The following is a 52,621-nucleotide window of genomic DNA, read 5'->3' as shown; positions in this document are numbered from 1 at the left end:
GCGCCCCCCCCCCCCCCCCCCCCCCCCCCCCCCCCCCCCCCCCCCCCCCCCCCCCCCCCCCCCCCCCCCCCCCCGCCCCCCCGCCCCCCCCCCCCGCCCCCGCCCCCCCCCGCCCCCCCCCCCCCCCGCGGGCGGGCCGCCCCCCCCCCCCCCCCCCCCCCCCCCACACCTCAGGCTGATCCGTTGATCTACTGAGGCGGGACCGGCATCCGCGCTCATGACGGTGCGCGGCCGGGGAAACATCGGTCGTTCACCCGATGGCCGCCCTGAGCCGGGCGAGATTAGCGTTCAGGCATGTCACACGGCACGCGATCGTCTCGCCCTCTGGCCATCCTGGTGTACGCGGTCGCCGTCTACCTGTTCTTCCTCGCCGTGCTCGGCTACGCGGCGGGTTTCTTCGCCAGTCGTGGCGTGCCCAAGGGCATCGACCAGGGACCGCACGCCGCCGTGCCGGCCGCTGTCGCCGTCGACCTGCTCCTGCTGCTGTCGTTCGCGGTTCAGCACACCGTGATGGCCCGTCCGTGGTTCAAGCGCCGCTGGACGCGCATCGTGCCGAAACCCGCCGAGCGGGCGACGTTCGTCCTGGCCGCGAGCCTGCTGCTGGCGCTGCTGTTCTGGGCGTGGCGGCCGATCAGGGGGACCGTCTGGAGCCTGTCGGGGCCGGGCGCCGACGTGGTCTGGGCCGTGTACGTGGCCGGCCTGATCGCGGTCGTCGGCTCCACCTTCCTGGTCAGCCACTTCGACCTGTTCGGGCTACGGCAGGCCTGGCTGCACGCGCGGCGCGTCACGTACAGCCCTCCCCCGTTCGTCGAGCGCGGCCCGTACGGGCACATCCGGCACCCTCTGATGGCCGCGTTCCTCGTCGTCTTCTGGGCGACGCCTACGATGACGGCCGGGCACCTGCTCCTGGCTGCCGCCTCGACCGGTTACATCCTGGTCGGCATCGCGTTCGAGGAACACGACCTGGTCCACGGCCTGGGCGACGCCTACACCGCGTACCGGGCCCGCGTGCCCGCGCTGATCCCACGTCGCCGGCGTGTCTGACAACGCTTCAAAAGCCGCCGGGCTCCCTGTTCGGTCGATGAGCACGTCGCGGACTTCTGCGCCTACCCCGCTCAGATCGGTCAACGGCGCACCCGATAGCGCAGGTGAAGCACCCGGTTGCCCTGAATCACCACGTCAGGATCCTCCAGCAGGTGCTGCGCTTCGACCGACCCGAAGTAGCGCTTGCCGGACCCGAACACCACGGGTACGACGTCCATGCGCACCTCGTCGATCAGGCCCGCGGCGAGCACCTGCCCACCGACGTCGCCGGCGGCGACCTCGACCGTGCGGTCGCCCGCGAGCTCCTGCGCCTTGGCCGTGGCCGCCTCGACGCCGTCGACGAAGTGAAACGGCGCCTCGGGGTCCCAGCCCTCGGGCGCCGGCCGGTGCGTCACGACGACCACGTGGTCGATCCCGCTCGGAGGCTTCCCGTCCCAGCCGTCCGTCATGTCGAAGACGTGGCGGCCGACGATCGTGACCCCGATCTGGTCCCAGTACGGCCGGGTGTAGTCGTAGGACGTCTGCGACACCGTCACCACGCCGCTCTCGTCCAACGGGACATCACCGCTGGACAACCAGTCGAACAGCGGTCCGGGCTGGTCGTTCTCGTCCGCGACGAAGCCGTCCACCGACACCGAGCTGTACATGACCACCTTGCCCACGGGGCTCTCCTCTGCTCTGGGGTGCCCCAAATTAGCCTGTCGTGAGCCGGCGCTCTTGTAAGAAATCAATCGGCCGGCAGCGGCCAGCCGTCCAGCGCGTGGCCGGGATGTTCGCGCAGGAACCGCCGCCGGACCTCGACGTACCGGGTCGGCGTGAGCCCGGTGAACGCCCGGAACTCGTGGCCGAAGTGGGCCTGGTCGAAGTAGCCCGCGCGACCGGCGAGCTCGCCCCAGTCGACCGGTCCGGCGGGGTCGATCGTGAGCACGGTGGCGGCGAAGCGGTGGGTGCGGGCCAGCCGCTTCGGCGTGACGCCGATGAGTTCCTTGAACCGCTGTGCCAGATGAGTACTGCTGACACCGGCCGCCACGCTCAGGTCGCCGATCGCCGCCGCCCCGCCGGTCGCCGCGATGACGCTGCTCGTATGGCGGACCAGCCCCAGGCCGGCGGTCTCGCACAGCCGTCGCATCAGCTCCTCCTCGAGCAGCGTCAGCATCTCGTACGGTCCGTCCGCCGTGGCCAGCCGGTCCCGCAGCTCGGCGACGGCGGGCCGGCCCCAGACCTGCTCCATCGTCACCGGCCGGTCGCACAGCTCGGCCGCGGGCATCGGCAGGAACGGCGCCAGCCCCCACGGCTTGACGTGCGCGCCGACGGACCTGGTCCGGAGCGGGTAGCCGAACTCCAACGCGCGGGTGGGCGTGGTGACCACGCAGCCGTCGGCGTACTCGGCCGTCTCGATGTCGGTGCCGGCGCGGATGCGGAACGGCGCCCCGAGGTTGAGGATGAGCAGCGCCGCCGGCATCGGCGGCAGCGTCAGCCGGGCGTACGGCGACGCACCCTCCAGGTAGTAAAGGTCGTCGATCAGCCCGTCCAGCGGCGGTCGCGGCACTCTGGACACGTACTCCACGCGCACAGTATCGCCGACGCCCGCCGGCATCGCGCGCCGGAATCGAGCCGGCGCCGCCCTCCTGATGTCCGGGGAACGAAGGGAATCCCATTGTCGGCGACCGCGAAAAGGGAGGCCATTTAGAGCAGTTCCTCTGCCGTGTCCCTCAATGAGCTGAGAACGCGGCGGGTCTGCGGCGCGTCGGGAATCACCGCGAGAAGGAGCGGCGTGGTGGAAAAGGTCGATTGGTGGACCATGAGGCGGCGGACCCATTCCATGCCCGCCCCCAACTCGGCGATGGCGTCGGTCGCGCCGCCGCTGCGTGCCCAGTCTCCGAGAGCGGATCGGTGGATCGCGTCGACGAGGGCCGCGAGGGCCATCGACTGGAAGGGCGGGGTGTCCGGTGGGAGGTGATCACGCAGGAACGACCGGGTGAGCGTCACGTATCGTTCGTGTTCGATGACCTCTCGTTTCCGAAGCTCGGGAACGACACGCGTCAGTTTGTACCTCCGGAGGACGAGCTCCGGGCGGCTGAGGAAATCGCGCAGCGACTCCTCCGTGGCCGCGATGACGGCCTCCACCGGGTCCGTACCGGGAACGGACTCGACGAGACAGCGCTGGACGAGCCCTATGCGTTCGGTGTGGTCCGGAAACGCGAGTTCGTCCTTGCTCTCGAAGTGCCGGAAAACGGTGCGGCGGGACACGCGCGATGCCTCCGCAACGGCTTCGACGGTAACGTTTTCGTACCCCTCCTTGAGAAACAAGGCCATCGCCGTTTCCGATATCCGGTACTTGGTCTCGAGTATTCGCGAAGTCACCGACAGGCCCCCGTCCTGGCGTGGTGTAGCGCAAAGTCTAGTCCGCGCACTTGAGGTTCGCCGAACTCCGGAATTCCGTGCTGCGCCTCACGTCCGGCGCCGCCGCCAGGCCAGCCACTGATGATGCACGGTGCCCCACATCCCGCGGCGGAAGAGCAGCACCACGAGGACGAAGACCGCGCCGGTCACCAGGTCGATGCCGTCGAAGCCGGACGAGGCGAGATAGTCGGCGAGCATGACGACCAGGAACGCACCCAGGATTCCGCCCCAGAGCGTACCGATGCCGCCCAGCAGCGCGATCAGCACGACCTCGCCGGAGGTGGTCCAATGGAGCTCGGTCAGTGCGACGAAGCCGTGACTGATCGCGAAGACACCTCCGGCCAGGCCGGTCAGTCCGGCGGAGAGCACGAAGGCGATCACCTTGTACTTCTCCACGTCGTAGCCCAGCGCCCGCGCTCGCGGGGTGTTGTCGCGGATCGCCACCAAGACTCGCCCGAACGGCGAGTGCACGATCCGCCAGGCGGCCCACATGCCGAGCAGCAGGATCGGCAGAGCCGCGTAGTAGAAGTAGAACGACTCGGTCTCCACCGGCTCGATGCCGAAGAACCTCCGGGGCACGCCCTGCAGCCCGTTCTCGCCGCCGGTCAGGTCGCTCCACTGGTAGCCGACGAAGTAGACCATCTGCGCGAAGGCGAGGGTGACCATCGCGAAGTAGATCCCCGACCGGCGCACCGACAGATACCCGATGGGAAGGGCGAGGATCATCGCGAACAGTGCGCCGCCGACGACGGCCAGGGGGAACGGCACACCGAAGTGCGTCGCGATCAAGCCCGTCACGTACGCCGAGCTGCCCCAGAACGCCGCGTGCCCGAAGGACAGCAGGCCCGTGTAGCCGAGCAGGATGTCCAGCGCGATCGCGAACAGCGCCATCGCCACGATGTCCATCGCCACCGGCGGATAGATCATCCACGGCAGCGCCAGCGCCGCCACCAGGCCGGCGGCCAGCAGTGCCCATCGCGACCTCGAGCGGCCTCCCACGATGGCGGCGTGCGCCTCGGTGACCGACGCCTCGGGAACCACGGACTGGGTCATCCCGCCGCCTCCTCGCGTCCGAACAGCCCGGCCGGGCGGACCAGGATGATCAGGGCCATCAGGACGAAGATCAGGATCTGGGCGAACATCGGAGCGTAGGCCTGGCCGAACGCCTCCACCAGCCCCACCACGAAACCGGCGACCACGGCGCCGACGATCGAACCGAGCCCCCCGATGACCACCACCGCGAACAGGATGATCACGAAGTTGTTGCCCATGTCTGCCGTGATGGCGCGGAACGGTGCGGCGAGCACGCCGGCCAGGCCGGCGAGCGCGACGCCGAAGCCGAAGACCGGGGTCACCCAGCGGCCCACGTTGATGCCGAGGGCACGGGCGAGCTCGGGCTTCTCGGTCGACGCCCGGACGATCATGCCGACCCTGGTCCGCGTCATCAGCAGCCAGACGAGCACGCAGATCGCCACCGAGAACAGGAAGACGAACAGCTGGTAGCGCGGCAGCACGACGCCGGCCAGGTCGGCGCGTCCCTGGAGCAGGTCCGGAGGCCGGTACGGCAGCCCCGAGACGCCGTACTTCTGCTTGACCAGCTCGACGAGGACGAGCGTGAGGCCGAACGTGAGCAGGAAGTTGTAGAGCGGGTCGAGCCGGAGCAGCCACCGCACGAGCAACCGCTCCACCACGACGCCGAAGACGAACATCAGCACCGGCACCACCAGCAGCGACCACCACAGCGTGAGGCCGAGGGTGTCGAGCAGGACGGCCGTGGCGACCGCGCCGAGCATGTAGAACGCGCCGTGGGCGAAGTTCACCACGCCCAGGACGCCGAAGATGATCGCCAGTCCGAGGGCGGCCAGCGCGTAGAAGCTGCCGGCCGCCAGGCCCTGTACGGCGTACTGCAGGACTGCGTTCATGGGTTCCTTTCCCGGGGCCGCCCCCGGGCCGTGGGGCGCCCGGGGCCTACGCGACCGGACCGCCCGCTCACATCGAGCAGCCGAACTCCCCGACGGGAGGGAATGCCTTCTCCGCGGGGATCGTGGTCACGATGTCCTCGTAGTCCCAGTCCTCTTTCACCTGCGACGGCTTCTTGACCCGGGCCAGGTACGCGTCGTGGATGACGAGGTGGTCCTTGGCGCGGATCTCGCCGTTGCGCAGGAACACGTCGTTGATCTTCTTGCCCTCGAGTTTTCCGACGACCGCGTCGGCGCGGTCGGTGCCGGCGTTCTGGACCGCCTCCAGGTACTGGCTTGCCGCGGAGTAGTTGCCGGCCTGTTCGAAGCTCGGGCGGGTTCCGGTCTCCTGCTGGAACCGGTCCGCCCACGTACGCGACTCGCGGTCCATGTTCCAGTACCAGGCGTCGGTGAACATCGTGCCCGCGAACTGGTCGACGCCCAGGGAGTGGATGTCGTTGATGAGCATCAGCCCGACGGCCAGATCGATGCCCTTCTCCTTCAGCCCCGAGGCGTTGAACTGCTTGACCACGTTGATCAGGTCACCGCCCGCCTGCATCGTGCCGATCACGTCGGGATCGGTGCTGCCGGCCTTGGTGAGGAAGGTCGCGAAGTTGTCGTTCGGGAACGGCGTCGGGGTGGTCCCCTGCACCGTGCCGCCGGCCCCATTGATCGCCTTGGTGAAGGACTTGATCATGTCCTGGCCGAACGCGTAGTCGGGATAGATGAGCTGCCACTTCTTGTCACCGTTCTTGGTGATGGTGGTGCCGGTGCCGTTGGCGAGCATGTAGGTGTCGTACGCCCACTGGAAGGTGTATTTGTTGCACTGGGCGCCGGTCAGCGCGGTGGTGGCCGCGCTGACGTCGATGAACAGCTTGTGATGATTCTTCGCCTGGGTGGCGACGGCCAGGGCCGCGGACGAGGTCGGCACGTCGAGGATGACGTCCGCCCCCTTACGCTCGTACAGCTCCTGGGCCTTGGTGTTCGCGACGTCCGGCTTGTTCTGGTGGTCGGCCGAGGTGACCTCGATGTCGTCGACGACCGCGGCGTCGCCGTACTTCTTCTTGTAGTCGGCCACCGCCATTTTGACCGCCTTGACGGTGTTCGGTCCCGACGCGTCCTTGTAGACGCCGGACTGGTCGTTGAGCACCGCGAGGACCAGCTTGCCGCCCGTGAAATCACCACCCGACGCCCCCGGGCCGCCACTGCACGCGCCGAGAAGCAGGGTCCCCGTCATAGCCGCGGCCCCGACCCGAATCCGCCTTCTCTTCATGGTGCTTCTCCTCGTGTCGTGTCGGACATGACCTCGTGTGGTCGACCGGTCAGATGCCGAGGTGCTCCAGGAGCTCGCCCTCGCGCCGCCGGAACTCGGAGTTGTCGAGGACCGTGGCGACGTGGCCCTGGCTGAGCAGGTAGTGCCGATCGGCCACGGTGGCCGCGAACTTGACGTTCTGCTCGATCAACAGCACCCCGGCGCCGGTCGTCTTGATCTCGCGGATGATCGCCCCGATCCGGGCCACCACCACCGGGGCCAGGCCCTCGGAGGGTTCGTCCATCAGCAGCAGACGGGCACCGGTCCGGAGCACTCTCGCGATGGCCAGCATCTGCTGCTCCCCACCCGACAGCGTGGTGCCCGGCGCCCTGCGGCGCTCGGCGAGCGCCGGGAACGCCTCGTAGACCCGTTCCAGCGTCCATGCGCGGTCGGAGACCTTGGGCGGGAGCAGCAGGTTCTCCTCCACGGTGAGGCTCGCGTAGACGCCGCGGTCGTCCTGGACCCAGCCCATCCCGGCGCGGGCCCTCCGGTGGGCCGGCATGCCCGTGACGTCACGGCCGAGGAAGGACACGGTGCCGCCGACCTGCCGGTGCAGGCCGATCAGGCATCGCACCAGGGTGGTCTTGCCGGCGCCGTTGCGCCCGACCAGCGAGACGACCTCGCCCTCTCCCACGCTCACGTCCACGCCGTGCAGCGCCAGCGCCTCGCCGTACCACGCCTTCAGGCCGGTGACCTCAAGCATGGTCGGCCTCGCCCAGGTAGGCGGTGATCACCCGGTCGTCGTTGCGGACCTCGTCGTAGGCGCCCTCCGCCAGGACCTTGCCCTGCTGGAGCACGGTCACCCGGTCGGCCAGGCTGCCGACCACGTGCATGTTGTGGTCGATGACCACCACGGTGCGTCCGGCCGCGATGCGCCGGACCAGGTCGATGGTGCGGTCGACGTCCTCGATTCCCATCCCGGCCGTCGGCTCGTCGAGAAGCATCACCCGCGGGTCCAGCGCCAGCACCAGTGCCAGCTCCAGCGCGCGCTTCTGCCCGTAGGCGAGCAGTCCGACCGGCTTGTCCGCCAGTGGCATCAGCCCCACCCGCGCGAGCAGCTCGTCCACGCGGGCGCGATGCCTGCCGAGCAACTTCTCCGACCGCCAGAACCGCAGCCCCTGGCCGGTGAGCCCCTGGAGAGCGAGTTCCACCTGCTCGCGGCTGGTCAGGTTCTCGAAGAGGCTGGTGATCTGGAACGACCTGGCCACCCCGCAGCGCGCGATCTGCTCGGGCCGCTTGCCGGTGACGTCCTCGTCGAACACCGTGATCGTCCCGAACGTCGGGGAGACGAAGCCGGTCAGAAGGTTGAACAGTGTGGTCTTTCCCGCGCCGTTGGGACCCACCAGCGCGTGCACGACACCCTCGCGAACCTCCAGGTCCACCGAGTCGACCGCGCGGAAGCCGCGGAACACCTTCGTCAGAGACCGCGTGCGCAGCGCCACCCGACCGCTCGTCGTCACAGGGCTTCCTTCCGGCTGGGCTGGGCTGGGCTGGGCCACAGTGCGTGATCGGTTGACGTCAACGCGAACACACGAAGCTTTGGGCGCTGTCGGGATCACCCGAGCGGTACTTCGGCCAGCGCGGATACTCACAAAGCGGGCGCGTTCTGCCGCTGCCGCCGTCTGTGACCACCGGCTTGACGGGCGGCCGTCCTTGTTCGACCCACCGTTCGAGAGCGGAGAGCGAGTCCCAGTTTGCGGCGAATGCGGGTGCGCCGAAGTTGGCGTGATTCGCGCCTGGCACGACGTAGTACCGCATGAATCTGTGTGTCTGCCCGGGGCCTACCGTGTCACGCACCCGCCGGTAGTAGTCGTTCGTCGAGCGGTGGGAGACCAGCTCATCCGCGGAACCATGGAGAAGGAGCAGTTTTCCACCGGAACGCGCAAAGGGACGAAGGTCCGAGTTATTGCGGTCTTCGATGGTGGAAAGGTAACTGATTCGAGAAAGCCACTTTCCCGGTCGTCGAGGGTCGACATCAAGGGAGTTGTAGCCGGGGTCCCTCGTCAGGAAGTATTTCACCCACTGGTCCCAGTACCGTAGGCCATATCCAGCCGTCACCGGCATCGGGTCAGCGGGCGCGGAAGTGCCGAATCCAAGATATGGCGTTCTCATGTCAGCGCCCGAAAGAAACGGAAAGCCGGGATATTCCTGCTCACCACTGGCGATTCTGTACGGCCATCTGAACGGCTTGGATGCGGCGATCACCGAGGTGATCTGCGGATCGGAAAGGCACGTGGGCCCGGTATCAACACCATTGGGGCAGCGAAGCACTCGGGGGTTGAAGCCACACCCGTCGACGTTCGAGATGACCTTGTCCCTGAGACCGTCTCGCCCGTCGCATGCCGTCATAACGCTGTTGTAGAGAAGTGTCTGCTTCTCGAGCCCGGGGAATGCGTTCGGACGCGACATCACCTGCGCGAGATATCCGAGATCGAGGGCTTCGGCTGCGTTGTTCCACGCGGGGTAGGCGGCGATGACGCCATCGAAGGCGTCAGGCCACCGCTGCGCGACGACGAGAGCCTCGCGACCACCCGTCGAGCCGCCCGCAAAATACACTCGGCCGACCCCCGTGCCGTAGCCATCGCGGATGAGGAACATGGCGGCATCACGGGTCTTCTTGAGCGCATCGCCGGCGGCGAAATTCCGCAGCGCCTCGTCGTTCATGCCGAAGGACCCGTCCAGAGATCCTGCGGGTCCTGCCTGGTGCCCTGAGTCGCTTGCGAACGTTGCATATCCGCGAGCCAAGGGCGTCGGTTGATCGGTGCGACCAAAAGGCACGTTCATCGCGATGTCGGGAATCGTCCCGTTGTATCCGCCGCCGCCGAACATCATTGCCTTGCGACTCCAGTCAACAGGCATACCGATTCGCAGCTTGATGTCCGGGGCGGAGCGATCGACGGGGAAGACCGCTGCATCGACTTTGCAGTATTCGATGCTCTCGCCACTCACGACCTGGGTGACAAAGGATGCCGACTCGACACGGCCGCCGTTGGTCGGCAAACTGATCGCCGCCGCAGGGATCTCCCTCCCCGCCAACTCAGCGCATTTCGGGGCCGTGCTCCCGGCGGCGACGGAAGACGCAGGACCCAGGACTACTGTCGCGCTCACCAATACGATGGCGAGCGCCAGCCCGATACGGATCGAGCTTAATGTTCCACGAGCTCGCGGCGACTGGCTCATTGCGGACCTCCCGGTGGGCACGCCGTGCCGCAAGATCGCTCCAGTGCGACACTCAGTGCCACTGTGCCACGCGTCACAAACACCCGCAAGGGTCCGTGCATTCATCGTTCACGACGGCCGACCCGACCGGCGCACGGCGAACGCGTACGACACGTTCGCTATCGGCCGCCCATCCTGCTGGCGCGGTGCCCACGAACCTCGACCGTGTCGCCGTCGGCCTGGGGGGTGAGGGGCTCCCTCACCAGAAGGGCGCGATCATGACACTGCGTGCCACTTCGTGATGTCATGTTCTCTCTCATCACGGCTCAGGTTCGATCATCAAGGCCAAGGTGGGGCAGTCCGTGACGGCCCGTCGTGCCAGCGGTAGCAGCTCGTCGGATACGGGGGACAGGATCGGATATCCCCATTCGTCGAGGCTGATCGCCTCGGGGAGAAGTTCGGCACACAGGGCGTGTCCGGTGCAGGTGATCGGGTTGACCCGTAGTCGCCAGGTCATGCGATCACGTCCCCCATCGTGCCGGTAGCAGGCTCGGTCGCCGGGCGGGCGGGCAGCCGCCCGGGCGCTCATGGGCGTCCAGGTGAGGTCCGAAAACGCGCAGGGCGCTGGCGGCGAACCGCGCCGCGCCGTCCGGATGGCGGCAGGCTCCCCGGCCGGGGATGACCGCCACCCGGCTGCGGAGGCGCCGGTGGAGGGCCGGCCCGGCCCGGCCGGCGGCGAGGGCGGCGAAGTCTTCGGCGATCGCGGGAAGCCCGAAGACGCAGGGCCCGCACTGGCCGGCCGTCTGGTCCGCGAGCCACCTCAAGATCCGGGCCGACTCGGCCAGCCCGCAGGCCCGCGCGGCCAGGGCGACGACGATGCCAGGACCGAGCGCGGCTCCGGCCGCCGCGAACGCCGCGGGTGTCGTGGGTGTGTGCGCCTGCCGCATGGTCAGCCACGTCCCCCCGTAGCCGCCGGTGAGCACGGCCTGGAGTGGGTCGGCGGGTCCCCCGGCCAGGCGCAGGAGGTCGGCCGCGCTCGTGCCCAGCGGGGCCTCGACGACGCCCGGCCGGACGACCGCGCCCGACACGCTGAACAGTGCGGTCCCCGGGGCGTCGGCGGTGCCGCACGCCCGGAACCACGCCGGTCCGTAGCGGAGGATGAGAGCGATGTGGGCGTAGGTCTCCGCGTTGGCGACCAGTGTGGGCAGGCCGCCGACACCCCGCTCGTACGGACGAGGTGGCGTGAACGTCGGCTTGGCCGCGCCGCCGTTGATCTGGTTCACCAGTGCGGTCTCCTCACTGGCGACGTATCGCCCCGGGATGCGGCGCACTTCGACCGGGACCGCGTTGAGCCCGGCACCAGCGCGTTCGGCCACGGCGGTCTCCAGGTGTGCGGCCGCGTCTCCGGACCCGTGTACGCAGACGATGATCCTCCGGGCGCCGACCGCGTACGCGGCGAGTGCGGCGCCGTCCAGCACCAGGTGGGGCGCCACGGTGAGCAGCAACCTGTCCTTGCCGCTCAGGGGCTCGCCCTCGGCGGCGTTGACGACCACTACGGCGGGACGACCGGAGGCCGCCACCGAGCGCATCTTGCGGGCCATCGGGAACCCGCCTCCCCCGCGTCCTGTGAGGCCCGCCTCCTCGACAGGGCCGATCGGCCAGGCGCCGGCCCGCGCGCGCGAGCCGTGTCCGGAGAACGGCGCCGGACCGTACCGTGACAGATGTTCACGCAGGTCGGCGGCCCTGCCTGTCGCCTGGTATCCGGCCAGGAGGCGCGGCGCGGGTTCGACCGTCATCGGCCTTCTCCCGTGGTGCCGGCCGAACGCGCCGGAGCGGGGAGCCGGCGCGTGGCGCGAGTGGCGATCCGCCAGGCCACGGCGGCGAGCACGACCGCACAGCAGAGTCCGGCGAGGAACAGGAAGACCGAGGTCCGCGTGTCGGTACCGGTGCCCAGGGCGTGGATCAGAGTGGTGCCCCAGCATGCGTACGCCGCCCAGTGCAGGGCCTTCCACCAACGTAGGCCGATCCGAGCGCGCAGCAGGCTCGTCACCGTGAGGACCAGCAGTGTGTCGAACGCGAGCGCCCCTAGGCCGAGCCAGATCGGCCGGTACGCCGAGGCGAACGGCACCACGGCGTCGGCCAGGCCGATCGGCGCGTAGGAGTCGATGACGGCGGCGGCGATGTGCACCGTGAGGAAGCCCAGGCCGACCAGGGTCAGGTTGCGATGCAGACCCGCGAGCACGAAGCGGGGCACCCGGCGGCCCCCCACGCGGACCGCCGACATCGCTCCGACGGCGACCACAGTGGTGAGGAAGAGCAACGCGACTTCACCACCGGCTCGGGTCGAATACCAAAGGAAGCCGTTCATCCGGGCGTCTCGGACTCGGCGGACGGCCAGCCGGCCACAGTGAGCGCGGTGCCGTCCAGATGAACGAGCCGTGATGGCAGCGAGCGGTCCGTGAGCCAGTCGGCGGCGGCGCGACCTTTGATCATCGCCGCCGTCGAGGCGGCGTTGGCGTCGACACAGCTCGCGGCCGCGACGCTGACCGTACGCCAGTGCTCCCCGGCCGGCGCGCCCGTCGCCGGGTCGATGATGTGGTGCAGCCAGCGGCCGCCGCGTCGCCAGCGTCGTATGGTCAGCGACGAGGTCGCCAGGCCGCCGTCGGTGATCGTGAAGGTCCGGCCCGGCTCGCCCGGCCCGGCCCGGTGATCGTCGCAGACACGGACGCGCCAGCCGTCAGAGGGTGCCGGGCCGCTCACCGCGATGTCACCGCCGAGGCCGACCAGCACGCCACACCCGGCGGCGGACGCCGCCCGCGAGGCCGCGCGGTCCGCGGTGAACGCCTTCGCCGTCGCGCCGAGGTCGAGCGTGACGCCCCGAGGCACCCGTACGGTCCGGCCCCGCAGCTCCACCACCGGCCAGCCGGCGACCGGACGCGGCGCGGCGTACGTTCCGCAGGAGCGCGACCGCACCGCGGCGAGGTCGCGGTCATAGCCGGCCGAGACCAGCGCGCCGCCGACCGTCGGGTCGACCGCTCCCCCGGTCGCGGCGGCCGCGTCGAGCGCGTGCCCGAGGACTTCGGCGAACACCGCCGAGACCCGCACCGTGTTCCCCTGCGCGGCATTGACCCGCGACAGCTCGGAGCCGGTGTGGAACCGGTCGCACGCGGCCCCCGTCGCCGCGATCTCCGCTTCCATGACACGCCACGCGATCTCCATCCGGCGGGCGTCCGTCACCAGGAGACGTCCCGTCATCCCCCACACGAGGAAGCTTCGGCCGGCCTCCATCACGAGCCGCCGGAGGTGACGTGAGGGCGGCCGTGGGACGGGCGAGGCACCGTACGGGGAGGGGTGAGGGAATGGCGCCGATCCGCCGACGGCGCGGAGCGCGGCGGCGGATCGTCCGGGTCGGGCGAGGCCCGGCCGTCGGTCCCGGCCGGAGCCGGTGAGTCGTGCCGGGCCACGGCCGCCTGGCCCGGCAGCAGATGGGCCAGGCCCAGGCCCAGCACTCCGCACAGGACGACACCTCCGGCGACCGCCCTCCGCGTCCACCGGTTCACCATGGCCAGTCCCGCGTCCCGCGCCCCCTGCCTCGAACTTCCCGGATTCATGTCCTGCGCCCCCTGTCGAAGAAAGAACGGTTCAGCGCGATCCGGTCAGTGATGCGGCCCGGACCCGTCCCCGGATGAGGTGGTGGCGACCCCGTGCCAGGCGGCGCGCGCGCCACTGTCGCCGATCCGTGCGACCTGCACCCCGCTGGCGACCGCCCCCGCCACGGCGACGGCCGCGGCCCCACCCGCGAGGTAGCGCGACCAGCCCACACCGCGTGGCCGGCCCAGTGCACGGACCGCGACCAGGACGGCCAAGCCCAGCCAGAGCACGGCCACGAAGGGCAGCAGACCATCCGCCATCGCGGTGTGGCGCTCCACGAAGGGCGACGGCTGCACGTGGCTCTCCAGTTGCTCACCCGTGTGCGTCGCGATCGGCACCGAGATCAGCGCGAGAGTCGCGACCCCGAGGGCCAGCGGCGCATATCTTGCCCGAGCCGCCGGCCAGACGGCGACGACCAGCGCCGACAGTGCCGCCAGGGGCACCAGCACGACGACTGCGTGGACGACGAGCGGATGCGCGGGAAGGCCGAAGATCGTGGAGAACATAATCATCTTCCTGGACGAGAGCGGGTACGAGACCACTCTTCCCGGCAAGGTGCGAGTATCGGATAAGGGAAATGTTCGGAACTCGTTCAGATCCCCCGATTGCACCTACCGTGGGACCGTGACCAGCCCTTCCGCGCGCGTACTGATCGTCGAGGACGATCCCGGCATCGCCGGCTCGCTCGACCGCGGTCTCACGCGGGCGGGCTATGTGACGGAGACCGTGGGAACGGTCGAACAGGCCCGTACGGCGGAGGCGTACGACGTCGTCCTCCTCGACCTCGGCCTGCCGGACGGTGACGGCATCGACCTTTGCCTCGATCTGCGCCGGCGGTCCGACGCGGCGATCTTGGTGATCACCGCGCGCGGTGAGGAACCGGACCGAGTCGCGGCGCTCGACGCGGGCGCCGACGACTACATCGTCAAACCGTTCGGGTTCGCCGAGCTGACCGCCCGCATCCGCGCCGTACTGCGCCGCAGCCGGATCACCGACACACATCTGCTCAGCCACGGCCGGCTGAGAATCGACACCCGCACCCGGCAGGTGACCTCCGGTGGAGAGGATGTCCCGCTCACCCCCACCGAGTTCGACATCCTCGAATGCCTCGCGACCGACCCCGGCCGGGTCCTGGCACGGCAAGAGATCATCGAACGGGTCTGGAACACCCACTGGTACGGCCCGACCCGCGTACTCGACGTCCACATCGCGGCGCTGCGCCGCAAACTCGGCGACCCGTCGGCGATCCTCACCGTCTACGCCCGCGGCTTCCGTCTCGGGGACCTCCGATGACCAGCCGGATCCTGGCGGCGCTGCTGACCCTTACGCTCGGGCTGCTGCTCGGCGCCCTGCTACCGCTCGGCTACGCGATGGCGAACCAGCACGAGCAGGACTACCGCAGCGGCACGCTCACCATCGCCCACACCCTCGCCGCGGCGGCCGAGGAGAGGCTCGCCGACCGCGAGAAGTCCACCATGCTGCCCCGCACTCTGGCCGCCCTCCGTACCGAGGACGAGGGCGGCGCCGCGATGACCGTCGCCGTGATCGACGATGACGGGCACGTCGTGGAGGGCGAGCGAACCGGCCTCTACACCCCGGCACGTGCGGCACCCGCACTGGCCGGCCACACCCGCGTGACCCGCGACGGCGACCGGCTCCTGGCCGCCGTTCCCGTGGACGGGCACAGCGAGAAAGTGGCCGGCGCGGTCCTGCTGTCCCGTCCACTGGCCCCGCTACACGACCGGGTCATGCGGCTGTGGACCCGGCTCGCGATGATCGCCGTCCTCGCGATCGCCGCCGCCATCATCCTGGCCGTCGCGCTCGCCCGATGGGCCGGCCGGCCCTTGCGCGACCTTGAGACCGCCGCGGAAGCCCTCGGAGCGGGCGAACTCGGCGCACGCGCCAACCCTCCCAAGCAGCCCGCCGAGATCCGCCGGCTCACCGAACGCTTCAACGTCATGGCGGCCCGCCTCGAAAGCCTGGTCCATGACCATCGGACCATGCTCGCCGACGTCTCCCACCAGCTCCGCACCCCGCTCACGGCGCTCCGGCTGCGCATGGAACTCCTCGCCGCCGAGCCGGCGGCCGACGCCGCCGAGTTCGACGGCGCGCTCGAGGAACTGGCGCGCCTGGCCCGCCTCGTCGACGGCCTGCTCGCCGTCGCCAGAGCGGAGAACGCCACCGAACCGCCGCAACAGGTCATGATCTCCCAGTTGCTGATCGAACGAGCCGAGGCCTGGCGACCGGTGGCCGCCGAGCGGAACGTCGACCTCTCGGCCGCGGCGAACGAGCCGGTGTCGGCGCTGGCCGTCCCAGGGCACCTCGAGCAGGTGATCGACAACCTCATCGACAACGCGCTCACCGCCGCTCCGCCGAGCGGACACGTACGGCTCACGGCACGGCGATCGGGCCACCGGACCCAGATCATCGTGACCGACGACGGACCGGGCATGAGTGAGACGACCAAGGCGGAGGCGTTCCGGCGGTTCCGTACCAGCGGCTCTGCCGGCACCGGACTCGGCCTGGCGATCGTCCACCGCCTCGTCACCGCCGACGGGGGGACGGTGGAACTGTCCGACACCCCGGGGAACGGCCTCACTGTCACCCTCGACCTCCCCGCGACGACACGGTGATGCCGCGGGACGCAGTGGGGACACAGGTGGATACGGTTGCGGCCGGCGGGAGTGGCGTCGGGTGTGGCGCGGACGCCGGAGCCGGCCGGCCCGGACAGCAGCAGGCCGCGTACAACGTCGGCGAAGGCGGGTGCCGCACTGGCACGCAGCGTAGAACGGGTGTGTCAATTCAATGGCTGATCTTGGTTGTGAGTGGTCAGTTGTTGCTCGGGCTCAGTCGGCCTTCGAAGGCGTTCTGGGGTGCCTTCCAGCGCATGGTCCACCTCTTGCGGCCCTTCCCTGGCGGGCCCGCCGGATCGCCCGCAATACCCAGGCGATCCTTCTGGAGGAGTCGAAGCCAGCCCTGGTGATCGACCCGGCCCGGCGGCTCCTGGTACGTCGAGCGGCTCACCGGCCAGCTGGCCCTGGCGGCCTGGGACTGGTTCCAGCAGGTCGAGCGGGTCGGCGGACCGCACGCCGCCCTGCGCGGCGGCCTGATCGCCGCGTGGATCGCGGAAAACCGGGCCAAGCGCTCGGCGAACCTGCTGCTGCTGATTTCCCTGATGTGCGGTGCCGTGGCAAGCCAGCGGCGGCACTGCGCATGTTGGTCCGTGGGCTTAGCGACCGCGGGGTGCGTACATGATGACGGCGACGCCTGCGAGGCAGATGGCGGCGCCGATGATGTCATAGCGGTCGGGGCGGTAGCCGTCGGCGATCACGCCCCAGGTGAGGGAGCCGGCGACGAAGACACCGCCGTAGGCAGCGAGGATGCGCCCGAAGTTCGGGTCAGGTTGCAGGCATGCGATGAAGCCGTAAATGCCCAGCGCGATGATGCCCGCACCGATCCAGGGGATGCCTGTGTGTTCACGGACGCCTTGCCGGACGAGCCAGGCCCCGCCGATCTCGAAAAAGGCGGCGACGAGGAACAGGGCGACAGAGCGGGCGACGAGCACGGTCGGGTGATCTTTCTGTCGGTGCGGTGGTCAGGCGGCCGGGGTGAACAGCTCGGCGAGGAGGCCCGCGCCCTCGACGGGAGCGCGTACCTCCAGGTGGAGGACCGAACCATCCAGGTGGAGACGGAAGTCGAAGAAGGGACAGCACCGCTGTTCCGCTGCGGCGAGCGTCGCGACCGCTTCGGCGTGCTGAACCGGGAGAGTCAGCCTGCGACCGTCGGGGATCTCCTCGTGTTCAGCGCCGCGAATCAGTTGTTGCCACTGCTCGACGCGCCCGCCGATGGCGTCGGAGGTCAGCGAGCAGGCTACCGGTGCGGTCCGCCACCGTTGTTCATCACTGCGGTCAGCACGCGGGGACGGCTCCTTCGAGACCGGGGGTGTACGTGCGGAGTCCAGGAACCCGCACTCAGCATCGCAGCCGCCGGCACGATCAGGGAGTGCGTCCAGGTGGTCCAGCGCGCCACGCAGCGAAGCGGTGAACTCCTGCAATTCGGCGGTACGGCGTTCAGCGTCGGTGATCCTGGTGACGAGGCGAGGTCGAAGGTCAGCGCGGACCTCTGAGCAGGCCCCCGACTCCCAGACCGCCAACAGCTCGGCGATTTCCTCCAATGACAGGCCCAGATCTTTGGCGGCCCCGACGAACCTCAGACGCTCGACAGCGTCCTGCCCATAGAGGCGGTAGCCAGAGACGCTCCGCTCGGCGGACAACAACCCGACCGTTTCATAGAACCGCAGGGTCGTCGCAGGTACCCCAGTACGCTCCGCGAGCTGCGAAATCCGGTAGGTGCTCACACACTCGACCGTAAACCTTCGACCCGACTTGAAGGTCAAGCAGGCCCATCTGGACCCTGCCGACGCGGCACCTGCCACCGGGTGGCGATACGGCCGTGCCGCACTCTGCCTGCCAAGTGGACGTGCAGAGTCTCTGCCGTGTTGTCGCCCGTGTCCTTGCTGATCGCCATCTGGCCGTGTCGCACCGACAGGTCGTTGGCGTCCACCACCATGCCCGGCGCGAGGACCAGCTCCACGTTGCCGCCGCGCACCCGCAGCTCGATGATCAGCTCGGCCCCGCTGCGCACCGCGCTGGTCAGGTCCAGCATCACGTCGCACCACGCGGTGTGCAGCGCCAGCCGGTGCGGCAGCGTCCACCGACCGTCGCGGCGCACCGTGCCGTGCTTCTCTTTGATGGTGAGCAGGTCGGCGGCCGGCTCGGCCAGCGTCCCGGCGAGCGGCAGGGAGAGCGCGCGGTCGCTGCCTGGCACCACGACCAGATCGGTGGTGAGCGGGGTCAGCTCGTCGATGGTACGGGCGGCCAGCGTCGCGTCCAGGCGTTCGTCGAACTCGACCGGGTCGAGCCGGCCGTCGGTGACGGCGGCGCGCAGCAGTTCGATGACCCGGTCGCGGTCCGAGTCGGACGCGCGTAGCGCGGGTGAGCTGGGCGGATCTGCCGACATCCGGACTCCTCGGGGTCGACGTGGTGACACCGCGCCACCGAAATTGCAGACTGATCGGTCTAAGGAGACAGGTTACCTAGGCGATTTTGCGATGGTGGGTGGCCGCAAGGGTGAACACGACGAGGATTCCGGCGATGGAAGCCATGCCGGCACTCCCGCACCTGAAGCGTGCGATCGGCATGGCCTGGAATCGCGCGAAGATTCCGCTCTGCATGTCAGTGAGGAGCCGGAGCGATCGCGATCTGGTCGGCGAGGTGTTCGGCCTCGTCCAGATACTCCGCCCCGCCGCGTCGGTGAGCTGGAAGCGGGCCAGCAGGTCATCGGCGACCTGGCCGGGACCCTCCACACGCCGCAACCGGGCCACCAGCACCAGGTTCTCTCGCCCGGTGAGGATTTCGTCCACGGCCGCGAACTGCCCGGTGAGGCTGGTGGACTCCCGTACGTCCGCCGGTTGCGTGGCGACGTCGAAGCCATCGACGGTGGCCGTCCCCGCGTCGGACTTGAGCAGCGTGGACAGGATTTTCACGACCGTGGTCCTGCCTGCGCCGTTGGAGCCGAGCAGGGCGAAGATGCTGCCCGGCGCCGCGTCGAAGTCCACGCCGCGCAGCACGCGCAGCTCTTTGGAGGACTCTCAAGATCCTGCACGTGGATCGCCTGTGTCGTCATCGGGATCTCCCTTCGTAAGCCCGTGGCGGTGTCACTCACAGAACACCTGCACCTTGGTGTCGGGGTCGTTGACGTCGACGGTGACGTCGTCGAGCTGATCGATGAGCTCCTCGAGTTGCTGCGGCTTGAGCTCGGTGAGGTCGATCGGTACCCCTGACTTCTCCAGCTGCGCGTTGAGCTTGGTGAGCGCCTTCGGAGGGATAAGGCTGGTGAGCCGGACCCCGGCGCGCAGCAGCTGTAGCGGGATCCGGATGTTGATCCGGGTCGGCTCGTCGCCGACGGAGTTGTCCACCAGCACCACGCGTAGGTACTTGGGCCGAGGCTTCGGCCGGGGCGTGGTTCCCGGCGGCGGCTCGGGCTGTTGTCGTTCGAGGGCGTCGATCAGCCGCTCGGCCTCCTCTGCGGTGATCTTGCTCTCGGCCAACATCTGCAGGATCTGACGACGCTGCTCGTTCATCGCTGCTCTTTCCTCTGACTCATCTGACGCTTACCAGCACGGCCGTCCGGCCCTGCTCGATCTCGAACCGGGTGCCGGGTAGCGCCCACAGCAGTTGCCCGGCACCGCGCAGCGCGCCCATCGGGCTGACCCGGGTGGCCACGCATGCGACCAGTCCGGCCAGCAGCAGCAGCGGTGAAAGCACCAGCAGGACCGGCAGGAGAGGGACGTACAGCCCTAGCCGGCGGCCGCCGGGACGGCGACAGCGCACGGTCACCAGCTGCGGAATCATCGGGACCTCTCCAGTTCGGCCAGCGCCTCCTGGGCGCTGATCTCCCCTCGCCGCAGGCGGTCAACGACGTCGGCACCGGTGGGCCCCGGGTCGGTGTCGATGAAGTCGAGGTGCTCGGAGATCCGGTTGAGCCGGGACTTGATCGTCGGGTAGCTCACTCCGAAGATCCGCTCCATCTCCTTGATCGAACCGTGTGACCGTACGAACGCGGCAACGAACACCTGGTCGTCGACGCCGAGCTGAGCCAGCTGCGGCGGCTCGAACTGCCCCTCGACCACGATGCCGCTGCCGGCCAGGCGGACCCGCTCGACCACGAACGGCCGTCCTTGCGTCAGGTCCGTCAGTTCCTGCCAGTCCACCCTCGGCCCCTCACTCTTGGCGACGCGAACAAGGTTCATTTGTATCTTGATTTTCTTAATCTCTCAACACATAAATATTGATTTTCTTCACCGACTTCGTCACTCGTGATCGGTGTCCCCCTGGCGGCCAGCTGTTCGGACAGGCTCGAGCTGCCGGTGATCGTGACCTCTGGCGGGCGGCGCGGATCCCGGGCACTGCGAGGAGTCCCACCGTTCCGAGGCCGACCAGAGTTCGCGGCCGGCACGACGCTGGGCGTACGACTAGGCCTGCATGACCGCCAAGGACAGCGCGGACGGTACCAGCCCGGCCGTCGAGTGCTCGGCGTGCCCGGCACCCATCAGGGTCCGGATGGCATCGACCATCACGTAGGCGGCGAGGAGCGGCCGGCAGGCGCTCCGTCATCGGGCTCAGGACACGATGGCGACCGGGCAGGGGGCGTAGTGGGTCATGTACTGGCTCACCGAGCCCAGCAGGCCGCGTACGTCGCCGTGGCCGCGGCGGCCGACGACCAGCAGCGTCGCCTCCTCTGCCGCGGACAGCAGTGCCCGCCGGGGCGGCGTCGTGACGAAGAAAGTGCGTGCCGGCACGTACGGATACTTCTCACACCACGGAGCCACCGCCCGCTCGAACCGCGCAGCGGCTTCCTTGGCCTGTTCGCCCATCTCCCGCGCATCGCCGGGCTCCACGCCTGATTCTTGGGCACTGCAGACGAGATGCACACCGACGCCCCGTAGGGCCGCCTCCTCGAAGGCGAACGAGAGAACGGCGCCGCTCGCCGGAGAGCCGTCCACGCCGGCCACCAGGGGCCCTTCCTCGGTGACGGGCGTCTCGCGGACCACGACGAGGGGGCAGTACGCGTGCGCCGCGAGCCGTGCGGCGACGGAACCGAGAAGGAGACCGTCGAAGCCCTCGTTGCCCCGATGCCCGACGACGAGCAACGCCGCCTTGCCCGACAGGCCGAGCAGTGTTGCGGCCGCGGGGCCGCGCACCGCTCTTCCAAGGACGGTCAGCCCGGGGGCAATGCCCCGGGCGATGATCGCGCCGGACTCGGCCGTGTGCTCGCTCATGCTCTGGAAGGTGTCCAGGATCTCCGGGCCGCCCGGTTCCATCGGGAACGGCCAGTGCCACACGTGGCACGCCGTCAGCGGCGACTTCCGCAGCCGCGCCTCGCGGACGGCCCAGCGCAGGGCGAACCCGCTCTCGTCCGAGCCGTCGTACCCGACGAGGATCTCGGCGCTGTCCATGATGGTCTCCTTCGCCCGTTGCCACAGAGGTCTCGGGGAATGACGGCGCCCACGTCAAAGACGAAGGTCCTGTCGAACATCGGCCGACGGTACGACGGCCACCGGACAGTGCGCATGGTGCAGAAGTGTGTGACCAACCGAGCCGAGCAGCAGCCCGGCGAAGCCACCACGGCCCCGGGTGCCGACGACGAGGAGATCCGCCCGTGCGGAGACTCCGCCGAGAACCCGCGCGGGACGGCCCTGGACGATCTCGGAGAGGACCTCCACGTCCGGATACTTCTCCCGCCACACGGCGAGCGTCTCCTCCAGAGAACGGCTCTCCTGTTCGGCCCCGATCTGCGCCTCGTAGACGATCGGCTGCATGGTCCCGGGTCCGTACGAGGCGGGATGCGACCAGACGTGGACGGCCCTCAGCCGTGCCTTGCGCAGGCTCGCCTCCTCGAACGCGAACCCGAGCGCCGCCCCGGAAGGCTCCGCCCCATCCACGCCCACCGCGACCTCCCGGCGGACGGCGGGTTCCAGGTCCCGCACGACCACGGCCGGGACCGGCGTGTGCGTGACCACCTGCAGCGTGGTGGATCCGAGCAGCAGGCCCGCCAGCGTGCCGGCCCCACGGCCGCCCAGCACGACCATCGCGACGTCCCGTGCCGTCTCCAGCAGGACCCGCGACGCCGGACCGGGCACCGCCTCCGCTCGCACGTCGACCTCAGGATCACATTCGTGCGCCGTGGCCACCGCCTGGTCGAGGATCTCCCGGCCGCCGGTGAGCAGCCACTTGCGCACGGCGCCCAGCCTCGGGTCGACCGGAACGTCGTACAGCCACGGCGCCTCGGCGTACAGAATCCTCAGCGAGAGTCCCCGGCGTGCCGCCTCATCGGAGGCCCACTCGACCGCTCGCAGGCTGTGGTCCGACCCGTCCGCTCCAACGACGATCTCGTTCATCATCTGCTCTCTCTCCACACCGCAGGCCGAGCCGCATCGCGGCTTCGTCACCCGTTCAGCACAGCGCGTACGCGAGGGCCGGCACAGGCCGAAAGGTCCCGGCGGAGACGGCGTTGGTCCCGTTCCGTTCTCGTACGGCCACGTGACCTTCAACCTCGGTCCAGCAGGACGTAAGGCCCTGCCGTCGGAAGGCCATCGCGACCACGCTTGCGATGAAAATCGTTGGACGGCGGGAGAGGGAAATGCGAGCGCTTGTCTATCACGGACCGGGCGACAAGGCCTGGGAGGAAGTCCCGAAGCCGCAGGTCGTCGACGACACCGACGCGGTCGTACGGGTCGACGCCGTCACGATCTGCGGTACCGACCTGCATATTCTGAAAGGCGACGTGCCCGCGGTGACCCCCGGGCGCATCCTCGGCCATGAGGCCGTCGGCACGGTCGAGAGCGTCGGCGGCGGCGTGAAGACGGTCAAGCCGGGCGACCGTGTCCTGGTCTCCTGCATCACCGCGTGCGGGAGGTGCCGATTCTGCCGCGAGAGCCGGTACGGGCAGTGCCTCGGTGGCGGTGGCTGGATCCTGGGCCACAAGATCGACGGCACCCAGGCCGAGTACGTTCGCGTGCCGTTCGCCGACACCTCCGCCTACCCGATACCCGACGGCGCCTCCGATGAGGAGACCCTCATGCTGGCGGACATCCTGCCGACCGGCTACGAGGTCGGCGTCCTCAACGGAGAGGTCCGGCCCGGCGACGTGGTCGCGGTCGTGGGATCCGGACCCATCGGCCTGTCCGCGATCATGGGAGCGCGGCTGTTCAGTCCCAGCCACGTCATCGCCATCGACCTCGCCGACAGCCGGCTCGAGGCGGCGAAGCAGTTCGGCGCGGACGTCACCGTGAACAACGCCCGCCAGGACCCGCTCGCCGTCGTCCACTCCCTCACCGGCGGGCTCGGGGCCGACGTCACCATCGAGGCCGTGGGTGTACCGGCGGCGTTCGAGCTCGCCGTTCGACTGGTACGTCCCGGCGGGCACGTCGCCAACATCGGCGTCCATGGCGAGCCGGCCACACTGCACCTGGAAGAGCAGTGGATCAGGGACATCACCATCCGCACCGGGCTGGTCGACACGTACTCCACGCCCACCCTGCTGCGTCTGGTCGGCGGCCACCAGGCCGACGCCGGGCGGTTCGTGACCCACCACTTCGCCATGGACGACTTCATCCAGGCGTACGAGGTGTTCGCCGACGCAGGTGAGTCGGGCGCGCTCAAGGTGGTCCTGACCCGCTGACGCCCATCGGGTGCCTGGGAGCGCACCGGCTCCCGGGCATCCGGCCCTATCGCCGGCACCGATCCCGGTGCTCGGCACATCCAGGAGGCACCCATGTCAGTTCTCGTCGGAATCGACGACTCCGTCCAGGGCACCGCCGCCCTGCGCTGGGCCGCACGGGAGGCGGCCCTGCGGAAGACCTCTCTGCGGATCCTTCACGCCTTCCCGTGGTCGATGCCCGGTGTCGTCGCCGACCCGCGTCATCTGCAGATGTGGGACGCCGCCCAGCGCCTCGTCGCCGAGGCGGAGTACTGGGCGAAGAGCATCACTCCGGAGGTCGGCACGGAACTGGTCACAGGGGGCCCGTCCCAGTCACTCATCCGGCGCTCCGACGGAGCCGAGATCGTCGTGGTCGGCACCCGAGGCCACGGCGGCTTCCACGGACTCCTCATGGGATCGGTGGCGTCGCAGGTCGCCGGGCACGCCTCGTGCCCCGTCGTGCTGGTCGGCCCGGAGACAGAGCCCACGGCACGGGAGGTCGTCCTCGGAGTGGGCGACCGGCCGAAGGAGGAGACCCTCGGCATGGCCTTCGGCGAGGCCGCCCTGCGCGGCGCGCCGCTCCGGGCGCTGCGCGCCTGGCAGCCGTACGGCTCCACCGGACCTGGTGGCCTGGCACCGCTCGTCCCCGACGCCGAAGACGTCCGGCACGGAGAGGAACTGCTGGTGGCCGGCGCGCTCGCGCCGTGGCAGGAGAAGTATCCCCGCGTATCGGTCGTGACGTCGGTCGTCTCCGACACCCCGGCCCACGCTCTGGTGAACGTCTCCGGCGGCGCCGCGCTGCTCGTCGTCGGCGCGCGCGAGCACGAGGAGTTCCTCGGTCTGCCGCTCGGCTCTGTGACGCACCTCCTGGCACATCACGCGAAGTGCCCTGTCCTCATCGCCCGCTGACCGGCACCGCTCACCGATGGTGAACGACCCGGACCACTCCCGGCACCGTGCGGGCGATCACGTCGGCGATCCCCGGCGGGTCGTCCTCGCCGTACAGCTCGACGACTCCGTCGTGGACCTCCACTCGTGTGGTCGCGGTCCCAGGGGCGGCCGCCTCCAGGGCGGTGAGGACGTCTTCTCGGATCCGCTCGTCGCCATGGGCGAGCATCCGCATCAGGTCACGCCGGCTGACGATGCCGACCGGCGCGCCGTCGCGTACGACCGGAACGCTCTTCACGCGTGTCCTGATCATCAGGTCGACGAGGGCGAGGACGTCATCTGTCTCGCGTGCGGTGCGCACGTCTGACGTCATGACCTCCTCCACGGTCGCCGGCGGTGGCGATCCGGGCGAGGCGGCGGGGCCCTCACTGGCCCGCGGGTCCGGCTCGAACTCGCCGCGCAGCAGGTCCATCTCGCTCACGATCCCCGTCATCCGCCCCCGCCGGTCGAGCACGGGGGCGGCGGTGATGTTCCGCTCGTACAGCAACCGCACGGCCTCCCGGACGGTGGACCCGGCCGGCACGGTCACCACCGGCGCCGTCATCACCTCACGGACCAGCACCGTCGATCACCTCCGGCTTTCCGCGGCGGCGGCGCGCGCGGCCTCGAGCCGGGCGACGGGCACCCGGAACGGGGAGCAGGAGACGTAGTCCAGGCCCACCGTGTGGAAGAAGTGCACGGACGCGGGGTCACCGCCGTGTTCGCCGCAGACGCCCAGTGCGAGGTCCGGCCGGGTGGCGCGGCCTTCTCGTACGGCGATCTCGATCAGCCGGCCGACGCCTTCCAGGTCCAGCGTCTCGAACGGCGAGGTCTGGAAGATCCCCTTGTCCAGATAGGGCGCGAAGAACGCCCCTTCGACGTCGTCGCGGGAGAAGCCCCACGTCGTCTGGGTGAGGTCGTTCGTGCCGAAGGAGAAGAATCGCGCCTCGCGCGCGAGCCGTCCGGCCGTGAGCGCGGCCCTCGGCAGCTCGATCATCGTGCCGATCGGGCACCGTACGTCCACGCCCGTCTCTTCGGCGACCCGGGCGAGCACGGTCCTCGACTCCTCCGCGACGATCGCCAGCTCGGCAGTGGCGCCGACCAGCGGAATCATGATCTCCGCGTGCGGGTCGCCACCGGCCTTCCGGCGCTCGGCGACGGCCTCTCCGATCGCCCGTACCTGCATCGCGAACAGCCCCGGGACCACGAGCCCCAGCCGGACGCCGCGCAGGCCGAGCATCGGGTTCTGCTCGTGCAGACGGCGGACGGCCTCCAGCAGGCGCGCCTGTTCCGCGTCGGGCCGGGCGCGTTCCTCGGCGAGGGCGACCCGTACCGACAGCTCGGTGAGGTCGGGCAGGAACTCGTGCAACGGCGGGTCGATCAGCCGGATGGTGACCGGCAGCCCGTCCATCGCCCGCAGGATTCCGGTGAAGTCCCGCCGCTGCAGCGGCAGCAGGGCGTCCAGGGCCGCCTGCCGCTCCTGCGGTGTGTCGGCGAGGATCAGCCGTTCCACCAGCGGCCGGCGTTCGCCGAGGAACATGTGCTCGGTCCGGCAGAGTCCGATGCCCTCCGCCCCGAACCGGCGGGCTCGCTCCGCGTCTTCCGGAGTGTCGGCGTTCGCCCGTACTCGCAGCCGGCGCCTCTCATCGGCCCGGGACATGATCCGGTCCACGGCCGTCACCAGGTCGGCGGACCCGTGCGGGTGCGACCGGCCTTCGAAGTACTCCACGACGGCCGACGGCACGACCGGGACCGTGCCGCGATAGACCGCCCCGCTGGAACCGTCGATCGAGATGAGGTCGCCCTCCTCGATGACCACGCCCCCTGGGGCGACGCAGCGGCGGCCGGCGAGGTCGACTTCCAGCGTCTCGACCCCGCATACGCAGGTCTTGCCCATGCCGCGAGCGACCACGGCCGCATGCGAGGTCTTGCCGCCGCGACCGGTCAGGACGCCCTCCGCGGCGATCATCCCTTCCAGGTCGTCGGGGTTGGTCTCGTGCCGGATGAGGATCACCCTCTCCCCCTCCAGCGCCCGGCGCACGGCGGTGCCGCTGTCGAAGACGGCCCGGCCGACCGCCGCACCGGGCGAGGCGTTCACGCCTCTGGCGATCGGCTCCACACCGGCGGTGGTGTCGAACCGGGGGAACATCAGCTGTGCGAGCTGCGCGCCGGACACGCGGTGGAGCGCCTCGTCGGCGTCGATGAGTCCCTGCTCGGCCAGCTGCGTGGCGATGCGGAAGGCGGCCGCGGCCGTGCGCTTGCCCACCCGCGTCTGCAGCATCCACAGCCTGCCGCGCTCGATGGTGAACTCGATGTCGCACAGATCCCGGTAGTGGTCCTCCAGGGTCTTCATGATTCCCAGCAGCTCTTCGTACGCCTCCGGGTTGATCCGCTCCAGCTCCTGCAGCGGGACCGTGTTGCGGATGCCGGCGACGACGTCCTCGCCCTGGGCGTCCGTCAGATAGTCGCCGTAGACGCCGGGGCGGCCCGTGCCCGGATCCCGGGTGAAGGCCACGCCGGTGCCGGAGTCCTCACCCAGGTTGCCGAAGACCATCGCCATCACGTTCACGGCGGTGCCGAGGTCGTCGGGGATGTGCTCACGCCGCCGGTAGACCCGCGCTCGGTCGCCGTTCCACGACGCGAAGACGGCGCGGATCGCGAGGTTCAGCTGCTCGACCGGGTCCTGCGGCATCGGGCGTCCGGCGTGACCGACGATGAGCCGCTTGAACGTCTCGGCCAGGGCCCGCAGGTCCTCGGCGTCCAGGTCGAGGTCATCGGTGACCTCTCTCTCCTGCTTGGTCTCCTCCAGTGCGGCTTCGAAGAGCCCGCCGTCCACGCCGAGCACCGTCGTGCCGAACATCTGGATGAGACGGCGATAGGAGTCCCACGCGAAGCGCTCGTCGCCCGACCGCTCGGCCAGTCCCGCCACCGAGGAGTCGTTCAGCCCGATGTTGAGGATCGTGTCCATCATGCCGGGCATGGAGAACCTCGCCCCGGACCGGACGCTGACCAGCAGTGGATCGTCCGGCTGGCCGAGCCGCCGGCCCGTCCGCTTCTCCAGTGCCTCCAGATGGGCCATCACCTCGTCGTGCAGTTCCCGGGGCTCCGCTCCGCTCACCAGGTAGGCGCGGCAGGCCTCGGTCGTGACCGTGAAGCCCGGCGGCACGGGCAGGCCGAGGTTGGTCATCTCGGAGAGATTCGCGCCCTTGCCTCCGAGCAGGTCCTTGAGCTCCTTGTTCCCGGAGGCGAAGTCGTACACGTACCTGGGCATCATGACTCCCGTGTCGCGGTCGGCGCGTTCTCCGCGCCGAGCATGTGTTCGACCAGGTCGGCCAGCCGGTTCGCGTAGCCCCACTCGTTGTCGTACCAGCCGAAGACCTTGACCAGCTCACCGGCGGAGCGGGTCAGGGGGGCGTCGAAGACACATGAGGCGGGGTCACCGAGGATGTCGCGCGAGACGATCGGGTCGGTGTTGTACCGGAGGACGCCCTGCAGGCGATCCGCGGCGGCGGCGGCGAAGGCCGCGTTGACCTCCTCCTGGCCGACGCGGCGGCTCAGGACGCAGGCGAGGTCGACCAGGGAGCCGTTCTCGACCGGCACCCGCAGCGCCATTCCGTCGAAGCGGCCGGCGAGCTCGGGGATGACGACGCCGACGGACCGGGCCGCCCCGGTGCTGGTCGGGATCATGTTGACCGCGGCGGAACGGGCGCGGTGCAGATCCTTGTGCGGACCGTCCAGGAGCATCTGGTCGCCGGTGTAGGCGTGGACCGTCGTCATGTACCCCTTGTCCACGCCGAACGCCTCGTGCAGCACCTTGGCCATCGGCGCCACGCAGTTGGTCGTGCAGGAGGCGCCGGAGACGACGTCGTGCCGCGCCGGATCGTAGGTGTGCTCGTTCACGCCCATGACCAGGACCGCGTCGACGTCCTTGGCCGGCGCCGAGATGAGGACCTTCCGGGCGCCCCGCTTCAGGTGACGTGCGGCCGTCTCCCGGTCGCGGAGCCGGCCGGTCGACTCGATGACGACGTCGACGCCCTCCCAGTCGAGGGCGTCCGGGTCCTTCTGCGCGGACGTCGCGATCCGCCGGCCGTCGACGAGCAGGGCCGAGCCGTCATGACCGACCTCATGGCCCAGCGGCCCGTACGTGGAGTCGTACTTCAGCAGATGCGCCAGTGTCGCGGTTCCGACCAGGTCGTTGACCGCGACGACCTCATGTCCGCGCTTCAGCGCGCACCGCAGATAGTTCCGGCCGATACGGCCGAAGCCGTTGATCCCGATCCGCATTTTCTTCTCCCTGCGCCGATGTCGCCCCAAGCATCCGGGTCCGGCCGCGGCAACGCCTGGGCCGAAGGTCCCGCTCGGGCGGGCGCAGGTCCCGTTACGGCGAGACGGCCCTGCCGGTGAGGACCTTCGGCCCGTTCGCTTCGGCCGCACGGGGCGGAGTGTGAGGAACATGACGATCTCCGCCACCACCCCTGACCCTCGTGAACCGCTGGCCCTGCTGCGCCATGACCTCGACTCCGGGCCGCACGGCCTGTCGGCGGGGGAGGCCGAACGCCGCCGCGCCGTGGCCGGCCCCAACGAGGTGCGCCGACGCCGAGGCGGCTCGCTTCTCACCGACGTGACGCGCCAGCTCATCCACCCGCTCGCGCTCCTGCTGTGGGTGGCAGGCGCCCTCGCCTTCGTCGCGGGCACGCACGTGCTGGGCGTCGCGATCGTCGCCGTCATCATCGTCAACGCGGCGTTCGCGCTGCTGCAGGAGCGTCAGGCCGAGCGTGCCGTCGAGGCACTGGCGGAGTACCTGCCCGAGCGCTGCCGGGTGATCCGCGACGGCCGGGAGCATCCGGTGGACGTCCGGGACGTCGTCCCGGGAGACCTGGTGCTGATCGCCGAGGGCGACAAGGTGCCCGCCGACGCCCGGCTGACCGACGGCGCCCTGGAGATGGACATGTCCATGCTCACGGGCGAGTCGGTTCCGGTCGAACGGGTCGCCGGGTCGTCGCAGGACGGCGTGGCGCCGCTCCGTGAGCCCAACCTCGTGTTCAGCGGTACGACGTGCACGGGCGGACAGGCCACGGCCGTCGTCTTCGCCACCGGCGACCACACCGAGCTGGGCCGCATCGCGGCACTCAGCCAGCACACCGTCCGGGAGCAGAGTCCACTGGAGACCCAGGTCAAACGCGTCGCCTGGCTGATCGCCCTGGTCGCCGGCGGCATGGGCATCGCGTTCCTGTTCGCCGGTGTGGCCGCCGGTATGTCGGTGGCGGCGGCGTTGATGTTCGCCATCGGACTGCTCGTCGCGAACGTACCCGAGGGCCTGCTGCCGACGATCACACTCGCGCTCGCCGTGGGCGTGCGGGCGCTCGCCCGCCGCGGCGCCGTCGTCAAGCGATTGAGCGCGGTCGAGACGCTGGGCTCCACCTCGGTCATCTGTACCGACAAGACCGGGACGCTGACCTGCAACCGGATGGTGCTGCAGACCGTCTGGACGCCGCACGGCTCGGCCGAACGCGGCGCCGCGGCCACCGGCTTCGGTGAGCTGGCGACCGCGATGGCCGAGTGCACGACGGTCGGCCGGGACGATTCGGCGGCGCTGACCGGCGACCCGACCGAGATCGCGCTCGTCGAGGGCGCGGAGTGGCTGGGTGAGCCCGCCGACCTCGCGGCGCGCGACAGGCGACGGCGAGCGCTGTTCCGGTTCGACCCGCGACTCCGCCTCATGTCGGTGGTCACCGAGGGCTCGGCGGTGGTCAAGGGCGCTCCCGAGGCCGTACTGCGCCGGGTCGCCGACCCCGGGCAGGCCTCCGCGGCGGCGGCCCGGATGGCCGAGCGAGGGTTGCGGGTCCTCGCGATCGCCACGCGCGAGGTGAGCGGCCCGGTCCCCGCCCTGCGCGAGGACGTCGAGCACGACCTGCGGCTACTCGGCCTCGCCGGTCTGTACGACCCGCCGCGGCCGGAGGTCGCGGACGCCGTGCGCCGGTGCCATGACGCCGGGGTACGGGTCCACGTCGTCACCGGCGACAACGGCGTCACGGCGGCCGCGGTGGCACGCGAGGTCGGCATCGGCGTACCCGGCCTGCACGTCGCCGCCGAGGCCGAGGAACTCAGCGATCACGACCTCGACGCGTTGCTCGACCAGGACACCGAGGTCGTCTTCGCCCGCTCGGCACCGGAGACCAAGCTGCGCATCGCCGACGCCCTGCGCGCCAAGGGTCTGGTCGTGGCCATGACCGGAGACGGGGTCAACGACGCTCCCGCGCTGCACCGCGCGGACATCGGCGTGGCCATGGGCCGGTCGGGCACCGACGTCGCTCGCGAGGCCGCCACCATGGTGCTCACCGACGACAACTTCGCGACGATCGTCGGAGCGATCGAGTCGGGCCGCCGCGTCTACGACAACGTACGGAAGTTCATCCTGTACATCTTCGCGCACGCCGTCCCGGAGATCGTGCCGTTCCTGGTCTTCGCGCTGAGCGGCGGAGCGGTGCCACTGCCTCTGACGGTCCTGCAGATCCTCGCGATCGACCTGGGCACCGAGACACTGCCCGCGCTCGCGCTGGGACGGGAACCCGCGGAGCCGGGCATCATGGGGCGCCCGCCGCGTAAGAGGTCCGACAGCGTCATCAGCGCCGGCCTGCTCGTCCGGGCCTGGGGTTTCCTCGGCGTCATCTCGGCGGCGCTGGTCATGGCCGCCTTCTTCTTCGTCCTCCTGCGGGCCGGGTGGCGTCCCGGCGACGCCACCGGACCCCACGCCCCGCTGCACCACGCGTACGTCCAGGCGACGACCGCGACGTTCGCCGCGATCGTCATGTGCCAGGTCGGTACGGCCTTCGCCGCCCGCACGGACTACGCCTCCCTGCGCCAGGTGGGTGTGCTCAGCAACCCGATGCTGCTCTGGGGAATCCTCTTCGAGGTCGCGTTCACGGCGTTGCTCGTGTACGTGCCGCCGGTCCAGGGCCTCTTCGGCACCACCGCGCTGCCCTGGGACGTGGTCGCCCTCATCGCGACGTTCCCCGTCGTCGTCTGGGGCACCGACGAACTACGGCGCTGGACCGTACGGAGGCGGCGCTGAGCGCGTGTACTCGCGGGACGGGGGTCATGGCGCGGACGGGACCTTCAGCCCTGTCCGAGTCGCCGCGCCGGGCGAACGATGGACCACATTCGTCGCCGTAGAAGGAAAAGAGGGGTTTCCCATGACCGGGAACAGCATTCACAGGCCGATCGTGGTGGGCGTGGACGGGTCGGCCGCGGCACTGCGCGCGGCGCGCTGGGCCGCCGACGAGGCCGCCCGCCGGCGTCTCCCCCTGCGGCTGGTGCAGGTCATCGACGTCGTCTCGGCCACCGGCGGGTTCGCGCCGCCCCGGAGCTTTTTCACGACGCTGGAAACGGAGGGACGGCGGCAACTGACCGAAGCCGAGGCCGCCGTACGCCAGGACCACCCCGAGCTGGAGATCGAGCCGATCCTGCGGACCGCGGGTCTGGTGTCGACGCTGATCGCACTTTCCGAGGACGCTCAGCTGATGGTCCTGGGCGCGCGAGGTTCCGGCGGTCTCCTGGCCGGTTCCACCGCGATCGCTCTGGTCGCCCACGGCCACAGTCCCGTCGCGGTGATCCGTGGCGGCGAGACCGACGAGGCGCCGCCGTCCGAGGGCCCGGTGGTGGTCGGCGTGGACGGCTCCCCGATCAGCGAGCCGGCCCTCGCGATGGCCTTCGAGGAGGCGGCGATGCGCGGCACCGACCTGGTGGCCGTGCACGCCTGGGTCGAGTTCACCTCCGACACCGCGTACGCGACCGCTCGCCAGTTCCTGGTCGACTGGGAAGCGGTCGAGACGCGCGAGCGCGAGATGCTGGCGGAACGGCTGGCCGGCTGGCAGGAGAAGTACCCGGACGTCGCAGTGCGGCGCGTCGTCACCGGCGGCCGGCCGGCAGGACGTCTGCTCGACGCGGCCGAAGACGGGCAGTTGCTGGTGGTGGGCAGCCGGGGGCGTGGCGGGTTCGCGGGCATGTTGCTGGGCTCCACCAGCCAGGCGCTGATCCACCACGCGCCGTGCCCGCTGATGGTGGTCCGCCCGTCCGCTGCGGACTGACGGCCCGGGCCGGTGGCGGAGCGATGGCCTCGGCCGCTCTGCCACCGGCCCGGCCGCCACCTCGATCCGACGTACGCGCGACGCATGCCGCCGGCGTTGATGGATCAGCGCATACGGCGGAGGTACGGGTCCCAGTGGCGCTGTGGGATCACGCGTACACGGGCGTCGACCGCCACCACGCCGTCCGGGCGGGCGATGATCGGGTTCAGATCGAGTTCGGCGATGTCCGGATGCTCCTCGGCAAGGCAGGAGAGCCGCAACAGCGCGCTCCGCAGTCCCGCGATGTCGACGGCCGGCCGGCCGCGGTGGCCGAGCAGCAACGGTGCACTGCGGACCGAACGGATGAGCTCCTCGGCGTCGAGGTCGGTCAGCGGGGTGAGGCGAGCGCCGGTGTCCCCGAGCACGTCGGTGGCGACACCGCCGAGGCCGAAGACGACCAGCGGCCCGAAGACCGGCTCCTGGGTGATGCCGCACAGGACCTCGACGCCTTCCGGTGCCATCCGCTGGATCAGAACACCATCGAGCCGGCCGTCGAACCGCTCGGCCATCGCCTGGTACGCACGTCGCACCTCGTCCTCTCCCCGCAAGCCGAGCACGACGGCGCCCGCGTCGGACTTGTGGACGACGCCGGGTACCTGGGCCTTGAGCACGACCGGCTCGCCGAGCTCGGCGGCGGCCTGGACCGCGTCGTCGGCGGATCCCACCATGCGCCACTCCGCCAGCGGAAGCCCGTACGCGGCGAGCAGGCCCATGCTCTCGGCGGGGCTCAGCCAGCCGCCCTCCGGGCACCGGCTCAGGTGCGCGGTGATGATCTCTTCCGCGTCGGCGCGTCGTGTACCGGGCAGGTCGGGCAGCCGACCGTACGGCCGGGCGCGCCATCGCCCGTACGACCAAGCCGACGCCAGCGCTCGCGCCGCGTTCTCCGGGTAGGCGTAGGACGGGACGCGCCGCCCGTCACCGTGACGTACGTCCACCGACTCGGGCTGGCCGAGCACGACGGCCGCCAGCGGCTTGCTCACGTCACCCGCCGTGACCACGGAAACGAGATCAGAGGCCGCGGTCGGCGCCACGATCATGATGACGGCGTCGACACCGGCATCCGCGGCCACCAGCTCGACGCAGCGGCGGAACCGGTCCGGTGCGATCCCCGCGCCCGTGTCGACCGGGCCGGCGCAGGCCGCCCCGGGCGGTAGCAGTCTCCCGAGCGCTTCACGGGTCGTGGCGGACGGCTCGGCGACCGACAGGCCGACGTCGGCGCACGAGTCGGCGGCCAGCACGCCGGCGCCACCGGCGTTCGACACGATCGCGACCCGCGGGCCTGCCGGCACCGGCTGGCACGCCAGGAAGGCGGCGGCGTCCAGCAGCTCGCCGAGACCGTGCACGGCGACGATGCCCGCCTGCCGGAAGAGTGCCTCGCGTGTGACGTCCGGCGTCGCTGCCGCCGCCGTGTGCGACGCCGCGGCGCGCAGACCCGCCTCGGACCGTCCCGAGACGACCGTCAGCAGCGGAATCCGCCGGCCGACCCGGCGCGCCGTACGAGCGAACTTGCGGGGGTTGCCGAATGACTCGACGTGGATCAGGCCGAGCCTGGTCCCGGGGTCGGACTCCCACCACTCCAGCATGTCATTGCTGCTGACGTCGTACTTGTCACCGACCGAGGCGAAGGTCGACACGCCGATGCCCAGCCGCGACAGGTGATCGCGGAGCGCGATGCCGACGCCGCCGGACTGAACGACCACCCCCGCCTCTCCGGCGATGGGGCGTGAGGCGGCGAACGTCGCGTCGAACCCGGCGGCGGTGTTGGCGATGCCGAGACAGTTCGGCCCGACCAGGCGCATGCCGTACCGGTGGCAGATCGCCGTCAGCTCGCGCCCGTCGACTCCGGAGGTGATGACCACCAGCGAGCGGACGCCGCGACGGCCGCACTCCTCCGCGACCTGCCCGACCGCCTCGGCCGGGACGGTGACCACGGCCAGGTCGACCGGCTCGGGCAGGTCGGCGGCCGACCGGAAGCACGGCACACCGCCGAGTTCCGCTCCCGCCCTCGGGTTCACCGCGTACACCGGGCCCCGGTAACCGGACGCCAGGACGTTACGGAGGATGAGCGCGCCGATGGAGGTCACGCGGCGGCCCGCGCCGATGACCGCGAGGGACGCCGGGCGGAGCAGGTGTTCGAGGCTCCTCACGTCGGCACTGCGCTCTCGCTCCGCGACGGCGTCCCGGTAACGGGCGTCCGGGGCGAGCGGCATGGTGAACTCCACGACACCGCCCTCGCTGTGGCGGCGGAGCGAGAGCCCCGCGTCGGCGAACAACCGCTGCACGGCGTGGTTCTGCGCGAGCGTGTCGGCCGAGAACGCGCGAACGCCCCGTGTACGGGCCAGAGCGGCGAGGTGTTCGAGCAGCAGGGTCCCGACGCCCCGCGCGTGCATCCAGTCCGCCACGGCCAGGCTCACCTCGGCGACGCCTTCCTCACCGGTCGCCTCGTAACTCGCCACGCCCACCAGGCCGCCGGCCACCCACGCACCCATGGCCGCGTGGCCGGCTCCGGGCGGACGGCACATACGGTCGGCGATCTGACCGCCGATGTCTCCGCTCAGGCTGAAGAATCGCAGGTACAGGTTTTCCGGCGACATCCCCGCGTGCAGGCGCCGTACCGCCTCCCGGTCGGCGGAGCCGGTCTCCCGGATCTCCGTCTGCGTACCGTCGATGAGCAGCGCGAAAACGGCGTCGGATACCGCGGGTTCTCTCATGGGCACAGCCTCGGCCTTCGACCGGGCTGCGGCAGCGGCCGGAGGTCCGGGCTCCACGGGACCTTCGGCCCGTACCCGGACGCGACGGGACCTTGGACTCTGCTCACGGTGCCATGACCGGTGGATCTTGGGGGCATGACAACCACGATGCGACCGGCCATCGACGTCCACGACCAAGGTGTGTGGGAGCTGTCCGCCCGGGACGCGCTGACCGCCTCGGACGTCGACGCCGAGACGGGGCTGAGCGCGGCCGAGGCGGCGACCCGGCTGGAACGCTGGGGTCCCAACGCGCTGCCGCCGGCCCGGACCCACGGCCCGCTCGTGCGTTTCCTGTTGCAGTTCCACAGCCCGCTGATCTACGTCCTGCTCGTGTCGGCCCTCGCCGCGGCGCTGATCGGGGAACGCGTGGACGCCGCGGTCATTGTCACCGTCCTCATCGTCAACGCCCTGGTCGGCTTCGTCCAGGAGTCCCACGCCGAAGGCGCCCTGGCGGCACTCGCCGCGATGACCGAGACGACCAGCACCGTCCTACGGGACGGGACCCGGCGGCCGGTACCCTCCGCGGCCGTCGTCCCCGGAGACCTGATCATTCTGGACGCCGGCGACAAGGTCCCGGCCGACCTGCGCATCGTGGAGAGCCACGAGCTGCGCACCGATGAGTCGGCGCTCACCGGGGAGTCGGCCCCGGTCGCCAAACACGTCCGTGCGGTCCGGGCGGGCACGCCGCTCGCCGACCGGCGCAACATGGCCCACTCCGGGACTCTTGTGACGAGCGGCTCCGGCGTCGGCGTCGCCACGGCGACCGGCACTCGTACCGAGATCGGGCTGATCCACGGTCTCATGCGGCGGACCTCATCCCGTCAGACACCGCTCACCCGCAAGATCGCCACGTTCAGCCGGTTCGTCACCGTGGCGGTGCTGGTCCTCGGCGCCGCGACGTTCGCGATCGGTATCGCACGCGGTCAGTCCGCGGCCGAGATGCTCGCCGCGGCCATCGCCCTGGCCGTCGGCGCGATCCCAGAGGGACTGCCGGCGATGGTCACGGTCGCGCTGGCGTTCGGCGTGGCCCGTTTGGTGCGGCGCAAGGTGGTGGTCCGCCGGCTTCCCGTGGTCGAGACGCTCGGCAGCACCACCGTCATCTGCACCGACAAGACCGGCACCCTCACCGAGAACAAGATGACGGTCGTCGCTCTCGTCGCCGGCGGCGAGACCCACGACCTGCCCGGCCCGGAGGACGACGAGGCCGTACGAGAGTGCCTGATCGCGGGCCTGGCGTGCAACGACGCCCGGTTGCTGCCCGGTGAGGAGATCTCCGGTGACCCGACCGAGGCCGCACTGCTGGTCAGCGCGGCCCGAGCCGGGCTGACCGAGGCCCCGTCCCGCCTCGCCACGGTGCCCTTCAGCTCCGAACGCCGCTTCATGGCCACGTTGCACCCCGGGGTCGTCTACGTCAAAGGCTCGGTCGAACGCGTCCTCGACCTGTGTACCCGTCAGCTCGACCGCGACGGCCGTGCCCAGACGCTCGACCGGCCCGGCGCCCTCGCGGCGGCCGAACGACTTGGCCACGACGGCCTGCGGGTGCTCGCGTTCGCCCGTGCCGAGGTCTCGCCCGAGATCTTGACGCTGGCGGAAGCGGATCTGCCTCCGCTCGTGTTCCTCGGCCTGCAGGGGATGTACGACCCGCCGCGCGCCGCCTCCGCGCCGGCCGTACGGGCCTGCCGGGACGCGGGGGTCCAGGTCAAGATGATCACCGGAGACCACGCCGCGACCGCGCAGGCCGTCGCCGAGCGCATCGGCCTGGACGGGCCGGTCATGACCGGAACCGACCTGGAGCGCTGCGCCGACGACCGGCTCCCCGAAGCGGCCGAGCGGACCACCATCTTCGCCCGGGTCTCCCCCGAGCAGAAACTCCGGCTCGTACGCGCGCTGCAGAGCCGCGGCCACGTGATCGCGATGACCGGCGACGGCGTCAACGACGCGCCCGCGCTCAAACGCGCCGACATCGGGGTGGCGATGGGCCGCGGTGGCACCGAGGTCGCCAAGGAGTCGGCGGACATGGTCCTCACCGACGACGACTTCGCCTCCATCGCGGCCGCCGTGGAAGAGGGCCGCGGTGTCTTCGACAACCTGACCAGGTTCATCGTCTGGGCGCTCCCCGCCAACCTCGGCCTGGGCCTCGTTCTCATCGCCGCGATCGCCGCCGGAACCACCCTGCCGCTCCTGCCGATCCAGGTGCTGTGGCTCAACATGACCGCGGTGCTGGTCCTGGGGCTGCCGTTCACCCTCGAACCCACCTCACCGGAACTGATGCGGCGCCCGCCACGAGATCCGTCGCGCCCGCTGCTCACCGCCGACCTCGCCGGCCGCGTCCTGCTGGTGTCCGGCATCCTGCTGGCCGGCGCCTTCGGCCTGTTCCACTGGGATCTCGCGCACGGCGCCTCGGTGGCCGAGGCCCGTACCGTGGTCGTCAACGTGTTCGCGCTGACGCTGACGACCTACCTGTTCAACTGCCTGTCCCTGGAGCGTCCGCTGCTGTGGGCGGGGGTGCGCCGTAACCCCTCGATCGTCGCGGCCGTGCTGGCCCTGGCGGCTCTGCAGGCCTTGTACACCTATCTGCCCTTCTCCCACCACGTGTTCGGATCCGCGTCCCTCCACCCCGCCGCCTGGCTGCGCGTGACCGTGGTGGCCGTCGTCTCCTACGTCGTCATCGAGGCGGTCAAGGCTCTCCACGCGGCACTGACCCATCAGCGCTGATCGCCGGCACTCTTTCTCATGACGCTTGTTCTCGTGCCGTCTCGTCGTCCACCGCGTCAGTGCGTGCCGCAGGGCCGAGGCGGCTTCCCGTCACATGCCGGGCCGGGATGCGGATGAACTGACCGTTCACCGCGGTAACCCACGGCAGGAGCGGCAGCCGCGCGAGGCGCGCCGTCTCCTCCACACCGTCGACGAGCCGAGCCTGCCCGGTGATGGTGACGGACCAGCCGGTCGTGGCGTCCGGACCGAAGTCGTCGATCTGGAAGGCCACCACCGCGTTACGGAGGGCGGCGGCCAGAGTCGAGTCCGACGCCGTGTGAATCACGACTTCGTCGCCGTCGAGCACGAAATTCATCGGCATGATCGCGGGGAGCGCCTGATCCGTGTACACCACTCGTCCAACCGGTACGGATGTCATGAGGGCCAGGCACTGCTCACGGCTGAGGGGTCGGGGGTCGTCCTCGGCTTTCATATGTCCAGCCTGCCGGACGCCATTCCGCTCGGTTAATGGGCGAAAGTCCCGACCTTCCTCCGATGTCCGGACCGGGCGCCGGATCGCCGTCGATCCTCTGGAGGCCGCCCTCCCGGGCAGGCCGAAGGTCCCGCGCGGTCCAGGCACATCGCTTCTGCCGCCTGCTTGTGAAGGAGACCATTATCGATTCGTCAGGAGAGGAAGATACGGCCGTCCAGAATTCCTCCCCGCTCGGACCACAATCCACTCCGGAGACCGATCGACCGGGCCCACAGCCGGCTTGTCATCGCCTGCACCGCGGCAGTGTTGATCGCCGGCCCAACCGTGGCCACCACCGTCGCCCACGCCACCTACGACTCCGGTCTCCGAACCGAGCGCCGGCAGGCCGCCACACGCCACCCTGTCGAGGCGACCGTGGTGGACCCACCGCCGGGCGATTTCCGATTCGGCTCGGGCCAGAAGACGCGGGTCCAGTGGCGTGACGCCACAGGCACTCCCCGATCCGGAGCCGTACCCTCCCGAGGCGGCGACGATCGGGGGATCCACCGGCTGATCTGGCTTGACGAGGCGGGACGAACGACGTCCCCGCCGAACCCTCACATCAACACAGTCGTCGACGCGATCGCGACCTCGGCGACGTCGGTCGGCGCGCTGGCGCTAGTGATCACCTTGGCCTACGCCCTGCGGGAACGCCGCCTCGACCGCCGGCGGTCCGCTTACCGGAACGAAGCGTGGAGCGGCGTCGCCCCTCGCTGGACGGGCCACCCCCGACCCCGGGATTGAGCGGAACACCGGCCTCCTGCAGCGGCGAACAGGACTCAGCGCGCGGCTTCGATCGGCGCGGGGACCGGTGCGGCCGGGCAGAACGCGTGCTTCGGCATCGCTCGGCCGACGTGCCCGAGTCGGCCGCCATGGGCACGGGTTCCGATGACCAGCAGCCCGGGAGTCTCAGATGCCTGCATCACTCGGCGGGAACGACCAGCACCGGACAGCGGGCGTGGGCGACGTACGCGGTCCGCATCCGGCGCGGGCAGGGTCGCCGCCTCCGCACGGAACCGCGGCGCGTCCCGCGGGCATGAGCCGGACGGGACGCGTCGCCGCCGTCAGTAGAACACTCCGATGGGGGTGCTCTCGTCGTCGTGGTCGTGCCCCAGGTGGTCCTGCGCCGACACGACGCCCTCCACGTGGCGGATCGCGTGCATCAGGAGCGGCGCCTGGGAGCGGTTCTCGACGGTGCCCCCCACAGTGACGCGCCCATCCTTCACGGTCACGTCGAAGCGGGCCGGGTCCATGGCGTAGTCACGCTCGATGACCTCCTCCATCACGTCCCGCCGGATGTCGGCGTCCGGCCGGCGGTAGACGGCCAGGACGTCCGCCCGGCCGACGATCCCGATCAGACGGCCGCTCAACGCGTCGAGCACGGGGAGCCGGCCGATCTTGTGGCGCCGCATGTACTGCGCGGCCTCCTCGACCGTGGCCGAGGCGGGGACCGTGACCGCCGGCGCCGTCATGACGTCCGCCGCGATGGTCCCGGCGGCCTTGTGCTGTTCACGCCTGGCTTCGGGGCTGACGTGGAATGTCTCCCCCGCGTCCGGGTCGGCCTCCTTCAGCAGCAGGTCGCTCTTGGAGACGACTCCGCGTACGCGGCCGGTCGAGTCCAGGACCGGCACGGTGCTGACGTGCTGACGATGCATGAGGTCGACGATGTCCTTGAACGGCGTACTCTCCTCGACGGCCACGACTCCAGTGGTCATGACGTCTCTCACGGTGCGCATGTGCTCCTCCTCCGGTACCGGTGTGGCCGGCAAGGCAAGAGTCCGCCACACACGCCGACGGCGGCAGTGGCCAAGGTCCCGCCGCGCGCGGGACCTCCGTACGGGTCTCGGTCCATCAGACGGCCGCGTCGTGAAGAGCGCGGTAGCGGCCGTCGCGGCCGAGCAGGTCGCGGTGGGTGCCGCGCTGGACCACTCGCCCGTGGTCGAGGACGACGACCTCGTCGACGCCTTCCAGGCCGTCCAGGTCATGTGTGATCAACAGCGTGGTCCTCCCGCGGGTGGCGTCGAGCAGGTCCGCGGTGAGCGCGCGCCGTGCGTCCGGGTCCAGGTGGGCCGTGGGCTCGTCCAGGATGAGCACGTCAGGGTCGGCGAGGAGCGCTCTCGCGAGCGCGAGCCGCTGGCGTTCACCTCCCGAAAGCGTCAGGCCCTGCGCGCCGACGACGGTGTCCCAGCCCTCCGGCAGCGACTCGATCCGCTCCAGCAGACCGGCTCTCGCGGCTGCGGAACTCAGCTCCGGGTCGGACGCGCCAGGCCGGGCGAGCCGGAGGTTCTCGCGCATCGTGGTGGCGAAGACGTGGGGATCCTGGGGGACGCCGCCGACGAGTCCGCGCACGCCGTCGGGGTCGTACGCCGTCAGCGGCACGCCGTTCAGCGTGGCGGCGCCGTCATCCAGGTCACGGAAGCGCAGCAGTACGGCGGCCAGTGTGCTCTTGCCCGCACCGCTCGGGCCGACGAGTGCGACGCGCCGGCCGGGGGTGAGGTCGAGGTCCACCCCGTCGAGCACCCACGGATCGTCCGGTTCGTAGCGCAGGCGGGCCCCGCGCACCCGGATCGTCGCCGGTGGTCCGGGAGCCGGTACGGGATCGGCGGGCGCGGGCATCGGATCCGGCGTGTCGAGGATCCCGGTGATCCTGCGCGCCGCCGCGCGGGTCTGGCCGAGCTGTGCCGCCGCGGCGGGCAGGGCGGTGACCGCCTCGAAGGCGGCCAGGGCGGTCAGCACCAGAACCGCGAGCGGTACGTGAGGCGTGCCGGCCGCGACGCCCAGCAGCAGGACGGTCCAGACGGTGAGGCCGCCGAGCAGCGTGGCGGCGCCCGTGCCGAGCCCTTGGACCATCGCGGTCCGGCGGGCCTGGGCGGTCAGGTCGGCATCGGCCTCGTACGTCTGGCGCAGAGCAAGTCCGGCGGCACCATAGACGATCAGCTCACGGGCTCCGTTCAGCGTGTCCACGGTCTGCGCGGCGAGCCTCGCCCGGGCCTCCGTGGTCCTGCGCCCGGCGTGGCGTGCCCCGGCCGCCGACAGCCACGGCACCGCGACGCCGGCCAGCAGCAGCCCGGCCGCGAGGGCGGCGCCGCCGGGGACCAGGAGCGCACCGCACAACAACACGGCGCCGGCGCCCGCCGCGAACGCAGACAAGGCCGGGATCATGCCGCGTACGACCAGCTCCTGGACGGCGTCGGCGTCGGAGACCAGCCGGGTCAGCAGGTCACCGGACCCGGTGTCACGTAGCGGGACCAGCCGTTCCAGGCGGGTGTAGATCCGTACCCTCACGTCGGCCATGACCCGGAACGCCACGTCGTGCGAGGTGAGCCTCTCGGCGTAGCGGAACACGCCACGGCCGATCCCGAGCGCGCGTACGGCGACGACCGCCACCGCCAGTGCGGTGACGTTCGGGTGCTGTGCGGCCCGCGCGATCAGGAAGCCGGAGGTGGCGAGCAGCGCGATCCCGGCCGCGGTGGTGGCCGCGCCGGCGAGGGCGGCCAGGACGAGACGGCCGCGCAGCGGCCGGGCCGGCGCGAGCAGGCGCAGCAGCGGGTCCGACGCAAGGCCCTGATGAGAGGTCATGCGGCCATCTCCGGTTCGGTGAGGCGTCCGGCGTCGAGGGTGACGACACGGTCGGCGTGCCGGGTCCAGGCGTGGTCGTGGGTGACCAGGACGACGGTGCGGCCGGCCATGAGCCGTTCGACCGCGTCGCGGACCGTACGGGCCGCCTGGCCGTCGAGGTGTGCGGTGGGCTCGTCGAGCAGCAGGAGCGGCGCGTCCCGCAGAAAGGCGCGGGCGAGGGCGATCCGTTGCCGCTGCCCCGCGGACAGACGCAGGCCGTGCTCGCCGACGTCGGTGTCATAGGCGGCGGGCAGCTCGTCGATGAACCCGTCGGCGCCGGCGAGCCGGGCGGCCCGCCGTACCTCCTCGGCGGAGGCGTCGGCGCCGAGCCGGATGTTGTCGGCGACGGTGGCGGCGAACAGGTGTGGGTGCTGGGGCACCCAGGCGATCTGGGTCCGCCAGTCATCCGCCGGCACGTCGGCGAAGGAGGTGTGTCCAGCGGCCGGTTCGGCGAAACGCAGCAGTACCGAGAGCAACGTGGACTTGCCCGCGCCGCTGGGACCGGTGACCACGACCCGCTCCCCCGGGCGAACCGCCAGCGACACGTGGTCCAGTACGGGCGCGGAGCCGCCGGGATGCCGGACGCTCACATCGTCGAGACGGATGACGTCGCGCGTCAGGTCCGCGTGACCGTCGCCTGGCGCGGATTCGGGAAGCGGCGCCTCCAGGACATCGAAGACGCTCTGCGCCGCGGTGACGCCTTCCATGCTCGCGTGGAACTGCGCGCCGACCGCTCGCAGCGGCAGGTACGCCTCCGGCGCCAGCAGGAGCACGAACAGCGCCGTCTCGTATCGCATACCGCCGGCGAGCAGGCGCAGGCCGACCTCCACCGCGACGAGTGCGACGGCGAGGGTGGACAGCAGTTCCAGCACGAGCGCGGACAGGAACGCGACGCGCAGGGTGGACATGGTGGCGCGCCGGTGGGCGTCGGTGATGTCGCGGATGACCCTGGCCTGTGCCTTGGCACGGCCGAAGACCTTCAGTGTCGGAAGGCCCTCCACCACGTCGAGGAAGTGGCCGCCCAGGCGTTCGAGCAGGTGCCACTGCCGTTCGGTCCTCGCCCTGGTGTGCAGGCCGACCAGGATCATGAAGATCGGGATGAGCGGCAGCGTCACCGCGATGACCACCGCGGACAGGAGGTCGGTGCCGCCGACGACGGCCAGGACGGCGAGCGGGGTCAGGCAGGCGAGGACGAGTTGTGGCAGGTAGCGGGCGAAGTAGGCGTCGAGCGCGTCCAGACCGCGGGTAGCCAGCGTCACGACCTCCCCCGCGCTCTTCCCGGTGCCGCCCGGCAACGCGCGTGTGACGAGTTTCCGCCTGAGCTGGGACTTCACCGTCGCGGCGGCGCGCAACGCGCTCACCTCGCCTCCGTAGGAGGCGAGGGCGCGCGCCACGATCACCGCGGCCAGTGCCGCGAGCGTCGCCGTACGGGGCCCGGCTCCGGCGAGCGCGTGCGCCAGCAGGCCGGCCTGGGCGAGCACCAGCCCGGTCACCACCGCGCCCAGGGCGACGGTGCCGATCAGATGGACCCGCGCGGCGTCCGCGTACCGCAACAGGCGGGGATCGAGCGGTCTCACGCCGCCGTCCTTCCCGCCTCGGGCCGCCCGCCGTTCCTCGGCGGGACGACCGTACGGGTCAGGCGCTTGCGGAAGACCCAGTACGTCCAGCCCTGGTAGGCGAGGACCACCGGGGTGAAGACCACCGCGACCCACGTCATCACGGTCAGCGTGTAGTGCGCGGACGCGGCGTTGTGCACCGTGAGGCCGTACGCCGGGTCGGTGCTGGAGGGCATGACGTCCGGCCAGAGATTCCCGAAGAGCGTGGCGACGGTGAGCACGATGGCCACCGCGGTTCCGGCGAAGGCCCGGCCCTCACGGCCCCGGGCCCCCATGGCGACGCCTCCCGCAAGGGCGAGCGCGGCGGCGAGCGCGGTGGCCCACGTCGCCGTCCTGCCGTATTCGACCTGCGTGATCGTGAGGAAGGCGGCGGCGATCGCGACCACCGGCGGCCACCATCGGCCGATCAGGGCCCGCGCACGTGCACGGATCTCGCCGTCGGTCTTCAGCGCGAGGAAGACCGCGCCGTGCAGCGCGAACAGTCCGAGCGTGGTCAGGCCGCCCAGCAGCGCGTACGGGTTCAGCAGCGTGAGGAGGTTCCCGGTGAACTCGTGGCGGGCGTCGAGCGGCACGCCGCGGACGAGGTTCGCGAACGCCACGCCCCACAGGAACGCCGGCACCGCGGATCCCCAGAAGATCGCCCGGTCCCAGTTGCGCCGCCACCGGCCACCGTCGATCTTGCCGCGGAACTCGAACGCGACACCCCGGACGATGAGCGCGACCAAAATGATCAACAGCGGCAGGTAGAAGCCGCTGAACAACGAGGCGTACCACTCGGGGAACGCCGCGAAGGTCGCACCTCCGGCAACGAGCAGCCAGACCTCGTTGCCGTCCCAGACCGGGCCGATCGTGTTGATGAGCACCCGGCGATCGGTGTCGCTGTGGCGGTCACGGCGCGGGGCCAGGACGGGCAGCAGCATGCCCACCCCGAAGTCGAAGCCTTCCAGGACGAAATAGCCGGTCCACAGCACCGCGATGAGGATGAACCAGACGGTCGTGAGTTCCATCGAGGTCTCCAGGTCAGTACGAGAAGGCGGGTACGGGCTCGTCGGAGGCGGCATCGCCCGACTCCGGCGGCGGTCCCGACCTCACCTGCCGGACCATGAGGACGCCGGCGACGACGGCCAGGGCCGCGTAGAGCAGCGTGAAGACCGACAGGGAGGTCACGACCGAGGCGGTCCCCACTCCCGGGGAGGCGCTGTCCTTCGTGCGCAGCACGCCCATCACCGTCCAGGGCTGACGGCCCATCTCGGTGAAGATCCAGCCCATCGTGTTGGCGAGGTACGGAAGCGCCATGCAGGCCAGCGCCGCGCGGTGGAACCAGCGACTGTCCCGGCCCCGGCGCAGGAACCACAGTCCGGCGATCGCGAGCAGTCCGGCGAGGAAGCCAAAACCGATCATGAGGCGGAAGGACCAGTACGTCACCGGGACGACGGGCTTGTAGTCGCCGGCGCCGTACTTGCGTTCGTAGGAGCCCTGGACGTCGTTGATGCCCTCGACCTTCCCGTTCGGGTCGCCGGTGGCCATGAAGGACAGGACGTGCGGGACCCGTACGCTCCAGATCTCCTGGCCGCCGTCCAGGGAGCCGATGGTGAACAGGGAGAACGACGCGGGCGTGGAGGTCGTGTAGAGCGCCTCGGCGGCGGCCATCTTCATCGGCTGCTGCTTGGTCATGATCCGGGCCTGCAGATCCCCGGAGACGGTCGTGGCGGCCGCGGCGACCAGCGACACGACCAGCCCGAGCCGCATCGCGCGCCGGAACAGCGCCACCTCGTGGCCACGCATGAGATGCCAGGCGCTGACCCCGACGATGAAGACGCCGCCGGTGATGAACGCGCCGCTCAGCACGTGGGGGTAGGTGACCAGGGTGGTGGAGTTGGTCAGCAGCTTCCCGATGCTGGTCAGCTCCGCGCGGTGGGTGACCGGATTGATCCGGTAGCCGACGGGATGCTGCATCCAGGAGTTCGCGGCGAGGATGAAGTACGCCGACAGGTTGGTGCCGATGGCGGCGAGCCAGATCGTGGCCAGGTGCAGGCGCGGAGAGAGCTTGTCCCACCCGAAGATCCACAGTCCGAGGAACGTCGATTCCAGGAAGAAGGCGAGCAGCCCCTCCATGGCCAGCGGTGCGCCGAACACGTCGCCGACGAACCGCGAGTAGTCCGACCAGTTCATCCCGAATTGGAACTCCTGCACGATGCCGGTGACGACGCCCATCGCGAAATTGATCAGGAACAGGGTGCCGAAGAACCGGGTCATCCTCAGGTACAGCGGATCCTTCTTGAGGTACCAGGCCGTCTGCATCATGGCCACCAGGACCGACAGGCCGATGGTGAGCGGCACGAAGATGAAGTGGTAGACGGTCGTGATCCCGAACTGCCAGCGGGCCACATCGAGCGCGTTCACGGTGCCTCCGGTCCGTTGGGCGTCTTGTCGTTCGTACGACTCACGGCTCGTCCCGCGCGATGTCGGTCTCCGGACGGCGTACGCCGTCAGCGGGTTCGCCTCCGGTGTGTCCGAGCCGCATGAGCATCTGGGGGTGCGCACCGCCGCAGAACCGTGTGCGGATGAAGTCCCTGAGCTCGGGGAGTTCGAGCGCCTGAGTGTGGAACGCGGCCGACACGTCCTCCTCCGCGGCGCACAGCAGCACCCGCTGCAAGGCCATCCCGGCGTTCAGCCAGTCGGCGGGGGTATCGCCGGGCGTCATCAGCAGCGCGACCGTGCCGGTCGCGTCACGTGAGTCGCCGTCGTGGTGGCCCCAGCCCTGTCCGCGGGCGAAGTCACGCGTGGCGAAGTACGGGGCGGTGTGGCGGGGTTCACGCGGATACGCACCGGGCTGGACGCCGTCGTTACGGTGGTCGCCAGGGGCGGGCGCCCAGCGGGCCACCTCGGTCGTGTAGTCGACGCTGAGGCGCTGCGTCTGCTCGGCGGTCTCCGACAGCGCGGCCATCGCCTGGCGTGCGCGTGGATCGGCGACGAGCCGCAACGACGCGCCTTCGCGCCGCGCCTCGTTCGAGAGCTTCGACAACAGGGCGGGCGGTGGTCTCTCGGGCGTGAACCCGCCGCGATGCGTACGGCGCCGCGATACCTGCGCGAACATCCGCTGCTCATCGGCGGTCGCGGGCCGCTGCCGGGCGATGTCGACGTCGGCGAGCAGCATCGTCCGCTCGGGGTCGGGCCACAGCCGTTCCTCGGCCGCGTAACCGAGATGGCGGGCGGCCAGCCGGAGCGTGAACAACGCGGCACCGCAGCTGATGAGCATCTCGCGGCCGTCCGGATCGGCTACGTCGAGCCGCCGGTCCGCATCGGCGTGCACGGTCAGCCGCGATCCTCGTACGCCGAACCACCACGGCTGGGTGTTGTGCACCGAGGGAGCCTGCCCGGCCGCCTCGATGAGAAAGGCGGCGACCTCATCGGCCGACGCCGGTGCCACGGTAATGGACTTCATGATCCCTCCTGGTCTCGCCCCCAACCGCACCATCGGTGGCCGTCGCCCGGCAGAGACCAAGGTCCCGACAACGGCGGGACCAGCGACCAGGGAGCTATCCGCCCGGGCCGAGGTCACGCGAGGGCGGGACCGGCCGTGCTCATCGTGGTGCCGATGATGACGGCGGGTGGCAACAAGACACCCTCGCTCACCTACAGCGACTTCGCCGCGAAGGTCTCCGCCGGCCAGGTCCGTGCCGTCACGGTCGACGACCACGGCGGCGTACGCGGAACCTCGCCGACGGCAAGAGCTTCACCAGCCGCCTGCCGACGGCGCTCAGCAACGCCGCGATCACCCAGCAACTCCAGGCCAGAGACGTCAAGATCACCGCGAAACGGTCCGGCTCGTCCGGCGCCGCGCAACCGGCGGGTCTGCTTCCGCTGGTGCCTCGTGGCGTTCTTCCTCTGGATCGGCCGCCGGGGAAAGAATTCGATACTGCCGCCGCCTGCCATGTGCGCGCGACTGTCCGAAGGCGCTCGCTCCGCCTGAAGCGTGAACTGCACTGACCGGAGGCGACCATGAACGTACGAGGGGCCGCGGCGTCATGCCCTACGCCGGTACGGTCGCTCGTATCGCGGTGCCTTCGCCTGGCGGGCTGGTGATCTTGAAGGTCCCTCCGAGGGCTTCGATGCGATCCTGAAGGCCGACAATGCCTGAGCCTCGACGGGGATGGGCCCCGCCGTTCCCGTCATCGTGGATCGCGACCCAGACGGCGTCATCATCGCGACCCGCCTGAACGGTGGCCCGGTCGGCGTTGGAATGCTTGGCGACGTTCGTCAGCGCTTCGGAGACGAGATAGTAGATGGCCATCTCGGTAGATTCGTCCAGCTGGTCCGGGAGATTGATCTCGAAATCGACCAGTACTTTGAAACCGCGCGCCAGCGAGGGGAGCGCGACGGCCAGACCGCCGCGCGAGAGTAGCGCCGGACGCAGGCCGTGGGATATCTCATGGATCTGGCGCATGACCTCCGCCAGATCCTCGTCGATGTGCTGGAGGTGTCCTTCGAGCGCTCGCTGACCGGAGGGCAAGCAGGCCTGCGCCTCGCGCAACTGGAGGCCGAGAGAGACGAGGCGCTGCTGGATGCCGTCGTGCAGGTCGCGTTCGAGGCCCCGGCGTGCGGCGTCGAAGACCCTGACCAGGCGGGCCCGAGACGCGATGAGCTCGGTCCGGCTCTCGGCCTGGGCGATCGTGCAGCCTGCCAGTTCCACGAAGTCGGACACCTGTTGCTCGGTGTCCTCAGGCGGTGGCTTGAGTCCTCGATACAACAGTGCCATCTCACCCCACACCTCGTCCCGGATCTTGATAGGACAAGCGAGGACGTGCCCGGAGCCCAATGATCTGACCCAGCTGCCGACATCACCGCCGATCTGGTCGGCCGGACGCCGGACGGGCTTGCCGGTCCGCAGGGTCTCCGCGGCGCATGTGCTCGCGTCCATTTGCCACCGTAGACCGGGCTCCCATCGCAGCTCGGCGGGAATTCCCAAACCGGCCGCATCTGGCGCGGCCCAGAACGCGACCACGGACATGGTCTGATCCGGCTCGTACCGGCTGATGAGGCTGTAGTCGGCACTGTGCGCAGCCCCGATCGCGCCCGCGACTTCCTGGAAAACCATCTCCGGCGGCAGGCCATGAGCGACCAGCATCGCCGTGCGGCGTGCTATCGCCTGTTCGTTCACGATCCTGATCAACGTGTTGTACTGGCGTTCGGCCGAGACCATGGCCGCCTCGTAGCAGTCCCCGCAGCCAGGTTCGCTGAGCACCATGATCAGCTCCAAAGGTGGCTGATGGTCAGCCGGTTCACACCTACCGACCTATTCAGGCATAGCACACGGGTCGTCGAGATCGCCAATGATGGTGACCAGTGCCGCATCAAGCAACGTTCGCCCTGTTGATGACGTCGCGTAGGTGTTCGTCGGTGGCGTGAGGACCTGCTTCTTGGCTTCTTGATGTGCCCATACAGCTTGTCTCTGCCCAGGTCGTAGGTGGCGAGCAGCAGCCGTCCGCCCTCGTCCTCATCGATCTCACGCACCCGCACTCGTTCTGCCACCCACCGTTGGTGACGAGCATGGATGCACCGTCGGGGCGCTCGACCAGAACGGACGCCATCCGCCGCTCGTGGTCGAACGGCAGTTCGTCGAGTCGCCGGCACCGTGCGGTGGGGAGCCTCTTGGCGGCAGGCGCGCGCCACAATGCGGCGTCGAGCGGGTCGGCTGCCTCCGCACCACCCGCCCCGGTGCACAGCAGGCCGTACAGCAACGTCGTCTCCCCGCCGGCGCCGTCGGGTCCCGTCGCCTCCCGCAGTGCGATGTCGGCCTGGGGCAGAGTGCCGGTCCTGTCGGTGAACAGGACCTCGATATCACCGAGATCCTCAATGACGACCAGGCGTTCGACCAGCACCTTCAGATGGCTCAACCGCCGCGCTCCGGTCGCGAGGCTGGTCGTGACCACGGCGGGAAGAAGCTGCGGAGTGATCCCGACCGCTATCGCCAGCGAGAAGAGCTGTGGGCGCCTGCCGCTCCCCCAGACCAACGGCGATCCGGCGTCGCCGTCGCCTTCGCCACCGGGAGGGCCTCACCGCTCAGCACGGACTCGTCGCACTGGAGCGCCCGGGCGGTCGTGAGCCGGACCGTCGGCCGGGATGACGGCTCCCGGTCGCAGCTCGACCACGTCGCCGGGTACCAGGTCGGCGACATCGCGGGATACCAGATGACCGTCACGTCGGACGAGCGCCCGGTGCCGGAGCCGGTCGTGAAGCGCGTTCACGGCGCGCTCGGCACGGTACTCGTTGACGAACCCGAGGCCCACGCTCATCGTCACGATGACGGCGATGACGACCGTGTCGGTTCGCTCGGCGACGAGGAAGGAGACGACCGCCGCCGCCGTGAGGAGTGCCAGCAGCGGGCTGCGCAGCTGGCGGCCCAGCACAGTGAGTGGGCGCGTCCGGTGACCGCGGATCGCGTTCGGCCCTGCGGAGCGCCGGATGCTCGCCGCCTGTGCGTCGGTCAGCCCGAGCCTTTCCGGCTCTGGCGGCTCGTGAACGAGCTCCCGCGGTTCGCGCCCTACCGGGTTCATCGTCATTTTCCTTTCTTCACGGCCGAGGACGAAAAACAAAGAGGGCGCGGGCTTTCGCCCGCGCCCTCTTTGTTCGGTGTCACTTGAGAATGGGGAAGCGCTGGACCAGGCGGGTCTTCTCCCACCAGCGGCCGAGGCCGATCGTGCCACCGGCACCGACGAGCGCGAGGCCGATGATGAGCAGCGCGTAAATGAGGTGCTCGTCCATGAAGACGTGGTTCTCAGGGGGCAGGACGACGCTCCACATCATGACGAGCATGACCGGGCCCGCGATGGCCGCGAGGCGCATGCCGATGCCCAGCAGGAGCGCCGCGCCGATCCCGGCGAGGCCGAGCATGAACAGCCAGTCGGCCCAGGCAGTGCCGGCGATGTCCTGGTAGAAACCCTTGAACGGGCCGGTCGCGGAGAACTTCAGGAATCCCAGCGTCGGGTGGCCGCCGTGGATCCAGGCCTGCTTGGAGGCGGTCTCGTGGCCGAGCCCGAACAGCTTGTCCAGGAACGCCCAGGCGAAGACGAAGCCCAGGGACAGCCGGGCGAGCCCCCACACGTAGCGGACGGCCGGCGCCCCCGTCCGCGCCTCTTCCTGCTCCGTGTCGTGAGAATGGCGCTGGATTCGGGGCATGTGGTCGGCGACTGCCATTTCAACTCACCTCTTTTTGGGGCACCGGATCGTTTCCGGATGCCTTTACTCAACGCCATCGGACCAGGGCGTCGCAGAGGCGAAAGCAGGGCCGCGAGCGGGACCTTCGTCCCGTCCGGTCGGGTGTCACCGGGCAAACGCCGGCCAAGTGGAGGCGCTACGCGCCATCCGAGCGGAGTGGCACCCGCCATTCGAGCACCGTCCCGCCGGTCTCACCGGAACGCGTCGCGAACGCGCCGCCCAGGCTCTTGGCGCGCGACGCCATGTTGGCCAGGCCGCTGCGCCGTCCTGTCGCGGGAATGCCGACGCCGTCATCGGCGACGCACAGCAGCAGGTCCGCACCGGCGACGACGCTCACGTCCGTGCGGGTCGCGTGCGCGTGCCGCGCCACGTTGGACAGGGCCTCCTGCAGGACCGCGATCAGGTGCTCGCCGGTGCCGACGTCGACGACCGTGTCGAGCAGCCCGTCCAGCCGCAACGCGGGCGCGAAGCCCAGGCTCTCGGCCGCTTCGTCGATGACTCCGTACAGCCGCGTCCGCAGCGTCGGCTCGTCCTCCCCCGAGGTCTGCAGCGCGAAGACGGTGGAGCGGACCTGCCGGATCGTGTCGTCCAGGTCGTCGACGGCGCGCTGGACCCGTACGGCGACGTCGCGCTTCTGGGTGATCTTGATGGCGCTCATCAGCGTCATGGCGATCGCGAACAGCCGCTGGATGACCGTGTCGTGCAGGTCCTTGGCGATCCGGTCCCGGTCCTCCAAGACGACGAGCCGTTCGGCGTCCCGCCGGCGTTCGGCCAGCTCCAGGGCGATGGCCGCCTGCGCGGCGAACGTCTCCAGCAGCCGCCGTACGGGCTCACCGAACGCCGCGTGGCCCGGCAGGTTGACGACCGTCAGTACGCCTCGCGCGGCGTCGCCGACGCCGAGCGGCACTATCAGAACCGGCCCCAGCGGAACACGAGAGGGAATCCCGGACCTGCGTACCTCCTCGTCGCCGTCCACCAGCACGAGCGAGGTCCCGGTGTGGTACACCTCCCCACCGAGCGACTCGTCGAACGGCACGTGGATGCGCTCGACCGCCTCGGCGTTGAGACCGTCGGCGACCTGAACCTCCAACTGCTCCGACGCGTCGTCGGCCAGCGCGACGGCCGCCAGATCCGCGTCGCACATCTCCCTCGCGCGCCGTACCACCAGGTCGAGGACGTCCCCCGAGGCGGTGCCGGACAGCAATGCTGTGGAGACCTCCGCATGGGCCTGCAGCCAGCGTTCGCGGCGCCGCGCGTCCTGGTAGAGGCGCGCGTTCTCGATCGCGACGCCGGCCGCCGTGGCCAGCGCGGTCACGACGTTCTCATCATCCTCGTCGAACGCCTCACCACCCA

General features: G+C 70.3%; 49 protein-coding genes and 1 pseudogene. 9 read left to right on the top strand and 41 right to left on the bottom strand.

What is annotated here, in order from left to right:
- Positions 1-294: 294 nt before the first annotated feature.
- Positions 295-1,044: a methanethiol S-methyltransferase gene (gene mddA, locus QWU11_RS45025; protein WP_290120750.1), complete on the top strand. Its 750-nt coding sequence runs from the start codon at positions 295-297 to the stop codon at positions 1,042-1,044.
- 80 nt (positions 1,045-1,124) lie between these two features.
- Here mddA and QWU11_RS45020 read toward each other — a convergent pair whose 3' ends face one another.
- The 15 genes from QWU11_RS45020 to QWU11_RS44950 form a co-directional block, all read right to left on the bottom strand.
- Positions 1,125-1,706 (bottom strand): dihydrofolate reductase family protein, encoded by a 582-nt coding sequence (locus tag QWU11_RS45020; RefSeq protein ID WP_290120749.1) that lies wholly within the window; start codon positions 1,704-1,706, stop codon positions 1,125-1,127.
- 65 nt (positions 1,707-1,771) lie between these two features.
- Positions 1,772-2,611: a helix-turn-helix domain-containing protein gene (locus QWU11_RS45015; RefSeq protein WP_290120748.1), complete on the bottom strand. Its 840-nt coding sequence runs from the start codon at positions 2,609-2,611 to the stop codon at positions 1,772-1,774.
- 119 nt (positions 2,612-2,730) lie between these two features.
- Positions 2,731-3,408 carry a TetR/AcrR family transcriptional regulator gene (locus QWU11_RS45010; protein WP_290120747.1) on the bottom strand — a complete coding sequence of 226 codons (678 nt, stop codon included), beginning with the start codon at positions 3,406-3,408 and terminating at the stop codon, positions 2,731-2,733.
- Positions 3,409-3,495: 87 nt separating this feature from the next.
- Entirely contained in the window at positions 3,496-4,500 is a 1,005-nt protein-coding gene (locus QWU11_RS45005) for a branched-chain amino acid ABC transporter permease (protein WP_290120746.1), read from the bottom strand.
- Positions 4,497-5,369: a branched-chain amino acid ABC transporter permease gene (locus QWU11_RS45000; RefSeq protein ID WP_290120745.1), complete on the bottom strand. Its 873-nt coding sequence runs from the start codon at positions 5,367-5,369 to the stop codon at positions 4,497-4,499. The genes QWU11_RS45005 and QWU11_RS45000 overlap by 4 nt, the downstream gene beginning before the upstream one ends.
- Before the next feature lie 67 nt (positions 5,370-5,436).
- On the bottom strand, positions 5,437-6,642 hold the full coding sequence (locus tag QWU11_RS44995; protein WP_290120744.1) for an ABC transporter substrate-binding protein: 1,206 nt from the start codon (positions 6,640-6,642) through the stop codon (positions 5,437-5,439).
- An 85-nt stretch (positions 6,643-6,727) separates the two neighbouring features.
- Positions 6,728-7,420 (bottom strand): ABC transporter ATP-binding protein, encoded by a 693-nt coding sequence (locus QWU11_RS44990; protein WP_290120743.1) that lies wholly within the window; start codon positions 7,418-7,420, stop codon positions 6,728-6,730.
- The gene (locus tag QWU11_RS44985) at positions 7,413-8,177 is read right to left on the bottom strand and encodes an ABC transporter ATP-binding protein (protein ID WP_290120742.1); all 765 of its coding nucleotides are present in this window, start codon (positions 8,175-8,177) and stop codon (positions 7,413-7,415) included. The genes QWU11_RS44990 and QWU11_RS44985 overlap by 8 nt, the downstream gene beginning before the upstream one ends.
- A 58-nt stretch (positions 8,178-8,235) precedes the next feature.
- Positions 8,236-9,897, bottom strand: coding sequence for a tannase/feruloyl esterase family alpha/beta hydrolase (locus tag QWU11_RS44980; RefSeq protein WP_290120741.1), 1,662 nt, complete (start codon positions 9,895-9,897; stop codon positions 8,236-8,238).
- Between the two features lie 298 nt (positions 9,898-10,195).
- A complete protein-coding gene (locus QWU11_RS44975; RefSeq protein WP_290120740.1) occupies positions 10,196-10,393 on the bottom strand; it encodes a ferredoxin in 198 nt (65 codons plus the stop codon).
- Positions 10,394-10,397: 4 nt separating this feature from the next.
- Complete coding sequence (locus tag QWU11_RS44970) at positions 10,398-11,672, bottom strand: NADH-ubiquinone oxidoreductase-F iron-sulfur binding region domain-containing protein (protein WP_290120739.1); 1,275 nt, start codon at positions 11,670-11,672, stop codon at positions 10,398-10,400.
- Positions 11,669-12,196, bottom strand: coding sequence for a hypothetical protein (locus tag QWU11_RS44965; protein WP_290120738.1), 528 nt, complete (start codon positions 12,194-12,196; stop codon positions 11,669-11,671). Before QWU11_RS44965 ends, QWU11_RS44970 begins: the two co-directional genes overlap by 4 nt.
- A 44-nt stretch (positions 12,197-12,240) precedes the next feature.
- Positions 12,241-13,131 (bottom strand): FAD:protein FMN transferase, encoded by an 891-nt coding sequence (locus tag QWU11_RS44960; RefSeq protein WP_290120737.1) that lies wholly within the window; start codon positions 13,129-13,131, stop codon positions 12,241-12,243.
- Between the two features lie 32 nt (positions 13,132-13,163).
- Positions 13,164-13,487 carry a hypothetical protein gene (locus tag QWU11_RS44955; RefSeq protein WP_290120736.1) on the bottom strand — a complete coding sequence of 108 codons (324 nt, stop codon included), beginning with the start codon at positions 13,485-13,487 and terminating at the stop codon, positions 13,164-13,166.
- Between the two features lie 45 nt (positions 13,488-13,532).
- Positions 13,533-14,033: a DUF2231 domain-containing protein gene (locus QWU11_RS44950; protein ID WP_290120735.1), complete on the bottom strand. Its 501-nt coding sequence runs from the start codon at positions 14,031-14,033 to the stop codon at positions 13,533-13,535.
- A gap of 118 nt (positions 14,034-14,151) precedes the next feature.
- On the opposite strand from QWU11_RS44950, the gene QWU11_RS44945 reads away from it, so the two are divergent.
- The 3 genes and pseudogenes from QWU11_RS44945 to QWU11_RS44935 form a co-directional block, all read left to right on the top strand.
- Positions 14,152-14,820 carry a response regulator transcription factor gene (locus QWU11_RS44945; protein ID WP_290120734.1) on the top strand — a complete coding sequence of 223 codons (669 nt, stop codon included), beginning with the start codon at positions 14,152-14,154 and terminating at the stop codon, positions 14,818-14,820.
- Complete coding sequence (locus tag QWU11_RS44940) at positions 14,817-16,160, top strand: HAMP domain-containing sensor histidine kinase (RefSeq protein WP_290120733.1); 1,344 nt, start codon at positions 14,817-14,819, stop codon at positions 16,158-16,160. The genes QWU11_RS44945 and QWU11_RS44940 overlap by 4 nt, the downstream gene beginning before the upstream one ends.
- Positions 16,161-16,558: 398 nt before the next feature.
- Positions 16,559-16,621: pseudogene (locus QWU11_RS44935) on the top strand (hypothetical protein); the annotation flags it as partial.
- 135 nt (positions 16,622-16,756) lie between these two features.
- On the opposite strand, the gene QWU11_RS44930 reads toward QWU11_RS44935, so the two are convergent.
- From QWU11_RS44930 to QWU11_RS44890, 9 genes are all read right to left on the bottom strand, one after another.
- Positions 16,757-17,092, bottom strand: a complete 336-nt coding sequence (locus QWU11_RS44930) for a YnfA family protein (RefSeq protein ID WP_290120732.1) — start codon at positions 17,090-17,092, stop codon at positions 16,757-16,759.
- A gap of 30 nt (positions 17,093-17,122) precedes the next feature.
- The gene (locus QWU11_RS44925) at positions 17,123-17,884 is read right to left on the bottom strand and encodes a MerR family transcriptional regulator (protein ID WP_290120731.1); all 762 of its coding nucleotides are present in this window, start codon (positions 17,882-17,884) and stop codon (positions 17,123-17,125) included.
- Positions 17,885-17,919: 35 nt separating this feature from the next.
- A complete protein-coding gene (locus QWU11_RS44920) occupies positions 17,920-18,546 on the bottom strand; it encodes a DUF1707 domain-containing protein (protein WP_290120730.1) in 627 nt (208 codons plus the stop codon).
- Between the two features lie 76 nt (positions 18,547-18,622).
- Positions 18,623-19,156, bottom strand: coding sequence for an ATP-binding cassette domain-containing protein (locus tag QWU11_RS44915; protein ID WP_290120729.1), 534 nt, complete (start codon positions 19,154-19,156; stop codon positions 18,623-18,625).
- 87 nt (positions 19,157-19,243) lie between these two features.
- Complete coding sequence (locus QWU11_RS44910; RefSeq protein ID WP_290120728.1) at positions 19,244-19,669, bottom strand: hypothetical protein; 426 nt, start codon at positions 19,667-19,669, stop codon at positions 19,244-19,246.
- 19 nt (positions 19,670-19,688) lie between these two features.
- On the bottom strand, positions 19,689-19,940 hold the full coding sequence (locus tag QWU11_RS44905; protein ID WP_290120727.1) for a hypothetical protein: 252 nt from the start codon (positions 19,938-19,940) through the stop codon (positions 19,689-19,691).
- On the bottom strand, positions 19,937-20,338 hold the full coding sequence (locus QWU11_RS44900) for a DUF2089 domain-containing protein (protein ID WP_290120726.1): 402 nt from the start codon (positions 20,336-20,338) through the stop codon (positions 19,937-19,939). Before QWU11_RS44900 ends, QWU11_RS44905 begins: the two co-directional genes overlap by 4 nt.
- 369 nt (positions 20,339-20,707) lie before the next feature.
- Positions 20,708-21,544: a universal stress protein gene (locus QWU11_RS44895; protein ID WP_290120725.1), complete on the bottom strand. Its 837-nt coding sequence runs from the start codon at positions 21,542-21,544 to the stop codon at positions 20,708-20,710.
- Between the two features lie 54 nt (positions 21,545-21,598).
- Entirely contained in the window at positions 21,599-22,537 is a 939-nt protein-coding gene (locus QWU11_RS44890; protein WP_290120724.1) for a universal stress protein, read from the bottom strand.
- A gap of 191 nt (positions 22,538-22,728) precedes the next feature.
- Here QWU11_RS44890 and QWU11_RS44885 point away from each other — a divergent pair, with 191 nt between their 5' ends.
- A complete protein-coding gene (locus tag QWU11_RS44885) occupies positions 22,729-23,769 on the top strand; it encodes a zinc-dependent alcohol dehydrogenase family protein (RefSeq protein WP_290120723.1) in 1,041 nt (346 codons plus the stop codon).
- Between the two features lie 93 nt (positions 23,770-23,862).
- Entirely contained in the window at positions 23,863-24,696 is an 834-nt protein-coding gene (locus QWU11_RS44880; RefSeq protein ID WP_290120722.1) for a universal stress protein, read from the top strand.
- Positions 24,697-24,706: 10 nt separating this feature from the next.
- Here the strand turns inward: QWU11_RS44880 and QWU11_RS44875 are convergent, their stop codons facing one another.
- The 3 genes from QWU11_RS44875 to gap are packed head-to-tail and all read right to left on the bottom strand — an operon-like array spanning position 24,707 to position 28,998.
- A complete protein-coding gene (locus QWU11_RS44875) occupies positions 24,707-25,297 on the bottom strand; it encodes a CBS domain-containing protein (protein WP_290120721.1) in 591 nt (196 codons plus the stop codon).
- Between the two features lie 6 nt (positions 25,298-25,303).
- Positions 25,304-27,985 carry a pyruvate, phosphate dikinase gene (gene ppdK / locus QWU11_RS44870; protein ID WP_290120720.1) on the bottom strand — a complete coding sequence of 894 codons (2,682 nt, stop codon included), beginning with the start codon at positions 27,983-27,985 and terminating at the stop codon, positions 25,304-25,306.
- On the bottom strand, positions 27,985-28,998 hold the full coding sequence (gene gap, locus QWU11_RS44865; RefSeq protein WP_290120719.1) for a type I glyceraldehyde-3-phosphate dehydrogenase: 1,014 nt from the start codon (positions 28,996-28,998) through the stop codon (positions 27,985-27,987). Before gap ends, ppdK begins: the two co-directional genes overlap by 1 nt.
- 169 nt (positions 28,999-29,167) lie before the next feature.
- Here gap and QWU11_RS44860 point away from each other — a divergent pair, with 169 nt between their 5' ends.
- Positions 29,168-31,786, top strand: coding sequence for a cation-transporting P-type ATPase (locus QWU11_RS44860; RefSeq protein ID WP_290120718.1), 2,619 nt, complete (start codon positions 29,168-29,170; stop codon positions 31,784-31,786).
- A 121-nt stretch (positions 31,787-31,907) separates the two neighbouring features.
- A complete protein-coding gene (locus QWU11_RS44855; RefSeq protein ID WP_290120717.1) occupies positions 31,908-32,801 on the top strand; it encodes a universal stress protein in 894 nt (297 codons plus the stop codon).
- Positions 32,802-32,905: 104 nt separating this feature from the next.
- On the opposite strand, the gene QWU11_RS44850 is transcribed toward QWU11_RS44855, so the two are convergent.
- A complete protein-coding gene (locus tag QWU11_RS44850; RefSeq protein WP_290120716.1) occupies positions 32,906-35,551 on the bottom strand; it encodes an acetate--CoA ligase family protein in 2,646 nt (881 codons plus the stop codon).
- Positions 35,552-35,686: 135 nt separating this feature from the next.
- On the opposite strand from QWU11_RS44850, the gene QWU11_RS44845 reads away from it, so the two are divergent.
- The gene (locus tag QWU11_RS44845) at positions 35,687-38,305 is read left to right on the top strand and encodes an HAD-IC family P-type ATPase (protein ID WP_290120715.1); all 2,619 of its coding nucleotides are present in this window, start codon (positions 35,687-35,689) and stop codon (positions 38,303-38,305) included.
- Positions 38,306-38,321: 16 nt separating this feature from the next.
- Here QWU11_RS44845 and QWU11_RS44840 read toward each other — a convergent pair whose 3' ends face one another.
- The 13 genes from QWU11_RS44840 to QWU11_RS44780 form a co-directional block, all read right to left on the bottom strand.
- Positions 38,322-38,777 carry a pyridoxamine 5'-phosphate oxidase family protein gene (locus QWU11_RS44840; RefSeq protein WP_290120714.1) on the bottom strand — a complete coding sequence of 152 codons (456 nt, stop codon included), beginning with the start codon at positions 38,775-38,777 and terminating at the stop codon, positions 38,322-38,324.
- Between the two features lie 1,103 nt (positions 38,778-39,880).
- Complete coding sequence (locus tag QWU11_RS44835) at positions 39,881-40,552, bottom strand: CBS domain-containing protein (RefSeq protein ID WP_290120713.1); 672 nt, start codon at positions 40,550-40,552, stop codon at positions 39,881-39,883.
- Positions 40,553-40,667: 115 nt separating this feature from the next.
- Positions 40,668-42,395 carry a thiol reductant ABC exporter subunit CydC gene (gene cydC, locus QWU11_RS44830; RefSeq protein WP_290120712.1) on the bottom strand — a complete coding sequence of 576 codons (1,728 nt, stop codon included), beginning with the start codon at positions 42,393-42,395 and terminating at the stop codon, positions 40,668-40,670.
- Entirely contained in the window at positions 42,392-44,011 is a 1,620-nt protein-coding gene (gene cydD / locus QWU11_RS44825) for a thiol reductant ABC exporter subunit CydD (RefSeq protein WP_290120711.1), read from the bottom strand. Before cydD ends, cydC begins: the two co-directional genes overlap by 4 nt.
- The gene (cydB, locus tag QWU11_RS44820; protein WP_290120710.1) at positions 44,008-45,057 is read right to left on the bottom strand and encodes a cytochrome d ubiquinol oxidase subunit II; all 1,050 of its coding nucleotides are present in this window, start codon (positions 45,055-45,057) and stop codon (positions 44,008-44,010) included. The genes cydD and cydB overlap by 4 nt, the downstream gene beginning before the upstream one ends.
- 13 nt (positions 45,058-45,070) lie before the next feature.
- Positions 45,071-46,453 carry a cytochrome ubiquinol oxidase subunit I gene (locus tag QWU11_RS44815; RefSeq protein ID WP_290120709.1) on the bottom strand — a complete coding sequence of 461 codons (1,383 nt, stop codon included), beginning with the start codon at positions 46,451-46,453 and terminating at the stop codon, positions 45,071-45,073.
- 40 nt (positions 46,454-46,493) lie between these two features.
- Entirely contained in the window at positions 46,494-47,495 is a 1,002-nt protein-coding gene (locus tag QWU11_RS44810; protein ID WP_290120708.1) for a hypothetical protein, read from the bottom strand.
- A gap of 191 nt (positions 47,496-47,686) precedes the next feature.
- Positions 47,687-48,037 carry a hypothetical protein gene (locus tag QWU11_RS44805; protein WP_290120707.1) on the bottom strand — a complete coding sequence of 117 codons (351 nt, stop codon included), beginning with the start codon at positions 48,035-48,037 and terminating at the stop codon, positions 47,687-47,689.
- Positions 48,038-48,083: 46 nt separating this feature from the next.
- On the bottom strand, positions 48,084-49,298 hold the full coding sequence (locus QWU11_RS44800) for a GAF domain-containing sensor histidine kinase (RefSeq protein ID WP_290120706.1): 1,215 nt from the start codon (positions 49,296-49,298) through the stop codon (positions 48,084-48,086).
- A 106-nt stretch (positions 49,299-49,404) separates the two neighbouring features.
- On the bottom strand, positions 49,405-49,947 hold the full coding sequence (locus QWU11_RS44795) for a hypothetical protein (RefSeq protein ID WP_290120705.1): 543 nt from the start codon (positions 49,945-49,947) through the stop codon (positions 49,405-49,407).
- A 159-nt stretch (positions 49,948-50,106) separates the two neighbouring features.
- Entirely contained in the window at positions 50,107-50,607 is a 501-nt protein-coding gene (locus QWU11_RS44790) for a cation-transporting P-type ATPase (RefSeq protein WP_290120704.1), read from the bottom strand.
- Positions 50,608-50,686: 79 nt separating this feature from the next.
- Entirely contained in the window at positions 50,687-51,247 is a 561-nt protein-coding gene (locus QWU11_RS44785; RefSeq protein WP_290120703.1) for a DoxX family membrane protein, read from the bottom strand.
- Between the two features lie 157 nt (positions 51,248-51,404).
- Positions 51,405-52,621, bottom strand: a 1,217-nt coding sequence (locus tag QWU11_RS44780) for a GAF domain-containing protein (protein ID WP_290120702.1), incomplete at its 5' end; no start/stop codon positions are given.

Source organism: Actinomadura sp. DC4, assembly GCF_030406325.1.
GTDB lineage: Bacteria > Actinomycetota > Actinomycetes > Streptosporangiales > Streptosporangiaceae > Actinoallomurus.
This window is presented reverse-complemented; position numbering and strand designations above follow the sequence as displayed.

What these genes read in the sequence shown, in the direction of transcription:
- QWU11_RS44810 (WP_290120708.1), bottom strand. Translation starts at nt 47,495, where the DNA reads ATGAAGTCCATTACCGTGGCACCGGCGTCGGCCGATGAGGTCGCCGCC.
- QWU11_RS44895 (WP_290120725.1), bottom strand. Translation starts at nt 21,544, where the DNA reads ATGGACAGCGCCGAGATCCTCGTCGGGTACGACGGCTCGGACGAGAGC.
- QWU11_RS44905 (WP_290120727.1), bottom strand. Translation starts at nt 19,940, where the DNA reads ATGATTCCGCAGCTGGTGACCGTGCGCTGTCGCCGTCCCGGCGGCCGC.
- QWU11_RS44900 (WP_290120726.1), bottom strand. Translation starts at nt 20,338, where the DNA reads ATGAACCTTGTTCGCGTCGCCAAGAGTGAGGGGCCGAGGGTGGACTGG.
- QWU11_RS44835 (WP_290120713.1), bottom strand. Translation starts at nt 40,552, where the DNA reads ATGCGCACCGTGAGAGACGTCATGACCACTGGAGTCGTGGCCGTCGAG.
- QWU11_RS44910 (WP_290120728.1), bottom strand. Translation starts at nt 19,669, where the DNA reads ATGAACGAGCAGCGTCGTCAGATCCTGCAGATGTTGGCCGAGAGCAAG.
- QWU11_RS44885 (WP_290120723.1), top strand. Translation starts at nt 22,729, where the DNA reads ATGCGAGCGCTTGTCTATCACGGACCGGGCGACAAGGCCTGGGAGGAA.
- mddA (WP_290120750.1), top strand. Translation starts at nt 295, where the DNA reads ATGTCACACGGCACGCGATCGTCTCGCCCTCTGGCCATCCTGGTGTAC.
- QWU11_RS44950 (WP_290120735.1), bottom strand. Translation starts at nt 14,033, where the DNA reads ATGTTCTCCACGATCTTCGGCCTTCCCGCGCATCCGCTCGTCGTCCAC.
- QWU11_RS44955 (WP_290120736.1), bottom strand. Translation starts at nt 13,487, where the DNA reads ATGAATCCGGGAAGTTCGAGGCAGGGGGCGCGGGACGCGGGACTGGCC.
- QWU11_RS44960 (WP_290120737.1), bottom strand. Translation starts at nt 13,131, where the DNA reads ATGACGGGACGTCTCCTGGTGACGGACGCCCGCCGGATGGAGATCGCG.
- QWU11_RS45005 (WP_290120746.1), bottom strand. Translation starts at nt 4,500, where the DNA reads ATGACCCAGTCCGTGGTTCCCGAGGCGTCGGTCACCGAGGCGCACGCC.
- QWU11_RS44845 (WP_290120715.1), top strand. Translation starts at nt 35,687, where the DNA reads ATGACAACCACGATGCGACCGGCCATCGACGTCCACGACCAAGGTGTG.
- QWU11_RS44940 (WP_290120733.1), top strand. Translation starts at nt 14,817, where the DNA reads ATGACCAGCCGGATCCTGGCGGCGCTGCTGACCCTTACGCTCGGGCTG.
- QWU11_RS44970 (WP_290120739.1), bottom strand. Translation starts at nt 11,672, where the DNA reads ATGACGGTCGAACCCGCGCCGCGCCTCCTGGCCGGATACCAGGCGACA.
- QWU11_RS44850 (WP_290120716.1), bottom strand. Translation starts at nt 35,551, where the DNA reads ATGAGAGAACCCGCGGTATCCGACGCCGTTTTCGCGCTGCTCATCGAC.
- QWU11_RS44785 (WP_290120703.1), bottom strand. Translation starts at nt 51,247, where the DNA reads ATGGCAGTCGCCGACCACATGCCCCGAATCCAGCGCCATTCTCACGAC.
- QWU11_RS44980 (WP_290120741.1), bottom strand. Translation starts at nt 9,897, where the DNA reads ATGAGCCAGTCGCCGCGAGCTCGTGGAACATTAAGCTCGATCCGTATC.
- ppdK (WP_290120720.1), bottom strand. Translation starts at nt 27,985, where the DNA reads ATGCCCAGGTACGTGTACGACTTCGCCTCCGGGAACAAGGAGCTCAAG.
- cydB (WP_290120710.1), bottom strand. Translation starts at nt 45,057, where the DNA reads ATGGAACTCACGACCGTCTGGTTCATCCTCATCGCGGTGCTGTGGACC.
- QWU11_RS45000 (WP_290120745.1), bottom strand. Translation starts at nt 5,369, where the DNA reads ATGAACGCAGTCCTGCAGTACGCCGTACAGGGCCTGGCGGCCGGCAGC.
- QWU11_RS44990 (WP_290120743.1), bottom strand. Translation starts at nt 7,420, where the DNA reads ATGCTTGAGGTCACCGGCCTGAAGGCGTGGTACGGCGAGGCGCTGGCG.
- QWU11_RS44790 (WP_290120704.1), bottom strand. Translation starts at nt 50,607, where the DNA reads ATGAACCCGGTAGGGCGCGAACCGCGGGAGCTCGTTCACGAGCCGCCA.
- QWU11_RS44975 (WP_290120740.1), bottom strand. Translation starts at nt 10,393, where the DNA reads ATGACCTGGCGACTACGGGTCAACCCGATCACCTGCACCGGACACGCC.
- QWU11_RS44995 (WP_290120744.1), bottom strand. Translation starts at nt 6,642, where the DNA reads ATGACGGGGACCCTGCTTCTCGGCGCGTGCAGTGGCGGCCCGGGGGCG.
- QWU11_RS44840 (WP_290120714.1), bottom strand. Translation starts at nt 38,777, where the DNA reads ATGAAAGCCGAGGACGACCCCCGACCCCTCAGCCGTGAGCAGTGCCTG.
- QWU11_RS44855 (WP_290120717.1), top strand. Translation starts at nt 31,908, where the DNA reads ATGACCGGGAACAGCATTCACAGGCCGATCGTGGTGGGCGTGGACGGG.
- QWU11_RS44920 (WP_290120730.1), bottom strand. Translation starts at nt 18,546, where the DNA reads ATGTCGGCAGATCCGCCCAGCTCACCCGCGCTACGCGCGTCCGACTCG.
- QWU11_RS44860 (WP_290120718.1), top strand. Translation starts at nt 29,168, where the DNA reads ATGACGATCTCCGCCACCACCCCTGACCCTCGTGAACCGCTGGCCCTG.
- gap (WP_290120719.1), bottom strand. Translation starts at nt 28,998, where the DNA reads ATGCGGATCGGGATCAACGGCTTCGGCCGTATCGGCCGGAACTATCTG.
- cydC (WP_290120712.1), bottom strand. Translation starts at nt 42,395, where the DNA reads ATGACCTCTCATCAGGGCCTTGCGTCGGACCCGCTGCTGCGCCTGCTC.
- QWU11_RS44880 (WP_290120722.1), top strand. Translation starts at nt 23,863, where the DNA reads ATGTCAGTTCTCGTCGGAATCGACGACTCCGTCCAGGGCACCGCCGCC.
- QWU11_RS44800 (WP_290120706.1), bottom strand. Translation starts at nt 49,298, where the DNA reads ATGGTGCTCAGCGAACCTGGCTGCGGGGACTGCTACGAGGCGGCCATG.